Source organism: Mycobacterium sp. P4_H6, assembly GCF_056400845.1.
Window position 1 is genome coordinate 1 of the sequence record NZ_JBFUKN010000017.1, and the last position, 56982, is coordinate 56982.

55 protein-coding genes and 1 pseudogene (1 of these 56 only partly in view) are annotated in these 56982 nt (G+C 65.2%); 30 read left to right on the forward strand and 26 right to left on the reverse strand.

Annotated features, from left to right (window positions below; all coding sequences use genetic code 11):
• Positions 1–16: 16 nt before the first annotated feature.
• Complete coding sequence (locus AC1DTF_RS09390; protein ID WP_477473869.1) at positions 17–1039, reverse strand: YihY/virulence factor BrkB family protein; 1023 nt, start codon at positions 1037–1039, stop codon at positions 17–19.
• A 110-nt stretch (positions 1040–1149) separates the two neighbouring features.
• Entirely contained in the window at positions 1150–2451 is a 1302-nt protein-coding gene (locus tag AC1DTF_RS09395; RefSeq protein WP_477473870.1) for a GGDEF domain-containing protein, read from the reverse strand.
• On the opposite strand from AC1DTF_RS09395, the gene AC1DTF_RS09400 reads away from it, so the two are divergent.
• The gene (locus AC1DTF_RS09400) at positions 2371–3291 is read left to right on the forward strand and encodes an alpha/beta fold hydrolase (protein WP_477473871.1); all 921 of its coding nucleotides are present in this window, start codon (positions 2371–2373) and stop codon (positions 3289–3291) included. The genes AC1DTF_RS09395 and AC1DTF_RS09400 overlap by 81 nt on opposite strands.
• A gap of 56 nt (positions 3292–3347) precedes the next feature.
• Here AC1DTF_RS09400 and AC1DTF_RS09405 read toward each other — a convergent pair whose 3' ends face one another.
• Positions 3348–4460, reverse strand: a complete 1113-nt coding sequence (locus tag AC1DTF_RS09405; protein WP_477473937.1) for a spirocyclase AveC family protein — start codon at positions 4458–4460, stop codon at positions 3348–3350.
• Here AC1DTF_RS09405 and AC1DTF_RS09410 point away from each other — a divergent pair.
• Positions 4354–4575: a hypothetical protein gene (locus AC1DTF_RS09410; RefSeq protein ID WP_477473945.1), complete on the forward strand. Its 222-nt coding sequence runs from the start codon at positions 4354–4356 to the stop codon at positions 4573–4575. The two genes, AC1DTF_RS09405 and AC1DTF_RS09410, sit on opposite strands and share 107 nt — an antisense overlap.
• A gap of 62 nt (positions 4576–4637) precedes the next feature.
• On the opposite strand, the gene AC1DTF_RS09415 is transcribed toward AC1DTF_RS09410, so the two are convergent.
• Genes AC1DTF_RS09415 through AC1DTF_RS09425 form a run of 3 tightly spaced genes read right to left on the reverse strand, consistent with a single transcriptional unit; the run spans position 4638 to position 8298 of the window.
• A complete protein-coding gene (locus tag AC1DTF_RS09415) occupies positions 4638–6272 on the reverse strand; it encodes a nitric oxide reductase activation protein NorD (protein WP_477473938.1) in 1635 nt (544 codons plus the stop codon).
• A gap of 59 nt (positions 6273–6331) precedes the next feature.
• Positions 6332–7129 (reverse strand): AAA family ATPase, encoded by a 798-nt coding sequence (locus tag AC1DTF_RS09420; protein ID WP_477473872.1) that lies wholly within the window; start codon positions 7127–7129, stop codon positions 6332–6334.
• Complete coding sequence (locus AC1DTF_RS09425) at positions 7126–8298, reverse strand: spirocyclase AveC family protein (RefSeq protein ID WP_477473873.1); 1173 nt, start codon at positions 8296–8298, stop codon at positions 7126–7128. The genes AC1DTF_RS09420 and AC1DTF_RS09425 overlap by 4 nt, the downstream gene beginning before the upstream one ends.
• Before the next feature lie 70 nt (positions 8299–8368).
• Here AC1DTF_RS09425 and AC1DTF_RS09430 point away from each other — a divergent pair, with 70 nt between their 5' ends.
• Positions 8369–8971 carry a TetR/AcrR family transcriptional regulator gene (locus AC1DTF_RS09430; protein WP_477473874.1) on the forward strand — a complete coding sequence of 201 codons (603 nt, stop codon included), beginning with the start codon at positions 8369–8371 and terminating at the stop codon, positions 8969–8971.
• Positions 8972–9040: 69 nt separating this feature from the next.
• Here AC1DTF_RS09430 and AC1DTF_RS09435 read toward each other — a convergent pair whose 3' ends face one another.
• The 5 genes from AC1DTF_RS09435 to AC1DTF_RS09455 all read right to left on the reverse strand — a co-directional run bounded on the left by AC1DTF_RS09435 (position 9041) and on the right by AC1DTF_RS09455 (position 14788).
• Positions 9041–9856 carry a DUF5718 family protein gene (locus AC1DTF_RS09435; protein ID WP_477473939.1) on the reverse strand — a complete coding sequence of 272 codons (816 nt, stop codon included), beginning with the start codon at positions 9854–9856 and terminating at the stop codon, positions 9041–9043.
• 11 nt (positions 9857–9867) lie between these two features.
• Positions 9868–10947 (reverse strand): tartrate dehydrogenase, encoded by a 1080-nt coding sequence (locus AC1DTF_RS09440; RefSeq protein ID WP_477473875.1) that lies wholly within the window; start codon positions 10945–10947, stop codon positions 9868–9870.
• Positions 10948–10973: 26 nt separating this feature from the next.
• The gene (locus tag AC1DTF_RS09445; protein ID WP_477473876.1) at positions 10974–11921 is read right to left on the reverse strand and encodes a phosphoglycerate dehydrogenase; all 948 of its coding nucleotides are present in this window, start codon (positions 11919–11921) and stop codon (positions 10974–10976) included.
• A gap of 146 nt (positions 11922–12067) precedes the next feature.
• Positions 12068–13489 carry a cation:dicarboxylate symporter family transporter gene (locus tag AC1DTF_RS09450; RefSeq protein ID WP_477473877.1) on the reverse strand — a complete coding sequence of 474 codons (1422 nt, stop codon included), beginning with the start codon at positions 13487–13489 and terminating at the stop codon, positions 12068–12070.
• Positions 13490–13621: 132 nt separating this feature from the next.
• Positions 13622–14788, reverse strand: coding sequence for a mandelate racemase/muconate lactonizing enzyme family protein (locus AC1DTF_RS09455; RefSeq protein ID WP_057167665.1), 1167 nt, complete (start codon positions 14786–14788; stop codon positions 13622–13624).
• Positions 14789–14923: 135 nt separating this feature from the next.
• Between AC1DTF_RS09455 and AC1DTF_RS09460 the strand changes: the two genes are divergently transcribed.
• Positions 14924–15619 carry a GntR family transcriptional regulator gene (locus AC1DTF_RS09460; RefSeq protein WP_477473878.1) on the forward strand — a complete coding sequence of 232 codons (696 nt, stop codon included), beginning with the start codon at positions 14924–14926 and terminating at the stop codon, positions 15617–15619.
• 266 nt (positions 15620–15885) lie between these two features.
• A complete protein-coding gene (locus AC1DTF_RS09465) occupies positions 15886–18285 on the forward strand; it encodes an excinuclease ABC subunit UvrA (RefSeq protein WP_477473940.1) in 2400 nt (799 codons plus the stop codon).
• Positions 18286–18339: 54 nt separating this feature from the next.
• Here the strand turns inward: AC1DTF_RS09465 and AC1DTF_RS09470 are convergent, their stop codons facing one another.
• The 4 genes from AC1DTF_RS09470 to AC1DTF_RS09485 all read right to left on the reverse strand — a co-directional run bounded on the left by AC1DTF_RS09470 (position 18340) and on the right by AC1DTF_RS09485 (position 23951).
• Positions 18340–20346 (reverse strand): fatty acid desaturase, encoded by a 2007-nt coding sequence (locus AC1DTF_RS09470; protein ID WP_477473941.1) that lies wholly within the window; start codon positions 20344–20346, stop codon positions 18340–18342.
• A 133-nt stretch (positions 20347–20479) separates the two neighbouring features.
• On the reverse strand, positions 20480–21715 hold the full coding sequence (locus tag AC1DTF_RS09475; RefSeq protein WP_477473879.1) for a PucR family transcriptional regulator: 1236 nt from the start codon (positions 21713–21715) through the stop codon (positions 20480–20482).
• Between the two features lie 56 nt (positions 21716–21771).
• Positions 21772–22386, reverse strand: coding sequence for a DUF305 domain-containing protein (locus tag AC1DTF_RS09480; protein ID WP_477473880.1), 615 nt, complete (start codon positions 22384–22386; stop codon positions 21772–21774).
• The gene (locus AC1DTF_RS09485) at positions 22383–23951 is read right to left on the reverse strand and encodes an LVIVD repeat-containing protein (RefSeq protein ID WP_477473881.1); all 1569 of its coding nucleotides are present in this window, start codon (positions 23949–23951) and stop codon (positions 22383–22385) included. The genes AC1DTF_RS09480 and AC1DTF_RS09485 overlap by 4 nt, the downstream gene beginning before the upstream one ends.
• A gap of 44 nt (positions 23952–23995) precedes the next feature.
• On the opposite strand from AC1DTF_RS09485, the gene AC1DTF_RS09490 reads away from it, so the two are divergent.
• The 4 genes from AC1DTF_RS09490 to AC1DTF_RS09505 all read left to right on the forward strand — a co-directional run bounded on the left by AC1DTF_RS09490 (position 23996) and on the right by AC1DTF_RS09505 (position 26507).
• The gene (locus AC1DTF_RS09490; protein WP_477473882.1) at positions 23996–24712 is read left to right on the forward strand and encodes a TetR/AcrR family transcriptional regulator; all 717 of its coding nucleotides are present in this window, start codon (positions 23996–23998) and stop codon (positions 24710–24712) included.
• Between the two features lie 187 nt (positions 24713–24899).
• A complete protein-coding gene (locus AC1DTF_RS09495) occupies positions 24900–25283 on the forward strand; it encodes an STAS domain-containing protein (protein WP_156409188.1) in 384 nt (127 codons plus the stop codon).
• Between the two features lie 224 nt (positions 25284–25507).
• Positions 25508–25957 carry an Hsp20/alpha crystallin family protein gene (locus AC1DTF_RS09500; RefSeq protein ID WP_477473883.1) on the forward strand — a complete coding sequence of 150 codons (450 nt, stop codon included), beginning with the start codon at positions 25508–25510 and terminating at the stop codon, positions 25955–25957.
• 178 nt (positions 25958–26135) lie between these two features.
• The gene (locus AC1DTF_RS09505; RefSeq protein WP_082614167.1) at positions 26136–26507 is read left to right on the forward strand and encodes an STAS domain-containing protein; all 372 of its coding nucleotides are present in this window, start codon (positions 26136–26138) and stop codon (positions 26505–26507) included.
• A 39-nt stretch (positions 26508–26546) separates the two neighbouring features.
• Here AC1DTF_RS09505 and AC1DTF_RS09510 read toward each other — a convergent pair whose 3' ends face one another.
• Positions 26547–27275 (reverse strand): ZIP family metal transporter, encoded by a 729-nt coding sequence (locus AC1DTF_RS09510; protein ID WP_057167765.1) that lies wholly within the window; start codon positions 27273–27275, stop codon positions 26547–26549.
• A 238-nt stretch (positions 27276–27513) separates the two neighbouring features.
• Between AC1DTF_RS09510 and AC1DTF_RS09515 the strand changes: the two genes are divergently transcribed.
• From AC1DTF_RS09515 to AC1DTF_RS09535, 5 genes are all read left to right on the forward strand, one after another.
• Positions 27514–28707: a YihY/virulence factor BrkB family protein gene (locus AC1DTF_RS09515; RefSeq protein WP_477473884.1), complete on the forward strand. Its 1194-nt coding sequence runs from the start codon at positions 27514–27516 to the stop codon at positions 28705–28707.
• A gap of 284 nt (positions 28708–28991) precedes the next feature.
• Positions 28992–29933, forward strand: a complete 942-nt coding sequence (locus tag AC1DTF_RS09520) for a manganese catalase family protein (RefSeq protein WP_477473885.1) — start codon at positions 28992–28994, stop codon at positions 29931–29933.
• An 8-nt stretch (positions 29934–29941) separates the two neighbouring features.
• Positions 29942–30499: a CsbD family protein gene (locus AC1DTF_RS09525; RefSeq protein WP_477473886.1), complete on the forward strand. Its 558-nt coding sequence runs from the start codon at positions 29942–29944 to the stop codon at positions 30497–30499.
• Between the two features lie 26 nt (positions 30500–30525).
• On the forward strand, positions 30526–31203 hold the full coding sequence (locus AC1DTF_RS09530; RefSeq protein ID WP_477473887.1) for an IF2 family translation initiation factor: 678 nt from the start codon (positions 30526–30528) through the stop codon (positions 31201–31203).
• Positions 31204–31292: 89 nt separating this feature from the next.
• Positions 31293–32147: an ATP-grasp fold amidoligase family protein gene (locus tag AC1DTF_RS09535; RefSeq protein WP_477473942.1), complete on the forward strand. Its 855-nt coding sequence runs from the start codon at positions 31293–31295 to the stop codon at positions 32145–32147.
• A 68-nt stretch (positions 32148–32215) separates the two neighbouring features.
• On the opposite strand, the gene AC1DTF_RS09540 is transcribed toward AC1DTF_RS09535, so the two are convergent.
• Positions 32216–33136: a LysR family transcriptional regulator gene (locus AC1DTF_RS09540; protein ID WP_477473888.1), complete on the reverse strand. Its 921-nt coding sequence runs from the start codon at positions 33134–33136 to the stop codon at positions 32216–32218.
• A 204-nt stretch (positions 33137–33340) separates the two neighbouring features.
• Here AC1DTF_RS09540 and AC1DTF_RS09545 point away from each other — a divergent pair, with 204 nt between their 5' ends.
• Positions 33341–34735 (forward strand): SLC13 family permease, encoded by a 1395-nt coding sequence (locus AC1DTF_RS09545; protein ID WP_477473889.1) that lies wholly within the window; start codon positions 33341–33343, stop codon positions 34733–34735.
• Between the two features lie 126 nt (positions 34736–34861).
• Positions 34862–35992 (forward strand): PrpF domain-containing protein, encoded by a 1131-nt coding sequence (locus AC1DTF_RS09550; RefSeq protein WP_477473943.1) that lies wholly within the window; start codon positions 34862–34864, stop codon positions 35990–35992.
• A gap of 27 nt (positions 35993–36019) precedes the next feature.
• Here AC1DTF_RS09550 and AC1DTF_RS09555 read toward each other — a convergent pair whose 3' ends face one another.
• The 4 genes from AC1DTF_RS09555 to AC1DTF_RS09570 form a co-directional block, all read right to left on the reverse strand.
• A complete protein-coding gene (locus AC1DTF_RS09555) occupies positions 36020–37678 on the reverse strand; it encodes an alpha/beta hydrolase family protein (RefSeq protein WP_477473890.1) in 1659 nt (552 codons plus the stop codon).
• A gap of 137 nt (positions 37679–37815) precedes the next feature.
• Entirely contained in the window at positions 37816–38805 is a 990-nt protein-coding gene (pip, locus tag AC1DTF_RS09560; RefSeq protein WP_477473891.1) for a prolyl aminopeptidase, read from the reverse strand.
• Between the two features lie 34 nt (positions 38806–38839).
• Positions 38840–39088 carry a cold-shock protein gene (locus AC1DTF_RS09565; protein WP_477473892.1) on the reverse strand — a complete coding sequence of 83 codons (249 nt, stop codon included), beginning with the start codon at positions 39086–39088 and terminating at the stop codon, positions 38840–38842.
• 136 nt (positions 39089–39224) lie between these two features.
• The gene (locus AC1DTF_RS09570; RefSeq protein ID WP_477473893.1) at positions 39225–39506 is read right to left on the reverse strand and encodes a PLD nuclease N-terminal domain-containing protein; all 282 of its coding nucleotides are present in this window, start codon (positions 39504–39506) and stop codon (positions 39225–39227) included.
• Positions 39507–39641: 135 nt separating this feature from the next.
• On the opposite strand from AC1DTF_RS09570, the gene AC1DTF_RS09575 reads away from it, so the two are divergent.
• Entirely contained in the window at positions 39642–40535 is an 894-nt protein-coding gene (locus tag AC1DTF_RS09575; protein WP_477473894.1) for a LysR family transcriptional regulator, read from the forward strand.
• A gap of 197 nt (positions 40536–40732) precedes the next feature.
• On the opposite strand, the pseudogene AC1DTF_RS09580 reads toward AC1DTF_RS09575, so the two are convergent.
• A pseudogene (locus AC1DTF_RS09580) lies at positions 40733–41373 on the reverse strand (maleylpyruvate isomerase family mycothiol-dependent enzyme).
• Positions 41374–41838: 465 nt separating this feature from the next.
• On the opposite strand from AC1DTF_RS09580, the gene AC1DTF_RS09585 reads away from it, so the two are divergent.
• From AC1DTF_RS09585 to AC1DTF_RS09605, 5 genes are all read left to right on the forward strand, one after another.
• The gene (locus tag AC1DTF_RS09585; RefSeq protein WP_477473895.1) at positions 41839–42228 is read left to right on the forward strand and encodes a hypothetical protein; all 390 of its coding nucleotides are present in this window, start codon (positions 41839–41841) and stop codon (positions 42226–42228) included.
• 90 nt (positions 42229–42318) lie between these two features.
• Positions 42319–42858 carry a GrpB family protein gene (locus AC1DTF_RS09590; RefSeq protein WP_477473896.1) on the forward strand — a complete coding sequence of 180 codons (540 nt, stop codon included), beginning with the start codon at positions 42319–42321 and terminating at the stop codon, positions 42856–42858.
• 137 nt (positions 42859–42995) lie between these two features.
• Complete coding sequence (locus AC1DTF_RS09595; protein WP_477473897.1) at positions 42996–43625, forward strand: TetR/AcrR family transcriptional regulator; 630 nt, start codon at positions 42996–42998, stop codon at positions 43623–43625.
• Positions 43622–44872, forward strand: coding sequence for a glycosyltransferase (locus AC1DTF_RS09600; protein ID WP_477473898.1), 1251 nt, complete (start codon positions 43622–43624; stop codon positions 44870–44872). Before AC1DTF_RS09595 ends, AC1DTF_RS09600 begins: the two co-directional genes overlap by 4 nt.
• A 145-nt stretch (positions 44873–45017) precedes the next feature.
• A complete protein-coding gene (locus AC1DTF_RS09605; RefSeq protein ID WP_477473899.1) occupies positions 45018–45875 on the forward strand; it encodes an alpha/beta hydrolase fold domain-containing protein in 858 nt (285 codons plus the stop codon).
• On the opposite strand, the gene AC1DTF_RS09610 is transcribed toward AC1DTF_RS09605, so the two are convergent.
• Positions 45863–46660, reverse strand: a complete 798-nt coding sequence (locus tag AC1DTF_RS09610) for an SDR family oxidoreductase (RefSeq protein WP_477473900.1) — start codon at positions 46658–46660, stop codon at positions 45863–45865. The two genes, AC1DTF_RS09605 and AC1DTF_RS09610, sit on opposite strands and share 13 nt — an antisense overlap.
• Before the next feature lie 124 nt (positions 46661–46784).
• Here AC1DTF_RS09610 and AC1DTF_RS09615 point away from each other — a divergent pair, with 124 nt between their 5' ends.
• Positions 46785–48179, forward strand: a complete 1395-nt coding sequence (locus tag AC1DTF_RS09615; RefSeq protein WP_477473901.1) for an NAD(P)/FAD-dependent oxidoreductase — start codon at positions 46785–46787, stop codon at positions 48177–48179.
• A gap of 150 nt (positions 48180–48329) precedes the next feature.
• Here the strand turns inward: AC1DTF_RS09615 and AC1DTF_RS09620 are convergent, their stop codons facing one another.
• On the reverse strand, positions 48330–49361 hold the full coding sequence (locus tag AC1DTF_RS09620; protein WP_477473902.1) for a hypothetical protein: 1032 nt from the start codon (positions 49359–49361) through the stop codon (positions 48330–48332).
• A 195-nt stretch (positions 49362–49556) separates the two neighbouring features.
• Here AC1DTF_RS09620 and AC1DTF_RS09625 point away from each other — a divergent pair, with 195 nt between their 5' ends.
• The 3 genes from AC1DTF_RS09625 to AC1DTF_RS09635 all read left to right on the forward strand — a co-directional run bounded on the left by AC1DTF_RS09625 (position 49557) and on the right by AC1DTF_RS09635 (position 52766).
• Positions 49557–50255, forward strand: coding sequence for an HAD family hydrolase (locus tag AC1DTF_RS09625; RefSeq protein WP_477473903.1), 699 nt, complete (start codon positions 49557–49559; stop codon positions 50253–50255).
• Positions 50256–50313: 58 nt separating this feature from the next.
• Entirely contained in the window at positions 50314–52323 is a 2010-nt protein-coding gene (locus tag AC1DTF_RS09630; RefSeq protein WP_477473904.1) for an ABC transporter ATP-binding protein, read from the forward strand.
• A 233-nt stretch (positions 52324–52556) separates the two neighbouring features.
• On the forward strand, positions 52557–52766 hold the full coding sequence (locus AC1DTF_RS09635) for a dodecin (protein ID WP_057167775.1): 210 nt from the start codon (positions 52557–52559) through the stop codon (positions 52764–52766).
• Positions 52767–52788: 22 nt separating this feature from the next.
• Here the strand turns inward: AC1DTF_RS09635 and AC1DTF_RS09640 are convergent, their stop codons facing one another.
• A complete protein-coding gene (locus AC1DTF_RS09640; protein ID WP_477473905.1) occupies positions 52789–53178 on the reverse strand; it encodes an STAS domain-containing protein in 390 nt (129 codons plus the stop codon).
• 914 nt (positions 53179–54092) lie between these two features.
• Between AC1DTF_RS09640 and AC1DTF_RS09645 the strand changes: the two genes are divergently transcribed.
• Positions 54093–54788 (forward strand): GAF and ANTAR domain-containing protein, encoded by a 696-nt coding sequence (locus AC1DTF_RS09645; RefSeq protein WP_477473906.1) that lies wholly within the window; start codon positions 54093–54095, stop codon positions 54786–54788.
• Positions 54789–54947: 159 nt separating this feature from the next.
• Positions 54948–55328: an ANTAR domain-containing protein gene (locus tag AC1DTF_RS09650; protein WP_477473907.1), complete on the forward strand. Its 381-nt coding sequence runs from the start codon at positions 54948–54950 to the stop codon at positions 55326–55328.
• A gap of 159 nt (positions 55329–55487) precedes the next feature.
• Here the strand turns inward: AC1DTF_RS09650 and AC1DTF_RS09655 are convergent, their stop codons facing one another.
• Positions 55488–56069, reverse strand: a complete 582-nt coding sequence (locus AC1DTF_RS09655) for a TetR/AcrR family transcriptional regulator (protein WP_477473908.1) — start codon at positions 56067–56069, stop codon at positions 55488–55490.
• Between the two features lie 100 nt (positions 56070–56169).
• Between AC1DTF_RS09655 and AC1DTF_RS09660 the strand changes: the two genes are divergently transcribed.
• Both AC1DTF_RS09660 and AC1DTF_RS09665 read left to right on the forward strand, forming a co-directional pair.
• Positions 56170–56646 (forward strand): DUF1772 domain-containing protein, encoded by a 477-nt coding sequence (locus AC1DTF_RS09660; protein WP_477473909.1) that lies wholly within the window; start codon positions 56170–56172, stop codon positions 56644–56646.
• A gap of 56 nt (positions 56647–56702) precedes the next feature.
• On the forward strand, positions 56703–56982 hold the 5' portion of the coding sequence (locus tag AC1DTF_RS09665; RefSeq protein WP_477473910.1) for a DUF4267 domain-containing protein. The gene runs 104 nt beyond the window's last position; 280 of the gene's 384 nt are visible here — the first part of the coding sequence; the start codon lies at positions 56703–56705; its stop codon lies off the right edge, out of view.

The following is a 56982-nucleotide window of genomic DNA, read 5'->3' on the forward strand; positions in this document are numbered from 1 at the left end:
CAGGCGTCCCTCCCCTCTAATGGCCTGCCCCCGCAATACCCTCGCCCTGCCTGCCGGAAACGCCGTCGTCGTCGCCGACTGCATCRTCGGGTTCGTCGAAGCTGACATTCACCCGCTGAAATCCTTTGGCCTGCTGGGCTTCCGCTTGCCCTGCGTACATGCGGCGATCGGCGGCGGTCAGGTCGACGTTGTCGGTGAAGGGTGTGAGCAGCGCGCGCGGATGCAGCCGGTCCACCCGTACCGCGTTGATCTCGGCGCACACCAACAGTGACGTACCGACCAGGTACAGGAATGCCAGCAGGCCGAGCACGATCGCGAACACACTGTTGGTCACGCTGGCCGACGCGACCACCGAGGACACGTAGGTCGCGCCGAACCACTGCAGCATCTGCCAGAGCACCGCGGCGAGCACCGCCCCGGGCAGCACCTGCAGGACGGTCAACGACCGCACGGTGGTGACCCGGAAGGCYACGACGCAGACGCCGGTGTTCAGCACCAGCGACGCGATGACGACGCCCGCGGTCCCGACAAAGCCCAGGTCGGCCCAATTCTTACCGACCGCGGTGAGCAGCGTCGTGGCGATCAGCGCCGACCCGAGCACGATCAGCAGCATCAGGCTGCGCACCCGCGCCTTGATCGGGTCGGGGCGAACATAGCGGGGCACGGCCCACACGGTGTCCATCGCGTTCTGCAACGCCGTGCCCACGCCGAGGCCGCCGTAGAGGGCGCCGGCGATGCCGATCACCACTGCRGTCGTGCCGCCGCTGAGCGCATTCGGTTCGCTGAGTTGGTTGCCGAGCAGCGGAAGCTGACTGATCGCGGAGTCCACGATCTGCTCGCGCCACTCGGGCCGGTCCCGCAGCACCACCCCGAGCGCCGTCGTGAGCAGCAGCAGCAGCGGGAACAAGGAGACGAAGGCGTAGTAGGTGATCAGCGCGGCGAGGTAATTGGCCTGGTCATCGACGTACTTGTAGATGACGGCGATGGCGAAGCCGGCCGCCCGGCTGCGCTGCTGCAAACGATCGAGCCATCCCAGCATCGTGTCCTCCACCCACCACCCGGCCCAGTGCCGACGAGCAGGAGTACCCAGTTGACGCGCGCTTCTCACGCGAGACTGCAGGATGGGCAGGCTCGGGACCTCGCCAGAACTCAGTGGGCGATCTCGACGCGGTCACCGCCGGCGCGCTTGGCGGCATACATGGCGTGGTCGGCGGCGTCGAGGAGGTGTTCGGTCAGCGCGATGGTGTCGACCGCGCCACGGGTCGCCAAAGCTGACGTGGMGATGCCGATGCTGGCGGTGAAATTCGCCGGCGCCTCCCGGAACTCGAGGCGCAGACTTTCGGCCATCTGCAGCGCGGCATCGGGACGGCCGATTGTGACGATGGCGAATTCCTCGCCGCCGATCCGGGCGATCACCGACTCACCGGGGCAGGCCCGACGAAGCGACTGCGCGAGGGCGACCAGCACCTGATCACCGGCGGTGTGCCCGCGCGTGTCATTGATGGACTTGAAATCGTCGATGTCGATCATCGTCATGCTGACACGAGTACGGCCTTGCGATGCCGCGGCACCGACGAGCTGACCCATCGCGCGAAACAGACCGCGGCGGTTGGCCAGGCCGGTGAGCGGATCGATGTCGGAGAGCACGGCGGTGTCCCCGAGCAATTGCACCAGTGTCCGCAGCGACATCGGGACCACGATGACCGATGCGAGGCGCAGCGCGCCATCTGCCAGACCGACCCACGGGTCGCCCGCCAGTGTCTCGGTGACGATGCTCAAGGCGATGGGCACCACGGCCATTGCCAGCACCACCGTGAGGTGCGGCAGGGTGTGCACGCAGGCCACGTAGCTCGCGGTGAGCGCGAACGCGAGCGTGCCGGTAACCGCTTTGTCCTCCAGGATGTAGAGCACGCAATTGACCGCGATGGTCGCGTTCAGCATCACCACGATGACCTTCGATTGTCGGCAGGTCGGCCATCCGGACACCCACCAGCACGCGAAGATCAGGGCGAGCACACCGCACACCGCGGTCACGATCCGGCTGGCGGTCCCGGTGACACCCTGCGCGCTGAATACCATCAGAAGCGGCCAGGCACCGATCGCCGCGCAGGACGCGGCCACACCTGATCGGGTGAACCGCCCGTAGCCACTGGTCTCCACCAGCTGCACCACCCAGTCGTAGCGATCCGGCTGGCGCCACCACCCCGCGAGACCACCGGCCGGACCACCGTGCACCGTTTCGCCCCCTGTCCCCGCATGCCGTGCCGACGATGCTGCCACGGCATGGTGACGACCCCGGGTGAAACGGGCGCCAACCGTGAAATCAGCCTGACCGATGTTGTGGTGACCGAACACCCATATAGTCGACGTGTGGTCGACCAGCGTCCCGCTGACAAGCCGATGTTCGCCATGGTGCAGTCCGGTGTGCTCGATGTCGCCGTGGAGCGCCACGGCGACGACGGCGGGTGGCCGGTGGTGCTACTGCACGGATTCCCTTACGACGTACGCGGTTACGACGAGGTGGCCGAACACCTGTGCGCGGCGGGAGCGCACGTGGTCGTGCCCTACCTGCGCGGCTACGGCCCGACCCGTTTCCTCGACGCGGCGACGCCCCGCTCCGGACAGCAAGCCGCTCTGGCCGCGGACCTTCGCGCGCTGATCAGCACCCTCGACCTGGACCGGCCGATCGTCGCCGGTTTCGACTGGGGCGGGCGCGCGGCGTGCATCACCGCCGCGCTCTGGCCGGAATCGGTGAGCGCGCTGGTGACGGTGTCCGGCTACAACGTGCAGAACATCGCGGCCGCCGACACCCCGGCGCTCCCTCAGTTCGAACGGAACTACTGGTATCAGTACTACCTGCACGGCGAGCGCGGTGCGGCAGGGCTGGACGCACATCGTCGAGAGTTCGCACACTTGCTGTGGCAGGAGTGGTCACCGACGTGGGACTTCACCGAAGCCCAGTTCGAGGCCACTGCACGGTCTTTCGACRACCCTGACTTCGTCGAGGTCGTGGTGCACTCTTACCGGCACCGTTACGGCCTGGTCGATGGCGATCCGGCCTACCGGGACGTGGAAGATCGGCTCGCCGCCCAGCCGCGCATCGGGGTGCCCACCGTCATCATCGATCCGACCCTGGACCCGCTCGTTCCGAACCCACCCCCGCGCGCGACGCATGAATCGCATTTCGCTGCGCTGCTCGACATCCGCGCGGTGCCGGCCGGGCACAACGTGCCGCAGGAGGCTCCGCATGCGTTCGCTGAGGCCATCGTGCATGCGCACCGGTCCAGCTGAGCACTTCCCGCCGCTGCAGACGATACGGCCGTATCCGCGGATGAGTCCTGCCGACGTCACTCACCCGGTCTTTCGAAGGGGATGATCGGCGGAACCTGAACACCATCCGGAAGCACCAACTCGCCATCGGTATTGATGTAGCCGGAGTGCTTCGTCGGTATTGGCAGATCTGGGTTGGGGCATGGCTTGTCGGTCCCTTCGCCACAGATGCCGCCGATCAGATACGAACGCTTCTGATGATCCTCGGGCCAGGGGTCGGAGTGCATACCTATCCACTGCGCCGGGACGTTGTAGAAGATGAAGAAGCAGGAGCTGACGCCGGCGAAGATCGCCAGGAACCGAACGAATTGCTGCTTGGCGAATCCGCCTCTGACGCTGTCGAGTCCGCGCTCGACGATGGTGCGACCGCGATCGTCGGTGAAGAACCGCAGACAACACAGTGCCGCCTGGACCGCTCCCCACATCAACCCTTCATAGATCGGCCATTGGTAGTAGGTGCCGGCATTGAAGGAGACCGCTCGGATGGAGCCGGGGTACGTGTAGAACCCGATCGGCAGCATCACCAGTGCCTCCATGACGAAGTCGAAGGCAAAAGAGATCGCATAGGTGACGGCGATCAATCGCAGGGTGCTGATGCCGGGCCAGCGCGTCTTTATCTTGCGCATGATCCAACAGCCGACGATGGTGATCATCAGCACCCCATAGGCGTAACCCGGCGCGTTGGTCAGCAGCGGCTCGGCGACCATGGCGCCGGGCTCCTCCGGGGACACCCAACCCGGGATGTTCGATGACCAGGAGCCCATGTTGAACGACCAGGTGTTGTAGGTGCACCAGGTATTGAAATAGTTCAGCAACGGATCCTGGAAGAACATCAGGCCCATCGAGACCAGCAGCATGCCGTCGAGAGTGATCCTGCGTTCTTGGCGCCACGGTTTGATGAAGAAGAACCACAGGGCGAACGGCAAAGCGAGCCACAGAACGATCGCGTTCGCCAGCAGCGGGATCTTCATGTACAGAGGCGGTTCCGACGGACCCGACGGCACTCGCTCGAAGTACGGTCCGGTGACCCAGCTGATCCAGACATACAGCTGGAATGCCAGAAGAACGCCGCCGATGACGGCGAAGATCCTGACGGTGTTCGACTTCTGCTTCACGTCTCCGCTGGACAGCGTTGCCACGCTTGCTGACTCGGTAATTTCCGACCTTGCATTCGATGCCTCGCTCACGAATCAACTCCTTCTCGATGCGCCACACCACGTGGGCGGCGCGTCCGCGATCACCTAAAGATACTGATAGGTATCTGAGTTACCGAGTAGACTTTCAAAACTCACAGCGAACACGCAGGTTCACCGAGGCGTCGGCCCCTGGGGTGCCGCGAGTTCCTGCAGCGCCGAGAGGAACAGCTCGTCCATCCGCGGGCTCAGGTCGGCCAGTGCAGTGCCGGTGGCAGAGCACGCCGAGCCAAAGACGCGGGCAATCGCCTCGCTGTCGATGCCGGCCCCGATCGACAGGCACAGGCAGGCCATACCGTCGGCACGCAGTTCTTCGAGTGCCTTGTGAGTGTCGGCTTCGGCGTAGCGGCCCTCGTAGCCGTCGTCGTAAGGGAAGCCGTCCGAGAGCACCACCAGCAGACGGTTCGGCGTGCCTGCTTCGTTTTTCAGGATCTCGCCGGCCCCACGGATACCGGCGCCCAGACGGGTGTAACCCGACGGCTGCAACTGGTTGAGCCGGGCCCGTGCCACCGCGCCGAAACGCTGCCCGAAAGTCTTGATGGCCGGTAGGTGCACGGCGTGGCGGCCCTGCGACCGGAAGGCGTAGACGGCGACCCGATCACCGAGTTCTTCCAGGGTGGCCGCGATGGTGGCCGCTGCCCGGCGCTGATGCTCGTGCACGGCGAGGCCGTCTGGGTCGGCGTCGGTGGCCGATCCGGATGCGTCGACCAGGATGAGGACGCCCAGGTTGCGTTCCAGCTTGCGTCGTTCGATGTAGACGTTCTCCGGGGGTGAGTACCCGGAGCGCAGGTCCACCGACATGGCAACGAGCGCTTCGGTGTCCAGCTCGTCGCCATCCGCCCGGCCGCGCAACCGTTTGGGACCCAGGCCAACTCGGGACAGGCGCCGGCGCAGCACATCATCGTGCGGCACCTCGGCAGCGGACACGTCTGCCTGGGTCGTCAAAGGGAAGTCGATGACCCGGCACCAGTCGGATCGGTATCTGTTGTGGTGGACGTCCCACTCCGGATACAGGGCGCCGCCAACCCCGATCGCAGCTCCGGGCGCGCCCCGGTCGGTGAATCGGATCTGCGTCGGCGACGGTCGGGCGTTGAGGCCGACCTCCTGAACCCGGCGGATGGAGCCGACCCGCAAATCGCCGCCGGCAGCCTCGTCCCCGGAGGAACGTGCACCGCCGAACAGCTTGCGCAGGAAGTTCGACAGCGCCTCGGAGTTGACGGGTGCCGCGAACAACTTGAGGATCTTGCTCTCGCCACCGGGCTCGTCGTCGTCCTCGGAAGCGTCGTCATCGGTTTCGTCGTCCCCCGACAGCCCGGCAACATCGAAGTGCAGCGCGAGATCCTCGTCGGTGGCCGTTGCGCCGGGTCCGATCGGGTTGGCGAACAGACTGGACGGTCTGATGACGCCGAACCACTCCGGGGCATCGGCGAGGTGCTTTCTACTCCGTGCCATCGCGAGTGACTCGCCGCTGGTTGCGGTACGCGCTGTGCCGGGCAGGTGCAGCTGAGCGGCAAGCGGCAGCCGCTCCGCCAACTCCCCCAGCACTCGGTGACCTTCGAGTGCCAGATAGCGCCGGGCGAGGGCAGGCCGGGCTCGCAAGGCCCTGACATGTACTGCGTCCAGGCTGCCGGCACCGAGAAGTGCGCTCTGTAACAGCATTTCGCGGCGTTGATGCACCGGCGAGCTTCCCGCCGTGACGAAGACGACCCTGCCGTCGGTATACGCCGGCTGACCAGCCGGTGCTTCCATCACCTCTACCGACCTGCCGGCGATGAAGGTGGCGACGAACCGAAGTCGACCCGGAGTGCTCACGTTCCGAGCAACACCGCGTCGACCAGTTCACCCAGGGCACGCACGATGTCGGCGTCATCGGACAACGCCTGGACGATCCCCGCTTGAACGGCGCTGCGCAGGTTGAGTCCCTCGGCCACGAGTCCGCCGGTGAGAATCAGCATCCGGGTCGACGATCCTTCGCGCAGCGGTGATCCATCCAGGTTCCGGATGGCGTTCGCCAGTCGCACCAAGGAACGGGCGGTCGCGAACTCGATCCCGGCCTCGTATGCGACCACCTCGGTTTCGACTTCCGGTGGCGGGAAGCCGAGCTCGATGGCGATGAAGCGCTGGCGGGTCGATTCCTTGAGGCTCTTCAGGACGCTCTGATAGCCGGGGTTGTAGGAGATCACCAGCTGAAAGCCTGGCGCCGCAGGCAAAGTCACGCCGAGCCGGTCGACGGGGAGTTCACGGCGATGATCAGCGAGCGGATGGATCACGACAGTGGTGTCCTGACGAGCTTCCACGATCTCGTCAAGGTAGAAGATCGCGCCTTCGCGCACGGCACGGGTGAGCGGACCGTCCACCCAGACGGTCTCACCGCCCTTCAGCAGGAACCGGCCCACCAGATCCGCCGACGTCATATCCTCGTGCCCGGCAACGGTGATCAGCTCGCGCCCGAGTTCGTGGGCCATCGCTTCCACGAAGCGGGTCTTGCCACAGCCCGTCGGTCCTTTCAGCAGTACCGGTAGTCCCCGGCCCGCGGCGGCACGGAAGACCTCCACCTCCTCACCGACTGCGCGGTAAAAAGGTGCACGCGAATGAGTTTCGATCATTCTCCATTCCGTTCGAACGGGATGACCGGTGGCATGGTCGCGCCTTCGGGGAGCACGAACACTCCGTCGGTGTTGATGTAACCCGAATGTCTGGTCGGTACCGGCAGGTCCGGGTGCGGACAGGGCTTGTCCGTGCCGTCACCGCAGATTCCACCGTTGAAGTACGACCGCTTCATGTGGTCCTCGGGCCAGGGATCGGCGTGCATGCCCAACCAGATCGCCGGGATGTTGTAGAAGATGAAGAAGCACGCGCTCACGCCGGCGAAGATGGCGAGAAAGCGGGTGAACTGCTGCCGGACGAATCCTCCACGGACGCTGTCGAGTCCGCGTTCGACGATGGTGCGGCCGCGATCGTCGGTGAAGAACCGCAGGCAACACAATGCCGTCTGGACCGCACCCCACATCAAGCCCTCATACACCGGCCACTGGTAGTAGGTGCCTGCGTTGAACGACAGTGCCCTGATGGCTCCGGGATAGGTGTAGAGCCCGGTCGGAAGGAGGACGAGGGCTTCCATCACGAAATCGAAGACGAACGCGATGGCGTACGTAACGGCGATCAACCGAAGCGTGCTGATATTGGGCCAGCGCGTCTTGATCTTGCGCATGATCCAACAGCCGATGATGGTGATCATCAGCACGCCATAGGCATAACCCGGCGCGTTGGTCAGCAGCGGCTCGGCGACCATGKCGCCGGGCTCCTCTGCCGAGGTCCACCCGGGAATATAGGGGGCCCACGAACCCATGTTGAACAGCCAGGTGTTGTAGGTACACCAGGTGTTGAAGTAGTTCAGGAACGGGTCCTGGAAGAACATCAGGCCCATGGATATCAACAGCATGCCGTCGAGAGTGATCCTGCGTTCTTGACGCCACGGTTTGATGAAGAAGAACCACAGCGCGAACGGCAGAGCGAGCCACAGAATGATCGCGTTCGCCATGAGCGGGATCTTCATGAAGAGCGGGGGTTCACTCGGCCCTTGAGGCACCCGCTCGAAGTAGGGCCCGGTGATCCACCGGATCCACACATATATCTGCATCGCGAGGATCAGGCCGCCGACGACGGCGAGGATCTTGACCGTATTCGACTTCTGCTTCACCCCGGCGGTGGATAGCGTTGCGGCGCTGACAGACTCGGTGACTGTGGGGTCGCTTCGGTTGGACAGYTCACTCATAGACGAAGAAGATACCACTCAGTATCTGGTCAACTCTATAGTTTCTCGGATCCTGTGCCACAATGGGCGCATGGTCGAGCAGTGGACACGCGAGCGTCGCCTCGAGCGCACCCGCGCACTGCTGCTGGATGCCGCCGAAGAGGTGTTCGCCGACAAGGGATTCGCCCCTGCCAGCCTCGACGACATCGCTCGGGCTGCCGGCTACACGAAGGGCGCGATCTACAAGCACTTCGATACCAAAGAAGAACTGTTCTTCGCCGTGAGCGACCGCTACTGGCGCCGCTACTTCGACAATTTTGCCGAGGTGCTGTCTTCGGCCACCGAGGTCGGTGCGCACGAACTCGACGCCATCGCCGCGAGGTGGCGACAGTTGAGCCTCGACCGGGRTGCCGAGCACAGTGCACTGGGCCACGAGTTCACCCTCTACCTGCTGCGCAACCCCGACGCGCGGGAACGCGTCGCCGGCAAACGTTCCGAAGTTGTCGAGGCGCTCAGTCGATTCATCATCGAGGGCATGGAGCGCATCGGCGCGACGCTGCTCATACCTCCCCTGACCTTCGCCCAGGTCCTGGTAGCCACCAGTGACTCAGTGGTGCTGGGGAGTCAACTCGATGATGTCGATCTCTACCGGCCGATCGTGGAGATGTACATGTCCGCCATCAAACTGAGCTGACCTGTCTCCAGAGACACGGGCGCTGCGACCGACAGTTCGGCGGCCGCCGGAGTTCGACGATGCGAACCGTCAGCTCGCCGAGACCATCTGTCGCAGTTCGGAGATTGCTCCGGATCGGGTGTCGTAGACCTGGACAACGGCCTGGTCGCCGGGCTGAAGGAAGGTCGTTGCGCCCAGCGGCGTGTACTTCGTCGCCCCGATACCGATCAGCACGTTCTCGGGGTGACCACTGGCCGCCATCAACGCGCCGACATCCTCGAGCGGGCTGTCCGGGGAGCCCTTCTGATTGGAGAGCCGTTCGACAATCCAGTCGAATAGCACCTCACCGTAGTACGAGTAGCCCGACAGCGGGCTGTCGACTCCATAGGCGTGCTCCTGGCCGTCGGCGGTGTGCAGAGAACACGCCAGCCGCAGCGTGGACGTGGGGCCGTCCGGCGCCAGATCCGAGATCTCGAAGAACTGTGGCGCAACACCTTTGCACGCCGCTCCCCAGTTCTTCTTGTGACTGATCTTCGCGGCGCTGGGCCGCCGGATCGAACAGTCATTGAACGCACCGAGCGCGAAGGGCTGCACACCCATCACCGTGTCGCCACGCCACGACACGCGGCACGCCACAGCGACCTCGGGCTCGATCTGTAAGTTGAGCGGGCCGTCTACGGTGCCCGGCGCCGGCAGGCCGATCATGTTGCGCGACAGCGGAAACGCACCGAGGAAGGTGTCGTTTCCCGGTGCGTACCAGGGGAAGATGCCCTTGGGCGCGGATCCTTCGGAGCGGACGTTCACGAAGTCCGCCGCCTCCCCGGCCTGTTCCAGGTGGCCGGCGAAATTGCCGGCCACACCGAGCCCAAACCATGTCCGCAGCTCGGCATCGTCGAGCGTGATCATGCGTGGGCCGCTCATAGCGCGGTCACCGCGTCGGCAACCGCTTGTCCAAGAGTCTCGGTGGTGGCCGTTCCACCCATGTCCGGGGTCAACGTGTCACCGCCGCGGGCCAGCACCGCCTCGACCGCAGTGAGCACTGCGGCGGCGGCCTCAGGTTCACCGAGGTGCTCCAGCATCATGGAGGCGCACCAGATCTGGCCGATCGGGTTGGCGATTCCCTTTCCGGCGATGTCGGGCGCGGACCCGTGCACGGGCTCGAACAGGCTGGGAAACCTCCGCTCCGGGTTGATGTTGGCGCTGGGAGCGATGCCGATGGTGCCGGTGCACGCGGGGCCGAGGTCGGACAGGATGTCGCCGAACAGGTTCGAGGCGACGACGACGTCGAACCAGTCGGGGTGCATGACGAAGTTCGCCGTGAGGATGTCGATGTGGTACTTGTCGACATCGATGTCGGGGTAGTTGGCGGCCATTGCCTGTACGCGTTCGTCCCAGTACGGCATGGAGATGGAGATGCCGTTGCTCTTGGTGGCTGATGTCAGGTGCTTCTTGGGCCGGGTCGCGGCGAGATCGAACGCGAACTTGAGTATGCGGTCGACACCGGTGCGCGTCATGATGGTTTCCTGCATGACGATCTCGCGGTCGGTGCCCTCGAAAATCTTTCCCCCGACGCTCGAGTATTCGCCTTCGGTGTTTTCCCGGACGACATAGAAGTCGACGTCACCGGGTTGGCGTCCGGCCAGCGGGCTGGGCACGCCGGGCATCAACCGGACCGGCCGCAGGTTGACGTACTGGTCGAACGCACGTCGGAATTGCAGCAGGCTCCCCCACAGCGAGATGTGATCGGGCACCACGTCGGGCCAGCCGACCGCACCGAAGTAGATGGCGTCGAACCCCTGCAGTTCACCGAACCAGTTGTCGGGCAGCATTTTCCCGTGCTTGAGGTAATAGTCGGCGCTGGAATGGTCGAAGTGCTCGAAGTCGAGGTCCAGGTCAAACGCGTGCGCGGCCGCATCCAGGACGCGGAGTCCTTCGGGCACCACTTCGGTACCGATGCCATCGCCGGGGATGACTGCGATGCGATGGGTTCGTGACATGTCGGGAAGGTCCTTTCGGTGCATGTTCAGGGTTTGTTGACGGGATGGCGTGGTTCGCGCCCGCCCAGGACGGCGATGACGTCGGCGGCGGCGCTCAGACCGGCCCGCGACCGGGACTCGACGGTCTGCCCGGCGAGATGGGAGGTCACGATGACGTCGTCGCGGCCCCGCAGCCGGCTTTCGGCCGGCAACGGTTCGGCGTCCAGTACGTCGAGGGCTGCCCCAGCGATCTCACCTGAGTCCAATGCGTCGACGAGGGCCTCCTCGTCGACCAGTGATCCGCGGGCGGTGTTGATGAGCACGGCGGTAGGTTTCATCGATTCCAATGCTGAGGCATCGATCATCCGTCGGGTGCGGTCATCGGTCTTGGTGTGCAGGCTCAGGTAGTCAGCCCGGTTCAGGACGGCGTCGCGGTCGACGAACTGCACCGCCGTCGCAGCATTGTCCGGGTGGGCGGTATGCACCAGGACAGTCATCCCGAAAGCGGTCGCGAGCGTGGCGACTGCGCGACCGCTCGGCCCGAAACCGATTATGCCCAAAGTCGTTCCGCGGAGTTCGCGTCCGGCGTCACGCGGCCAGCCGCCCGCCCGCACGCCATCGATGACGGTGGTGAGTCGGCGCGCCGACATCAGCATCAAGGCAAAAGTCATCTCGGCGACGGCGTCGTGGTTCACGCCCGGGGTGTTGCAGATCCGGATCCCACGGTCGGTGGCGGCAGCGACATCAATGGAGTCGTACCCCACGCCACTGCGCGCGATCACCCGCAATGCGGTCGCGTCCGCAATCATGTCGGCGGTGACCGGCTCACTGGCGATGATGGCGCCGTGCACGCCATCGAACAAGGCTCGCGCTTCCTCGCGATGTCGTGGTCTGGTCGCCGGCCGGTAGATGGTCTCGTGGCCGTGGCGGCGCAGGAGTGTGTCCACCTCGCTGCCCGGGACGATGTAGTCGGTGGTCACCAGCACGCGCGACATCGTTTCTTCCTACTCTTCGTGTCCGTGGTCGGGTCGGAGTGCTCGATCCGGCATGGCTCGGCCGTGGCCACCCGCTGAGCACCGCGGGCCGCCGCCCTGTTCGTGGGCGGCGGCCATCCTCAGCATCGAGGATTACGGAGTGACGGTCACGATGACGCGGCAGCGGTGTGTCGGCTGCCGCGGACCGTTGTGTCCTCAGCCGGCCGGTCGATCGCGGCATGTTCGCCGGTGCCGGATTCGATTTCGCGGTCGTCATCGTCGGCTTCGATGGTGAACTCGCGTCGTCCGGCGAGCACTTCACGTGCCTGCTCGTCGTCGAAGTCGTTCTCCCACTTGGCGATCACAATCGTACCGATGGCGTTGCCGAGGACGTTGATGAACACCCGGCCCTCGTTGAGGAGGCGGTCGATACCCACGATCAGCGCGAGGGCGGCCAGCGGCACGTGACCGACGGCGGTGATGGTCGATGCCAGGACGATGAACGCACCTCCGGCGATACCGGCGGTGCCCTTGCTGGTCAGCATCATCACGCCGACCATGATGAGCTGTTCCTGCCAGGACAGATCGATGCCGACGGCTTGCGCCAAGAACAGCGAGGCCATGGTGAGGTACACCGCCGAGCCATCGAGGTTGAACGAGAATCCTGCCGGGATAACGAGGCCGACAACGGGTTTGCCGCAGCCCAAGTGTTCCAGCTTGCGGACCAACTGCGGCAGAATTGCTTCACTGGAGCAAGTGCTGAGCGCGATGAGCAGCTCGGTCTTCAGGTACCGCATGAGCGTGAAGACATTCATGCCGCAGGCTTTGGAGATCAGCCCCAGCAGCACGACGACGTAGACGATGCAGGTGGCGGTGAACAGCAAGATGAGGAATCCGAGTTGCTGCAGGCTGGAGGCACCGTACTTGGCGACGACCGAGGCGAGAGCACCAAAGGTGCCGATGGGAGCCAACCGCATCACCCAGCCGACGATCTTGAACACCACGTGTGACAGCGACTCGATCAGCGTGGTGATCGGCGCGCTGTGCGCCTTGGTGACATTGAGCGCGCAGCCGATCATCAGCGACACCAACAATGCCGAAAGGATGGCGTGGCCGGTGATCGCGCCGAACAGGGATTCGGGGATCACGTTGGTGACGAACTGGACGAAACCGACCTTCTCCCCCGAGTCGACGCCAGGGATGGTGCTGGCATCGAGGCTGTTGACGTCGATATTCATGCCCGCACCGGGTTTGAAGATGTTGGCCACCACGAGGCCGATCAACATCGAGACCAGTGAGAGTACGAAGAAGTAGCCGAGTGCCTTGACGCCGATGCGGCCAGCTCGGCGAAGGCTGTCCATGGTGGCGATGCCGAGGGTCACGACGCAAAAGACGACAGGGACCACGATCATCTTGACCAGCCCGATGAACCAGTCGTTGAGCGGTGTCACCGCGGCGCCGACGTTCGGCGCCAGGATGCCGACGGCGATGCCAAGGACGGCGCCGATGATGACCTGGAACCAGAGTTGGCGTATCAGGTTGCCGAATCTGGACCGGCGGGGTGGTGCGGTGGCGGTGGTGGTGGACATTTTGGGAACTCCTTTGGTCCGGTAGGTATTTCGCGCGAGTGGCTGACCTGGATGTGATGCGCCGGTCGGCCGGCGGGTGTGGTGCGCGCCGCGCCGCCCGACCTCGAACACCGGGTGGCACCGGAACGGCGGTCAGTGGTGCAGCTCGCGCAGCACCTTGTAGAACGCGCTCTTGGCCTCGAAGCCGATGCCGGGGATCTCGGTGAGCCCGACCTGGCTGTCGGAGACGACGGCGTCATCGGCAAAGCCGCCGGTGGGCTGGAACTCACCCGGGTAGGACTCGTTGCCGCCGAGCTTGAGGGCCGCGGCGATGTGCAGGGAGAACTGGTGCCCGCCGTGCGGGATGCAGCGGCGCGAGGACCAGCCGTGCTCCTTCAACATTTCCTGCACGCGCAGATATTCGGTGAGGCCGTAGCTCAAGGCCGGGTCGACCTGGATGTAGTCGCGGTCCGGGCGCATGCCGCCGTAGCGGATGAGGTTGCGGGCGTCCTGGACGGAGAACAGGTTCTCACCGGTCGCGATCGGGCCACGGTAGTTCTCCGAGAGGATGGCATTGAGCCGGTAATCGAGCGGGTCGCCGACCTCCTCGTACCAGAACAGACCATAGGGTTCGATGGCCCGGCCGTAGTCCAGGGCGGTCTGCAGATCGAAGCGGCCGTTGACGTCGACCGCCAGGCGGGACCCGTCGCCGTCGAGGACTTCCAGGACCGCTTCGATGCGCTTGAGATCGTCGGCGAGGTCGGTGCCACCGATCTTCATCTTGACCACGGAGTAGCCCATGTCGAGGAAGCGGCGCATCTCGTCTTGCAGGTCCCCGAGCGTCTTCCCGGGTGCGTAATAGCCGCCGGCTGCGTACACGAACACCGAGTCGTCGGGCTGGCCGTCGCCGTAGCGATCGGACAGGTAGCGGTAGAGCGGCTGGCCGGCGATCTTGGAGGCCAGGTCGAACAGGGCCATGTCGAGCACGCCGATCGCGACGGAGCGCTCTCCGTGGCCACCGGGCTTCTCGTTGTTCATCATGATCGGCCACGCCAGTGTCGGATCCAGGTCACCGGCCTCGTTCAGCAGGCTTTCCGGGGCGGCATCGAGCAGACGCGGAATCGCGCGACGGCGCAGGATCTCCCCCGCGCTGTAGCGACCGTTGGAGTTGAAGCCGTACCCGATGACGGGTTCGCCGTCGCGCATCACGTCGCTGACGATCGCCACGATCGAGCAGTCCATCGAGCTGAAGTCGATCCACGCATTGCGGATGGAGGAACTGATCGGCACCACACCTTCGTGGACAGAGAGAATCTTCATGATCAACCTTTCTTGTATCTTATAAGATGTGAGATGTAACTGATGACTGCCGATGCTAGACTTGCTGTGACGGTCAGCACAAGAGGCAATATGTGGCACTGGTCACATCGGTTCACGCAACGAGATTGGGCGCACATGACATCACCGCAGGTCACCAACGTCTTTTCCAGCAAGAGCGACGTTGCCTACGCCGAATTGCGGCGACTGATCCTCAGCGGCGGCCTACCTGCGGGCTCACGGCTTTCTCAGTACGAGCTGGCCGAGCAGATGCGGATGAGCATCACACCCCTGCGGGAAGCGATTCGCCGGCTCAGCGGTGAGGGCCTCATCGAACTCGACAATCACCGAGACGCCCGAGTCTCATCGATCGGTGCGGACGAGGCCCGCCAGTTGTTCGAGGTGCGGCTGGCACTGGAACCCGCGGCGGTGGCGCTGGCCGCCGAACGTCGCACCGACGACGACATCGCGGTGATGCGGACGGCACTGGCCGATCTGGTCCCGGTCACCCGGGAATGGGGAGAGGACGGGTTGTGCGCCCACAGCGCCTTTCACCGCACGCTGTATGCCGCAGCGCACAACGACGTGATGATCAAGACTCTTGATGACCTGTGGGCCAAGTCCGACCGCTACCGGCGCCTCGGACTGATGCTGCCCGCGGGGGACGAACCCCGGATGATCGACTTCAACCAGCACCATCAGATGCTCGAACTCGTCGTCGATCGCGATGCCGCCGCGGCGCACGCGCTGGCGCGACTACATATCGAGAACAGCCTGACGGCCTCCGCGATCGACGCCCTCGAAGGACAGTTCCCCAAATCCGAAATCGCTTGAGATAAGCCAGCTCCAGCCCGACCGCAGCGTGTTTCAGGCTTCTCGCCGCCCGCGGCGGATTGAAACTGTTTAAGAACCCAGTTACGTACCCTGTGTCCAGGGTGGTCGACAGGCTTCCCGTTCCTCCGCCGCGAGAGGTGCGCCCTGTGGTCTCTGAGAAAATCGCCGTGGGTGAAACACCGGCCGCCGCACCCACCACGATCGAGGTACGTGGTGCGTGCGTGCACAACCTCGCGAACGTCGACGTCGACGTGCCCCTGAACCAAATGGTGGCCATCGCAGGGGTTTCCGGATCGGGTAAGTCATCACTGGCGATGGGAGTCCTGTACGCCGAGGGTTCACGTCGCTACATCGAGGCGCTGTCGACCTACACCCGGCGCAGGATGTCGCACGCCACCAAGGCCACCGTCGACAGCGTCCGGCACGTCCCGGCCGCGCTGGCCCTGCGGCAGCGACCGGGTGTACCCGGTGCCCGCAGCACCTTCGGTACCTCGACCGAACTACTCAACGTCCTGCGGCTGCTGTTCTCCCGCCTGGCAGAGCACGTCTGCCCCAACGGCCACCGCCAGAAACCGACGATCGATGTCGCCGCAGGCCTGGACCTCACCTGCCCGGTCTGCGACGTCACGTTCAGCCCGCCGGGTGCCGAGGCGCTCGCATTCAACTCCGACGGGGCATGTCCGACCTGCGGCGGCCTCGGGGTGGTGCGCGAGATCGATGACGCACTGCTGGTTCCCGATCCGTCACGGACGATCGCCGACGGCGCGGTCGCCCCGTGGAAGATGATGGGCCTGACCGTCATGCCGCAGATGGTGGGCGAGCTCGGCGTGCGCACCGACGTGCCCTACCGCGATCTCACCGACGACGAACGCGACGTCATCCTGCACGGCCCTGCCGACAAGCACCGCATCACGGTGCCGTCGAAGAGCGGAAAACTGTTCGAGGTCAACTTCACCTACCGCAACGCCCGCCTCGCCGTACAGGAGGCGCTCGACAAAGCCGCCAGCGAAGGTGGCCTCAACCGGGTCAACAAGTTCATCAATACCGGCACGTGCCCGACATGCCACGGCACCCGGCTGAGCGCACGCGCCCTGGCTCCTCAGGTGACCGGGATCAACCTCGCTGAGGCGACGGCAATGACCCTCGATGACGTGATCGACTGGGTGCCAACGGTCCTCGATACATTGCCTGCCGATATGCGTTCGATGGCGACCGCGATCACCGGGCAGCTGTTCGAGATCGCGCAGCGGCTCGTCGAACTCGGCCTCGGCTACCTCGGTCTGGACCGACCCAGTTCCACGCTGTCCACCGGCGAGCGCCAACGCGTTGCACTTTCCCGCGCGGTGCGCAATCAGACCACCGGGGTGCTCTACGTGCTCGACGAACCGTCCATCGGCCTGCACCCGTCCAACATCGACGGCCTCAACGGTGTCATCCGCGATCTGCTGCGCGACGGGAACTCGGTGGTGCTGGTCGATCACGACGTGCAGGTCCTGCGCGAAGCCGACTGGTTCATCGAGATCGGACCCGGATCCGGCAGCGACGGCGGCACTGTCATCGCGGAGGGGACACTGGATGATCTGGTGGGTAACCCGTCCTCGCAGATCGCCGGGTTCCTCGACGGGACAGAGCCGATCCGCGTGCGAGAGGCCGTCACCTCCGAGCGACTCTTCGACCAGGGTCGGATCCGTCTGGCCACGCTCCCGATACACACCGTGCACGCCCTCGACGTCGAAATACCCAAGGGCCGACTCACCACCGTCACCGGCGTTTCCGGTTCCGGCAAGACCACCTTGGTGCTGGAGAGCTTGGTGCCGGCGTTGCAGACGATAGCGGCAGGCGAACAGTTGCCCGCACACATCGCGACGGTGGAACCGTCGGGCATCGAGCGCGTCAACGTCGTCGACGCCACTCCCATCGGCACCAACGTGCGGTCCACCGTCGCCACCTACAGCGGGGTCCTCGACGAGCTGCGCCGCGTCTACGCCGCCCTCGACGCGTCGAAGGGCCGCGGGCTGACCGCCTCGGACTTCTCCTACAACACCGGATCCCTGCGCTGCCCGCGCTGCGAAGGGACCGGGCAGATCTCGCTCGACGTGCAATTCCTGCCCGACGTCGACATCCCCTGCCCCGACTGCGACGGCACACGCTATGCCCCAGCCGCACAGGATATCCGGCGAGACGGCCTATCCCTGCCCGCACTCCTCGGGCTCACCGTCAAGCAGGCACTGCAGGACACCGAGGACCTGCCGAAGGTACACCGGAAACTGCAAACCCTGATCGACCTCGGGCTGGGCTACCTCACCCTGGGCGAGGACACCCCGGCGCTATCGGGCGGCGAAGCCCAACGACTCAAGCTCGCAACCGAACTCGGGCGCAAGCAGTCCGATGCGCTGTTCGTGCTGGACGAGCCCAGCGTCGGACTGCATCCTCTCGACGTCCGCGTCCTGCTCGGCGTCATCGACCGCCTCGGCGCACGAGGTGCCACCGTGATCGTCATCGAACACGATCTCGACATGATCGCCAACGCCGACTACGTCATCGATATGGGACCCGGAGGCGGTGCCGCAGGCGGGACCATCGTCGCAACCGGCACGCCCGCCGATATCGCCCACTCCACCGCCAGCGTCACCGGCCGCTATCTCGCAGCGGGAGTGGCGCCGTGAACTGTTGAACGCGGCGCTTCGACGCCAAGGCATTCTGATGGCCTGGGTGCTGCGTCAGCCGTCGTAGTCCACGGCAACCGTTGCGGTGCTGGGACGAGACTGACAGGTCAGTATGAAGCCGGCCTCGAGCTCCGCTGTGTTGAGGGCGAAGTTCTGTTCCATCGACACCGCTCCGGCGGTGACTTTGGCTTTGCATGTGCCACACGCGCCGCCCAGGCAGGCGTACGGCGCGTCGATGTTGTTCTTCAACGCGGATTCGAGGATGGAGTCACCGGGAGCGAGTTCCACGGTGTGCGTCGCACCGGACAGCGTGACGCTCACCTGGGATTCGGGATAGTCGTCGATGGGTGTGGCTTGTGCGGGGCCGCGGAACAGTTCGAGGTGTATCTGCTCAGTCGGTACCTCCTCGACCACGAGGCCACGGTGCAGAGTCGTGACGAGATCGCTTGGGCCGCAGAGGTACCACCGGTCGATGGATGTCACGGGACTGCCCAGCAGCCGCCGGATCATCGCCAGATCGATGCGTCCGCGGAGGAACTCGGGATGGTGCGCTTCGGCGGACCGGACGTGAAAAATGCGGAGCCGGTCGGCGTATCGCGCTTCGAGTTCGTCGAGTTCGGCCGCGAACATGGTCGAGTCGGCGGTCCGGTTGCCATAGACGAGGGTGAAGCGGCTGTCGGTTTCGATCTCCATGGTGGTGCGCATGATCGACAGGATGGGCGTGATGCCGCTACCGGCGGCCACCGCGACATAGTCGTGTCGGGCGAGCGGGTGCAGGGGCGCGCCGAAACTACCCGTGGGTGTCATCAGCTCCAGAACGTCACCGGCACGCAGTGATTCGACCGCGAAGGACGAGAACACCCCACCGGCAACGTGGCGCACGCCGATCGCCAGTTCTCCCGACGCTGCCGAGGTGCAGATCGAGTAGTTGCGCCGCACCTCCTTGCCCTCGATGCGATGTTTCACGATCAGGTGCTGGCCGGCCTGGAACTGGAACTCGTCGGTGAGATGATCGGGCACGGCGAAACTGACTTTGACGCTGTCGGGCGTCAGCCCCTCGACGCTTTTGACCGGGATCGGGTGGGTGTCGACACCGCCCGGCGTGGCGGGCTGGGGCATGCGAATCGGCAGCAGCGCAGCCAATTTGCCGTTGAGCCGTTTCCATTCGCGGTACTGCGGTGCGTCGAGTTGCTGCCCGAAGACAGTGCTGATCGCCGAGTCGCGCTCCAGATAGGCAGCCTCGTTGCGTTGCCACGCCGCGACATAGCGATAGAACGGGATCGAGGGGTGCAAGTGGTGGACCAGATGATAGTTCTGCGACAGCAGCAGCGGGGTCAGGATCCACTCGGAGCCGACGCGGTTGCGGGTGGCGCGGTAACGGTTCTCGCGCTGGGTGTCTTCCAGATCATGATGCGGCAGCCAGTCGAACCACCAGGCGAGCACGGCCATGGCCACCCGTTCGGGAATCAGATAGATCACCGCGAGGGTCCACAGATGGCCCGTGACAGCGGCCGTCACAATCACCGCGACCGTGACAACCATCAATGCTGCCGTTTCGGCGATCTCCGCGCGGGGACGCTTGCGCCAGTGGCGCACCAGGAAACGGAGGTACGGAAGATCCATGGCAGGGAAGCGGAGGGGCAGCTGCCACCACGGTGCGGCGCTCACGAAGTGATCGGGATCGGCGTCACCGTCGTTCGTGTTGCGGTGGTGCTCGATGTGGATGAACGCGAACGACCTGAAAGAAATCAGCGGCGAGACAAAGAACATCGCGATGCGGCCGAATGCGACATTTACCCAACGACGAGAGCTGATCGAGTAATGCGAAGCGTCGTGCAGGACGGTGAACAACACGAAGATCGCGACGGCGCTGGCGGCGACGGTGGCGGCCGCCGGCAACGTGTCGGTGAGGGCAGCCCAGGTGGACGCACCGAAGAGCGCAAGCGCGAAGGTGAAGATGCCGACGATGGGCCAGGACAGCGCGGGTACCTGCTCGCCCGGGTCAGGCAGGGCGTGCGGCGAGCCCGCAGTACGGGGTGGGGAGTATTCCGTCGTGGTCACTGTCGGACTCCTCGATCGCGCTTCGGTTGAGATGCCCAAACTACAAACGCCCGGTGCCGGTCTACAAGGACCTCGCAGCCCTCGACAGTGTGCTGCCAGCACATCCTTTTGGCACCGGAACCCGGCGGGGAGGCTAGGCCTCGGGCAACACCGAGGCTCCCAGCACGTCGCACACGAGCAGGGCTGCATGCAGCTCGGCGACTTTGACCGTCACGGGCCGGCCTCGGCGCTCTTCGGCACGACGTACCCGCTGCAGGACCGTGTTCTTGTGGATCCCCAAGGTGCGCGCGGCGGCCGTCAGACTCCCCTGCGCGTCGAGAACAGCCAGCAGCGCGGCGCGCTCGCCGCGCTCTTTGCCGCCGTCGGCCGCCAGGTCGCCGAGCTGAGCGGCGACGAAGGCCCGTGCCGTATCCAGGTCGCGCGCGATCGCATCCACCAGCGCGACATCGCCGAATTCGGTGATCGACGGCGCCGCACGCCCCGCCAGTTCGACGACCCGGCGCGTGCGTACCGCCTCCAGGTGGGTGGCGCGGAAGCCGGCGGCCCCCGGATGCGGTGAGCCCACCGCGAGGTGAACGTGGTCTGATGAGCCCGCGAGTTCCGCCGCCATCGTCGAGCTTTTCACCTCCCCCGTGGCCGAGGCCCACCCCCATACCGCGAGTGGGCCGTCCGCCACGACGAGTGGATGACCATCCCCGAGATGGCGACCCACACGTTTGGCGAATCCGTCCAGATCGACACCGCGGTCATTGGCCCAGCACACGAACCCGACCTGCCGGCCGGTGAGCCGGTGGCTGAGCACCCGTTCGGCCCTGGCGCTGTCGACACGTTCCCCGGCCAGCAGTGCCCGCACGACGTCGTCGCGATCGGCACGTGCCTGGTTTTGCCGACGGTCCAGCTCCGCGACGTACTCGGCCGCCACCAGAGAAGAGATGCGGTCGATGTAGCGGAACCCGAACCGCTCGAGATCGGCGAAGGTCCGCAGTGCGACAGCGGGATCGTCGATCCAGTCGGCGAGCGAGCCGGAGAGCTTCTCGGTGAAGTACTCATGACCGAGGCGGTAGAACCGCAACATCACATCGACGCTGTGCCCCCGCGCGGCCATGGCCCGCGCGTGTTCGAGCGCGGTGACCGGCGCCTCGGCCGCCGACACGTCGATCCCATGACGGAACATCGAAAGGACCGCTTCGAGATTCGATGAGCACGATCCCAGGGTGAGGCCGCGAAGTTCGGCATCCCCGCCGACCTCCGGGATCCGATCGACCAGGTAGGTCAGCATGTCATCGGCCAGGCTGGACACATCCCCCAGCAGGGCGGCGGCGACTCCCCTTCCGGCGACCGCGCCGTCAGCCGGTTCGCGCGCGTCCATGCCTGCAGACTAACCGCGACGCCGATGGCCGACGCCGACATCCGGAACTTACGGTGTCAGGGGTCGGTTCTGAGCCCGTCCAGCAGGACCGTCATGACCTGGATCTCTTCGGTCTGCTCGGCGACCATGACCGCGGCGGCGGTGCGGATCGTGTCGTCGTTGCTGCTCCGGGCGACGTGGCCGGCCATGGTGATTCCGCCCTGGTGATGGCGAATCATCAACTCCAAGAACAGGATGTGGTTGACGCGGCCGGTGCTGCGTTGCAAGCGGGTGAGTTCGTCCGGTGAGGCCATACCCGGCATTCCCATCGCGTGCTGCTCATGATCGGTGCGAGCGGACATCATCCAGGCCATCGGCTCGGTCGCGCTGAGCGGGGCGCCGGCCATTTGCAGCCAACCGGTCATCTGTCCGATCTCGGCGAGCTGAGTGAAACGGATCTGTTCCGCGAGTGCGTGGACGCCGGGCGGGGTGTCGCCGGTGAGCATGTCGGTCATCGTCACCGCCTGCTGGTGATGTGCAGCCATGTCCTGGGCGAACCCGATGTCGCTGTCGGCCAACAGAGGTGGTGGTGCGGATTCGCCGCGGTCCGCGACCGCGGCGTACACACCGGCACCCAGGACGGCCGACAACAGCAATGGGACAACACGGCCGGCACGGCGTCGCAACGTCATCGCGGCGGGTACACCGACGGGTCGAGGCGCAGCGCCATGAAGCCGTTGTCCGAGCACGTGACGTAGAGCAGGTCACCGCGGAACTCCGGTGGCGACATGCACCAGTCCGCGGACAGGTCCAGGCCGATGATGCGCCCGTCCCGGACGATATCGTCACCGTTGATGTGGCCGTTGAGGATCGACTGGGCGATCGAGATGGCGCTGCTGGCGGGCGGAACCACGATGCCGCCGAACCGTACGTGCTGCGAGTTCGGTAGCTGGTCGTTCTTGCCCGTCTGCGCAGGCGGATTGAAATAGGCCATCTCGCGGACGTTGTCGGGATCGCGGACGTCGAACACCCTGATCCCCGACTGCGCCCACCCGCAGGCCAGGGCTTGCGGATTCTCCCGGCTGTCCACACTGCAGTAGTGCGATTCGTATCCGAAGGCCCCGCTGCTGGAGGCGCTGGCCGCCCACCGGTCCAGATTCTGCGGGAGGTTGATCTCCAGTTTGATGGTGGTGCGTAGGCGCAGATCGCCGAGGTCGCCGGCGTCGAAGATCTTGACCCCGCCCGAACCGAACTCATCGATGTTGAACAGGTGCGGCGTCCCACCGTAGGTGACATAGATGCTGTGCTGGCTGATCAACCCGTCGTGCCAGTGCCGGTAGCCGCGCAGCGGAAGCAGTTGGTGCATCGTTGTTCTATGGGCGGCACGGGATTGCACGGCGGTGGTGTCCAGGACGTTGACCCCTGCGGCGGTGGACATGAACATGGTGTTCCCGTCGGGGGTGAAGTCCATCCCGTGGCTGGCGAATCCTGCTGGGGCGCTCCAGATCACCGCGGGATTGGCGGGGTCGGCGACGTCGACAGCACTGGCCCAGATCTGGCCCGAGGCCCAGTAGGTGTTGCCGTCGGGCGAGAAGGCACCTTCGTGGGTGAGCATCGGGATGCGCACACCGGGCAGCGATCCGCGGCCCTGGTTCAGCAGCCGGGGGTGTGCGCAATCGGTGGCGATGTCGTAGATGGAGATGTAGCCCAGTCCGAAGAGGAACGGTACCCCGGTGCCTGCCAGCAGACCGCGAGACTCGTTGACTTTCAGCGACTCCCAGGTTCCGTTGACCATCGCGGGTTGATCCAGTATCACCGTCGGCCGCGGATGGGCCGGATCGGACACGTCGAGCACCTGCACGCCGTCGGTGTGCGGGAGCGTTGATCCGATGTAGACGCAGTTCTGGTACGACGCGCTGGTAAAACCCGCCCCCGGGCCCTGGTACTGGCCGACCAGGTCGACGTTGCAGTTGTAGCCCGCCATGCTGCGCCGCGAGTCCCGGTCGTTCAGCGGAACCTCGCCTTGCAGGCCGGTTTCGACACGATCGTCGGGTCGGCACGTCGCGGCCGGCACGGCCGTCGACCAGATGTCGTTGTTCTGATCGAACCCCGGCGGCAGACCAGCACTGGCCGGAGCTGCCGCGCTGACCGCGACGAGGAGCACCGCGGCGGCAATCGCCAACCAACAATGGCCGCGCGATCTGCTCAGCGAATCATGTTCCCCGGACGGCGCCACCCGGACTGTCGTCTCCCCCATCGCGGCAAAACTACATCCTCTAATGACTTAGAGGAAACGGTTTCGTGAAATTTTGCCCGCACGGCCGGAGCCGAACGGAGCGGAGATCGACCCGGCTCGCCACCGATCCCGGGAGGCTGGCGGCTAAAATCCGGCAGATCAGCGCACCCCGCAAGTACAACGCCGCTCAACGCCGCATCGACATTGCCGATGCGGCCATCGACCTGCTGGGCAAGGACGGTTCGCGCGGGCTGTCCCATCCACGGGTGGACCGGCACGGTGGCCTGCCCACCGGCACCACGTCCTACTACTTCCGCACCCGCAAAGCGCTCTTGCACGCAGTTGCAGAGCGCCTCACCGAACTCGACCTCGCCGATCTGTCCATGATGGACGAGCGCAGCGAGCACTACGTCGCCGATTACGCGGGCACGATAGGTCTGGCACGACTGGTGATGCTCTCCGCGCAGGAACCTTATTTGACCCGTACCCGAGCCCGATTCGAACTGATCCTGCATGCCCGCCGAGATCCCGATCTTGCCGAGACGACCCAGAGTTACAGCCTGCAGTTCTACCGCCTCGCCCGCGAGGTGATTGCCCGCTGGTACGCCGACACCGCCACTCCGGCTACGCATATCGAGGAACGCGCGGTGGCGGTCCTGACCTACATCAGCGGTGTGATGCTCAGCGTGGTCGCCGGCACGCCGGTCGTCAACGATGCCGCCGACCTCGATATCCAGATCCGTCAATTCCTGCCCAGTGGGCCGGACCGAGAACAACTCTGACGCAGGCCAATGCGGCCTGCCCGTCGCCGAACGCCCCGGACAGATACTCGGCAGACAACTGATTCGCTGAGCGGAGTCGCATGCACGGTCGTTCACATCAAAGGTATGAATACATCCTGCGGCCTTGTAACATGGTTACCGGTTCAGCAGCAGCCTTCGCACCAGCTCGCAGTAGATGGAGGCCGAAATGACCAGCGTTCAATCCCGGACCATGCAGTCGAGGCGCGTACGCGAGACGACGTCGCCACCGTCCGACGGGCAACCTTCCACGCTCCAGACATCCACTCAATGGCCCAATTTCGATGTCGCACTGGTGTCCGTCGAGGGTGAGGTGGACGCCGCCAACAGCGCCGACCTGTTCGATTACGCGCTGAGCAAGGCGCTCTTGTGCCGGTTGTTGATCCTGAATCTGGAACGAGTCCGGTCTCTGTCCTGCAGCGGCTACGACATGCTGAGAACGCTCGAGAGCCGATGCGCGATGGCAGACGTCGAGCTCACGGTGCTGCACGGCAGATACGCCGGTAGCGGTGCACCGGAGCTATGGCAGACGTCGGGTCGTCAACGCGCCTAGCGCTGACGTTGCTCGACCCCCGACCGCCGACGTAGCGGCAGGCCCGGGATCGCGGTGGCGCTCGAAGCTGCTGTCCCGCTGCAACTTCGGACTTGGCAAGCCGCATCGAAATTCTTCGAAAACCGTCTGGCACTCTCCCTGCGCGAGTGCTAAATTCTGTGTTGCACAGTGATGGCGGTCCGCCAACGGGGCGGGCCCGGTGACGATCGAGGAGGTGTGTTGCTGTGCTTCGTTTTGATCCGTTCAGTGACCTTGACACCCTGACCCGGGGCTTGCTGAACAGCCAGACCGGATCAACGCGCAGTCCTCGGTTCATGCCGATGGACCTCTACAAAGTCGATGATCATTTCGTCCTGACCGCCGATCTACCCGGTGTGGATCCCGGCTCGGTCGACGTCAACGTCGATCACGGCACCCTGACACTGACGGCGCATCGTTCGGCGCGCTCAGAGGACGGTGTGCAGTGGCTGGCCAACGAGCGCTTCGCCGGCACCTACCGCAGACAGCTGTCGCTGGGCGAAGGGATCGACACCGCGAAGATCGCGGCCACCTACGAGAACGGTGTCCTGACCGTGACGATCCCGCTGGCTGAACGTGCCAAGCCACGACGGATCGAGGTCACCCGCGCGGCATCACAGACATCGATCGAACCCACCACGGTCGACGCCGAGTAGCCCGCCCGCCGCCGGGCGCACGACAGTGCGCCCGGCCTCGCCTGCGAGTCTGCCAACCCTGATGCGGTTGAGGTGACATCCCGCTAAACTCATTGCAACGCGCGTCATAGCTTGCCCGGTTCAGACTCAGCCCGCGAGACGAAGCGCCCAGGGACACACTGAAAGCCGAGTCAGCAAAATGCCCAATTCACCCCAATTATTTGTCGATCTCGATTGGCGGGGCACCACAGTGACCCTCCGTTGCTCCGGCGTCATCGACATGCTCACCGCGCCGGACTTGGAGCAGCAGATCAGCGGTGCGTTGGCTCAGAATCCGTCAGCAATGATCGTCGATCTGACCCTCGTCGACTTCATCTCGTCGCGCGGCCTGTGGGTTCTTCTCGATACGTACAAACGGTGCTCGCCGACCATGGGCTTTGCAGTCGTCGCCGACGGCCCGGCGACCCTTCGCCCTCTGAAACTCATGGGAATGACCGACGTCTTCCCCGTGCGCACCAGCCTCACAGACGCTCTCGACGACGTCGCGGTACCGGGTCGGCGCACTGCCTGAAATAGTGACCGACGCGGAGCGCGCCGCTCACCACGCGTGTCACGCCGCCAAAATGAATGACAGGAAGAATCCGCCGGCGGTGGCGAAGGCATTGAACGGGCGACCATGTTCAAAGGCCTCGGGCATCAATGTGTCGGCCAGCGAAGCCAACACGGCTCCCCCGGCAAAAGCCAGTGCCACGCCTAGGACGCTGCTGCTCATCTGCTCGGCGGTCGCACGCCCTGCGACGACCGCTACGGCCAGGAGCACCGCACACACAGTCCAGGTCAGCATGACCGTGCGCACCCGCATCCCGGACTCACGCATACTCACCGCCCCCACCAGGGCTTCGGGCAGGTTCGAAAAGAAGATCGCCACCAACAGCGACAACGACGCCCCGCTCACCAGTGACACACCAAGTGCGAGGTTCTCGGGCACCCCGTCCAGAGTCACCGCGGCCAATAGAGCCAACCCCACCCCGCGGCGGGCTCCAGAGGCCACCACCTCGCGCTGCTCGGGACCTGACTGGCCACTCACGTAGCGGTCCAGCAGGGTATCGGCAAGGACGAAAGTCGCTGCACCGGCTAGCAATCCCAGCCCTGCGCGGGTCGCGCCGCCGAGATGAAAAGCCTCCTCGAACAACTCGAATGCCAGTGCAGAAATCAGCGCACCGCTGGCGAAGGCCAACAGCACACCCGTCACCGTCTTGGCAGGACTGAACCGCGCCCCCACACCGGCCCCGATCACCAGGGCGCTGGATGCAGCCAGCCCGAACAGAACCGCCAGCATCTGCACCGCCTCCCCTACCGCCCTCCGCACTGCTGACATGACTCGCGGTCGTCGCCCGCCGACAGCACGTTCGGTTCAACGATCCTGCCAACCGCGCATCGATGCGCACACATTGCGGTAAACGGCTGTACCTGTTCGGTTTCGACCCACTCGCGCACGGGCATGCCAGCGGTCTGGGGCACGCGGTTCCCTGCCCACGGGACTCCACCTTGCCGGGGACCGCAGAGAGGACGCTGCGATGAAGTGGCTTATCGCCATGATCGGAGGGCTGCTGGCCGGTGTCCTCGTCGGTAGGCGGACCGCCGGCGCCGCTTCGCTCCCGGCAGCTCCAGCTGCGACATTCGGTGCGCAGACGGAGAACTTTGTCGCCGTGGGTGATTCCAGCGCGTCCCACCCGGACCCGGAGAACGCCCCCGATCCCGACGACCCGTCGAAACCGGACTCGCCGTCCGATCTGAGCAAGCCGTCGGTGATGTATGTGCTGCGCAAAACGGCGCGCGAGTTCAGCTCCGATCAATGCACGGATCTGGCTGCGGCACTGACCTACTACGCCGTGCTCTCGTTGTTCCCCGCGCTGGTCGTGATGGTGTCGCTGCTGGGTGTGTTCGGGCAAGGCAGGCGCACCACCGAAGCAGTACTGCAGATCGTCGAGGACCTGGGCCCCTCGTCGGCGGTGGATACGCTGCGCGCCCCCATTCAGCAGCTGGTGGAGGCGCCCTCGGCAGGCATCGCCTTGGTGGTCGGTGTTGCCGGCGCGCTGTGGTCGGCCTCGGGTTACATCGGCGCCTTCGGCCGCGCGATGAACCGCGTCTACGAAGTCGACGAAGGCCGCCCCGTGTGGAAGCTGCGACCGATCCAACTGCTCCTGACCTTCACCGGTCTGATCGCCGCCGCGGCGGTCGCGTTTCTGCTCGCGGTCAGTGGTCCCATCGCGGCCGCCCTCGGAGACGCGATTGGGCTCGGCTCCACCGCCCAATCGATCTGGAATGTGGCACGGTTCCCGCTCGTGCTGATCCTGGTCACCGGCGCAGTCGCCGTCCTCTACTACGCCRCCCCCAATGTGCAGCAACCGAAGTTCCGGTGGATCAGCGTCGGCGCCGCCGCCGCGATCGTGCTCTGGGTCATCGCGTCAATCGGGTTCGGTTTCTACGTCAGCAACTTCGGCAGCTACAACAAGACCTACGGCGCGCTCGCCGGGGTGATCGTGTTCCTGCTGTGGCTCTGGATCACCAACCTGGCCCTACTCTTCGGAGCGGAGCTGGACGCCGAGCTCGAACGGGGCCGCCAACTCCAAGCCGGCATCGCCGCCGAGCGCGACCTGCAACTTCCGGCCCGCGACAACCGGGTCGCCGAGAGGAACCAGGCCAAGGAGGAAGCCGACGTCCAGCAGGGCCGCCGGCTGCGCGAATCGCGTGGGCAACACGGCAGCTAGTGTTTGGCCCCGCCGCGACGGGGTATCACAAGAGTCCCGGGCTGGTGCGTCCGAACACAACGGTCGCGCCCAGGGATTCACAATTCGCGTGAAGGTCCAGAAACTGCCTCCGCGATCGACCTCTACTACGTCCATGTCTCGCTCAGCGGGTCGTCGTGACGGCGCAGCCGCCTATCGCTGGCGAGCGCCTCCATCGCAGCCAATTGCATCGGGTGAGACGTTGCCGCAAAACCACACCCCGTCGTGACCCGCCGCGGTGCCACCTCAAAGATTAGGAATCTTCCATGTACCTGCACACTGAGCAGCTCATCAACGAAATCGCCGTCGACGAGCCCGATCCCGCCGCAGCCAACGCGCTGCAGGAGGGCCTCGGTGGCCAGTTCGGCGAGATGCGCACCATGATGCAGTATCTGTTCCAGAGCATGAACTTCCGCGGCGATCCCGCGTCCAAGCCCTACAGGGATCTGCTTCAAGGTGTCGGCACCGAAGAGATCAGCCATGTCGAACTCATCGGGACCACCATCGCCCGGCTGCTGGACGGCTCACCGGAGTACAAGGGCAAGAAGACCGACCCGGTCGACGAGCCCGGTGCCGGCGGCGCGACGCCACTGAAGATTGCGTTGGACACCAGTAACATTCACCATTATCTGGTCGGCGCCCAGGGCGCCCTGCCCGTCGATGCGGCGGGAAATCCGTGGCTGGGTTCCTACGTGTACAACAGCGGCAACCTGGTTCTCGATCTCCTGTACAACTTGATGCTCGAGTCGACCGGCCGACTGCAGAAATGTCGTCTCTACCAGATGACCGACAACAAGACCGCACGCTCGACCCTGGCCTACCTGATCGTGCGCGATCAGGCCCACGAGAATGCGTTCGCCAAGGCACTGGAGAGCCTCGGCGTCAATTGGGGTGCGGCACTGCCCATCCCGAAAACCAATGCCGAGCAGTTCCCCGAGGTCAAGCGGCTGCTGGACATGGGACTGCAGAGCGTCCAGTTCACCTTCAGCGCCGACGACAAGAGTCAGGCCGCCAAGCTGTACCGCGGCGCGTCGCCGTCGAACGACGGCACCGAACTGAGCACTGCGGTGATGCCCGAAGGGGTGCCGATCACCATCGCCCCGGAACGGCGCGAGGAGTTCTCGCCCGGGCTGGACAAGGAACTGCTGGCGCTGATCCAGGCCACCGCCGAGGTCGAGATCGCCATGAACAACGACGAGACCAAGTAAGGACGCTGATGACTGACCACAGCAAGGCCGACCAGGCCCGCAAAGGGTTGATCGATTCGGTGAAGGGCAAGGCCAAAGAAGTGATCGGCGCGGTCACCGGCAACGATTCGCTGACCGCCGAGGGCCAGCTCGAGCAGACCCAGGCCGCGGAACGCAAAGAGGCCAACAGCGCGGAGGCCGTGGCCGATGCCGAGGCCAAGGAGGCGCAGCGTGCGGCAGCGGAGGCCAGGAATCTCGGCGGCGCCGCGCGGGCGGCTGTCGCGGGCGAGGCCGCCGCGGCCGAGGACGACATCCAGGCCCGACAAAACGCGGAAAAGCACGCAGCCGACCAAGCCGCACACCGTGAACTGGCCGAGCAGAACCGCCGCGCATCCGCGGAGGCGTTGAACGAAGTGCAGCACGCGAAAGTACAAGCCCGCGAGGACATCGAAGATGCCGCCGACGATCTCGCCGACGCCATCGACGAGCACCGCTCAGAGGTAGCCCACGCGTCCGACGTGCAGGACGAAGCCGAGCGCGCCCGCCAGCGGGCGGCTCGGCTCTCCGCCGAAGCCGACTTGGCCTGAGCACCCCAACCTCACAGGAGATGACCATGCAGATCACCGCAGTCCCGTTCGCGTTCGGGCGGTTCCAGTATCAGATTGCCCGCTATCCGCTACAGCTCGTGCACGACCGGGTGTTCGGCAACCTCGATCCCGAAGCTCCGGCCCGCCTGCTGTATGAGCGTGTCCTCGGCCAGCTGGATTCCACCGTGGGCCGCGTCCTCCGCGACCCGGAACTGGCGGCACGTGGGGACGCGCTTGCCGAGCGCAGCGCTGAATTGGCCCGTGCCGCTGTACTCGACGAGCAGGCCGCCCAGACCAAGCAACAGGCCGACGCCACACTGGAGGCCGAACGCGAACAGACGATCGAAGAGCAGAACGATGCCCGCGCCCGACGGGAGCAGAAGGTCAGCGAGGCGCAGCGCACCGCAGACGAACGCAAACGCGCCGCGACCGAAGAAGTGCAGTCGCGCACCGCGGCCGCGAAGAAGCGGGCCGACAACGACGCCGCGCGGAAGGTCGCAGCGGTCGAGACAGCCAAGCGCAACGACCAGAACAGGGTCCGCGAGGCCGAGGACAAGGTGGTCTCATCGGCGAAGGCGACGTTGGACGATGCTCAGGCACAGCGCACCCGCGCAGCTGACAAGCGTGAACAGGCCGACCGCCTCGAAGAACTCGCCGACGCCGAAAAGAAGAAGCGCCAGGCCCAGCGAGCCGGTAGCTCCTGAGGACCGTTCGGGGGTTTGCGGTTGGTCGAGCGTCGTAACCTCTCTCTGTGAGATCTGCGGATGTCCGCTGGCGGGAACGCAGCCGTGTCGTGCGTCAGGCGCGTCTATGGCGGACGCGTAATCCTCGAACATTCCGCGAAAAGGTGCAGTACAAGATGCTGCGCGATCACCGCCGCCTTGTCGTCACATTCGCCGACAAGGCGGCGGTCCGCGATTACGTCGCGACAGTGATTGGGCGGCAATACCTTCCGCGCGCCCTCGCGATCGTCGATGACCCGTCGGCCTTGCTCGACCTCACCTTGCCGGATGGCTATGTGGTCAAGCCGACCCACGGTAGCGGAGCAGTGATCGTCGTCTCCGACCAAGCGTCGGCTACCGCACGGCTTCCCACGGGGCCCGACGGCTGGAGCTATCAGCACGTGCGACCCGAGTTCGCCCATCGAGCCGATGTCGTCCGGATCGCGCAAGGCTGGCTCGGCCAGCTCTACGGGCAGGGACCGAACCGCGAATGGGTCTACGGGCAGGTACCGCGGCGGGTCCTCGTCGAGGAGCTGCTCTCGGCGCCTGACGGCACGATTCCGGCGGATTACAAGTTGTTCGTCTTCCATGGGCGATGCGCCTACATACAGGTCGACGCCGACCGCTTCGGCCACCGAACCCAGGATTTCTTCCGGCCCGATTGGCAACATGTACCGCTCAGCGGCGGGCCGCCATGGGCCTGCCCTCGCCCGGAGAAGCCCGCTGCGTTAGCCGAGATGATCGACGTCGCGCAACGTCTGGGTGCGGACACCGACTTCGTTCGAGTGGACCTCTACTGCATCGACGGCCGTGTCGTCTTCGGAGAGCTGACCAGCTTCCCCGCCGGCGGTGACAGCCCATTTGATCCCGAATACTTCAACGAAGAATTCGGCAGTCACTGGACCGTGCCGCGCCGCTATCGGTGACCGCGGGCCGCCGCAGGCACGATGCTGCGGTGGGCCACCCGCCTCGCCGCCCGCGTTCGGCGGCGAAATCACCTGTCGCCGAAGCCTTCCTCGAGTTTGCGTGCCGCCGCCGCGCTGACCGCTATGGCCTCGTGGGCGGCCGGGCTCAGCCGGCGCTCGGCCAGATGAGCGATGAGGATCCGTCGCTGCGGTGGGCGGGTCGCCAGGCGGATCGTCCGCACGTCGGGCCGCGGGTTCAGCACGGCCAGCCGGGGCGCGATCGCCACTCCCAACTCGACGGCGACCATGGCCTGCACCTCGCCGTAGTCATGGGCAAACACACTGGTGCGTGGCGTGAATCCCCCTTGCTGGCACAGCTTCTCCAGAGTCTGTGCGACCGGATGGTCATCGGCCCGAACCACCCAGGCCTCGTCGCGTAGTTCACTGATGCTGATCGAGTCCCGGTCAGCCAGACGGTGCCGCTCGGACACCAGCAGCATGGTCGGGTCGTTCATCAGGTGGTGATAGGTCAGCGTGGGGTCATCGATGCGGTTCCATTCGTAGTCCCACAGCAGTGACAACTCGGTCTCGCGGCGACGCAACGCGTCGATCAATCGGGCGAATCGCCCACTGAGGACCGTGAGGTCCACCCCTGGGTGTCGTGTCTTGAACTCCTTGATCACCAAGGGCAGCAGCGAGGACCCCGCTGTCGGAAAGGTACCGATGGCCAGCACGCCGGCTCGCAACCCGCGGATCTCGGCGAGTTCGGCATCCGCTGCATCCAACTCGATGAGTATCCGCTCGGTGTGCCTGACCACAGCGCGTCCCGCTTCGGTCAGCACGATCCCCCGGGCGTGACGCTCCAGCAGGGGCTGCCCCGCCTCCTTCTCCAGCTTCGCGATCTGTTGGGACACGGCCGAGGTCGTGTAGCCGAGGGCCTCGGCCGCCGCCGTGATCGTCCCGTGGGCTGAAACCTCGCGCAGCGTGAACATCCGGTTGGTGTCGAGCAATCTCGCCCCCGAATCATCGACTTAAGCAGAAGTTAAGCATACTGCACTAACTCGACATTGTCGTTAAGTCAAACCCTTCCTAATGTGATCTGGGTAATGATCATCGAAGGGTGTGACACCGGATGCTTTCGGTTTGCGCGAGCCAGCGGAACCGGTCGCGGCTTCGCAACGATGCGCCACCTTCTCGGAAACTGAGAGAGCACCATGACCTCTGTCGAAGTATTACCACTGATCGCGCTGGTGGCGATGTTCGTCATCGCCACCTTTTTCCCGATCAACATCGGAATTCTGGGCTTCATCGGCGCGTTCGCCGTCGGATACTTCATGCTCGGCTTCGATGACAAGGAAATTCTGACCGCGTTCCCCAGTTCGATCGTGCTGACCATCGTCGGCGTCACCTACTTCTTCGGCATGGCGAAAAAGAACGGCACGATCGATCTGCTGGTGAACGCCTGCATCCGGGGCGTGCGCGGTCGCGTCTCGGTGGTGCCGTGGGTCTTCTTCTTCTGCGCCTCAGTACTCACCGCACTCGGCACCTTCAGCCCCGCCGCGGTCGCACTGATCTCCCCCGCCGCCATGTCCTTCGCCGCTCGGACCAAAATGAGTCCACTGGTCATGGGCATCATGGTGATCAACGGCGCACACGCCGGCGCCTTCTCCCCCACCTCGGTCTCCGGCGTCCTGGTCCTCGACATCGTGGAGTCCAGCGGACTGAGCCTCAACCCCTGGACACTGTTCTTCGCCAGCTACGGCATCAACCTGCTGCTTTCGGCGCTCACCGTCGTCGGATACGCCACTCTGGCCCGTATCCGCGGCCTCGAGTTCAGCGCCACCGGTTCCACCAAGCCCGCCCCTCGCGACGACATCTGGTCAGCCGGTGCCGCCCCGACCGCAACCACGTACCCGACGTCCCCCACCACCACGGGCGCCGGAGGCGGCACCGCCTTGCTCACCCGCCCGGTCACCGCTGATGTCCTCACGGACGCGGCGCCCGCCCCGGTCACCTGGGTGCAGAAACTCACCTTGGCGCTGATCGGCATCGTGCTGGTCCTGGTGCTGGTGTTCCACCTTCCGATCAGCTTCATCGCCATCGCCGCCGGCGCGGTACTGGCCTTCACCGACCTGTCCAAGCAGAACGAAGCCATCGCCGGCATCAGTTGGTCGACGGTACTGCTGGTCGCCGGCATGGTCACCTACATCTCCGTGCTCCAGGAGATCGGCACCATCGATCACCTCGCGAAGATGGCCATCACGATCGGCGCACCGCTGCTGGTCGCGGTCGTGCTCTGCTACGTCATCGGCGTGACCTCGGCTTTCGCCTCCTCCACGGCATTGCTGACCGCCGTCATCCCGATGGCCTTGCCGCTGCTGCAGACCGGAGCGCTGCCGGTGGTCGGAGTGGTTGCCGCCCTGGCGATTTCCGCCACGGTGGTCGATGTGTCGCCCTTCTCCACCAACGGTGCGCTGGTGCTGGCCAACTCCCAGGGCATCGAGCGGCCCCGCTTCTACCGCCAGCTGCTGGTCAACGCAGGCATCGTCGTGGCGCTCGCACCCGCACTGTGTTGGCTGACCCTTGTGGTCATCCCCGCCGCGCTCTGACCAGACGTCCCGCGCGACTTTAGTAAAAGTACACAACAGTCACGTTATTCGTGATTGTCCTTCATACCTCTTGTGACCACAGTGGAGTCCGAACCGTTCACCACTGTGCGGAAAGGCCGACCGATGATGATCACCCTCCGTGCCACCTGGATGCGAGGTGGAACCAGCAAGTGCTGGCTGTTCAACGGTGTGGACGTCGACCCACTGCTCACCGATGCCGACAGCCTCGACGCGCTGCTGACATCCGCCTTCGGGTCCGGTGACCCACGACAACTCGACGGTGTCGGCGGCGGAAGTTCCACCACATCCAAGGCGGCGATCGTTCGGCGCTCCAACGTGGCCGGCATCGACATCGACTACCTCTTTGCACAGGTCGCGATCGGCGACCGGCGGGTCGAGTGGGGCAGCAACTGCGGCAACTGCGCCACCGCCATCGGCTTGTACGCCCTGCAGACCGGACTTGTCGCGGTCGACGATTCGGTGACGGTGGTGCGGATGCGCAACCAGAACACCGGCGCAGTGTTGCACACCGAAATCGCCACCCCCGGTGGAACGATCCCCGCTGAGGGCAATGCGGCGGTACCTGGCACCAGCGCACTGGGGGTGCCCGTGGGACTGACGTTCACCGGTCTGGACCGAACCGCCACCGCGCTGCTGCCGACCGGAAACGCCAGCGATGACGTCGTCGCGGCGGGAAGGACTTACGCGGCCACCATGGTCGTCGCCGGTGCGCCGGCCGCACTGTTCAACGCCGCCGATCTCGGACTCACGGGCGCCGAAGACAACCAGGCGATCTCCGAACATCTGCCACTGCTTATCACCCTGCGGCAGCAATCATCGTTGCGGATGGGTCTGAGCAAGCCCGGCGATCCGATCAGCCACGCCATACCCAAAGTCGGCATCGTGGGAGCGCCGCTGGACTACCGCACCACCACCGGCCAGCTCATCAGGGCCGACGAGTACGACATCTCGGTGCGGATGCTCTCGATGCTGGCTCCCCATCCCGCCATCGGACTGACCTCCGCGGTTGCGGTCGCCGCCGCCTCCACCATTGCCGGCAGCGTCGTCAGTGACGTCATGCGGACACCGGGGCCCGGCGTACTTCGGCTCGGCACGCCCGCAGGCGTCCTGCAGGTGAACCTCCGGACTGCAGCGAGCCGCGCCCTGACCTCGGTGACCTTGCATCGCGCCGCGCGCCGCATCGCGGTCGCCGAGCTCTTCGTTGCCGCGCCGGCGACGGTGGCCAAGGCAAGCTGAACGCCGCTTCCCCTAACAGGACAACTGTCACACAGCGATGGTGATAAACCTGTCTGCCGGCGCTGCCGAGACCGCCGTGCGGCCGATCACCACGCCCTGGGCCGTCCCCTTGGTCGTCGCGATGGGCAAGGTGGATCCCGGGACCAGATCGTCGCCGTTGTCGGTGTCGCCGGCGAACCACTCCGTGAACCAGGTCGTGGTCAACACCGCCACGGCCGCCTGGTTGTACGACTTCGGGAAACCCGCGGCGATGTAGGCGGCGAACTGGATGATCGGGTTGCCGCCCCGCATGGAATCCATGTGCACACCGCCCTTGAGCACCACCCCGTTGAACCGGCCCGGCCGCGCCTCGTTGAGCGCCTCCTTGACGTTGCTCGACGAGTTCAAGAAGTTYGACGGCGCACCGATCTCGCGGATCGGGATGAAGCGGCCGGTGGCCTCCTCGTAGGCCGCCAGCTTGCCGAGCGTGACGACCATCGTGGTGCCGGTCGGGACCCCGTCCAGCGTGATGACGCCGACCAGGTCCTCGACGGCACCGTTGTCCACCAGATAGCCCGCGGCCGCGGAAACCAGCTGGCCACCAAGCGAATGCCCGGCGAGCCCGAACTTCTCGGGCAACTCCGCGGTGGCCGGGTCCAGGCCGTAGCGGGCCGCGAAGCCGGCGGCGCGGGCACTGTCGGTCAGTGCCGTGCGCTCGCCGACGAACAGATCGGCGATGGCCTTGGCCATCCCTTCACCACCGAGCCAGTGGTCATCGCCGGCGAACACGTTCGACGGGATCGACGGGGTGACGACGATGCTGCCGGTCGACGCGGCGAGGTCAGCCGCGGTGTGGCTGTACATCGGGCCCAGCGCCAGCAACCCGTGCTGCAGGACAATGAGCTTGTCCGGCACCGCATCCCCCTCGGGGTAGTACCAGTTCGCCTTCAGCCGCTGCCCGTTGGACAGCAGAATGGTCGAGTTGCGGACCGTCACGGTGCTGTTCGCCGGCAGCGACGGCGGGCCGGCGACCAGTGCCTCCAGCGCCTGAATGGTGTTGATGGCCACCGACCCGATTCGGTTGACCAACGAGGTGGCCACGTTACGGACCCAGCCCAGCAGTGAGGGGGTGCGCGGGGCGGCGGCCTGCACCGGCGCCGCCGCCTCTGGCGCGGCCACAGCCAGCGACACGGTCGGCTGTGCGGAGATGCGGGCAGCGGGCGCGCCACCGGAGCCGATATCGGTCAGCGCCGGTGTCGACACGGTGGGAGTGCGGACGGCGGGCTCGGACTGCGCGACGACGGCGAGGGCCTGCCTGGGTGCCGCGGAGGTCACCGGCGAGGTATGCGCCCGTGGCACCGTGACTGCGGCGGTCCTGGCGGTCAGGTTCTTCTTCTTTTTCTTGGGGGTGTCGGTCAGAGTGTCTGCCGGCGAATCGGTTTCGGGAGCTTCGGCCGCGGGGCCGCCGACGGCCGGTTCAGGGTCGTTGTCGGGTGCCGCACTGGGCGAGCGGTCCGGGCCGGTATCGGGTCGGGGTCCGTCGAGCGTGCCTGTTGTCGGGCTCTGCGCGGGACTGGTGGCCGAACCGCTCGGCGGTCCCGGCGTCGCATCGTCTGCAACCGCAGTACCGGCGCCCGCGAACACCGCGGCGGTGACCCCTCCTGATAGAAGCCCAGCACTGACCCACGCGGTTAGCCGTTCCACCATGCCCCCAACACTTTGCGAAAGTGGTGTAAACCCCACTTCCCTGGATGCTAACCATGGCTTGAGGATTCACGTGCCGTTTTGGGCTGTAATGCATCCACCGCGTTCTCACTCGGACACGAGATGCGCGACAACGTCAGCTAGGCCTGGGTGTCACCGCGCTGCCGGCAGCGTTCGGCCAGGTCACCGTCGGTGAACCGCGAGATCGCGTCGGCAACCGCAGCCCGCATCGACGGGCTGCCGGTATGCCCGGAGTCCTCCACAACGACGAGGTCCGCCTCGGGCCAGGCTTGGGCGAGTTCCCATGCGGTCAGTAGCGGTGCGGAAACGTCCAGGCGGCCGTGGATGAGGATCCCGGGGATGTCGGCGAGCCGGTGGGCGCCGCGCAGCAGTTCGTCGTCTTCCAGCCATGCGTGGTGGGCGAAGTAGTGGGTGCAGATCCGCACGAACGCCAGCCGCTGCTCATCGACCTTGGCGCTGTACTGGCCTGGGCTGCCTTGAGTTTCGTGGGCGATCGCGGCGTCTTCCCAGGCGCACCAGTCACGTGCGGCGCTCGCGCGAACGTCGGGGTCCAGGTCGTTCATGAGTTGCCGGTAGCCCTCGACGAGGTTGCCGTCGCGCAGCGATTCGGGGAGCCCATCGCGGAAGCGCTCCCACTGCTCGGGCAAGAACAGACGGAGACCGTGGTACAGCCAGTCGATCTCACGTGGCCTGGTCATCGTGACCCCGATCAGAATAATTCCTTCCACATGGTGGGGGTGGCGTTGCGCGTAGGCCAGGATCAATGTGGAAGCCCATGACCCACCGTGTAGCAGCCACCGCTGCACACCGAGGTGCCGGCGTAGCGCTTCCATATCGGCCAGGAGGTGCTCGGTGGTATTGACCGACATTTCCGAGCCTGGGTCCGCCGCGCTGGGAACGCTGTCTCCGCATCCACGTTGATCAAACGAGACGACCTGAAAGTGGTTGTGGTCGAATGCCTTATGGGCAGTACGGGAGCGGCCGCTACCGGGTCCGCCGTGCACCAGCAAGACCGTCCGGCCGGCTGGATCACCCCGGCACTCCCAATACATCTGGTTTCCGTCGCCCACGTCGAGCAGTCCCTGACTGCGCGGCTCTTCCCCGACCATCTGCACCCCCTCAGCGCGGCACGTAGCTCAGTGACTAGTGCAGGGTGTCAACGGCGGGCCATACCGCGATGACACGGAACTCATAACCGTCTTGCGGGACCTTCTCCCAGGTGAACTCAACCGACTGACCATCATCGACATTGCGGTATCCGCGAGCAGCGGTGACGGCATCGGCCTGAATGTGGGTGAAATGTGCCCAACAACCGCTGGGGGTTTCGGGCGAATCGATGACGCCCCAACCTTCCTCGGGGTTCCAGAAACGCACGGTGCCGGTGGTCGCCATGATCCGACGGTAAGCCATTGGCTGAAAGTTCTCGCATCCTTTTTCATCCCTGCAGTGGCGATCGGGGCACCGCCCAGGTTGTCCACCACGTCAGTCAACGACCAAACGTTCTGGCACACTGACCACTTCGTTGGAGTCACCCAGCGGTGCGGCGGGAGTCATCCCAGCCCCGAAGCCTCGCGCGAGACACAGATGGGCAGCCATCGAAGGCAGGGGACCTGTCCCCTATCGTTCGCGCCTGCGTCGCGCGTCGTCCGGTCAGTAGCCAGGCCAGTGCACCAGCTACGGGTAGCAGCATGACTGTCGCCACCCACGCCCCTTTCTCACCGGACTGCAGATGCTGGTCTTCGATGGCCAGCACATCGCGAATCGCCCACACCCACAGCAGCGCCCCGGCGCTCACCACAACAACGTCCATGACACGACCCTCCTTCGGGGTGACGCGGCGCCGGTCTCGCCGTGGCGATCGCTTCGACGTCCCCGCCCAGCATGGCCTCGCCAGCACCGTTCAGACAAGCAACACATTATTGATTGATTGTTTAGAGTTCACTTCATGGATGTGGAACGCCTGCGCCTGCTTCGCAACTTCGCCGAACACGGCACAGTGCACGCCACGGCCGAGGCGTTGTCCTTGACGACGTCGGCGGTTTCCCAGCAGCTCAAGCGGCTTCAGCGCGAGGCGGGCGTGCAGCTGCTCGAACCCCACGGCCGGCGCGTGCGTCTCACCGAAGCAGGTAGGGCACTCGTGGCGCGCGCCGATGAGGTTCTTGCCGCACTGGACCGCGCGACCGCCGAAATGGAGGGCTTTCGTACCACCCCGCGTGGCGCCGTGCGGGTGGCGATAGTTCCCTCGGCAGCGGCGATGCTCCTCCCGGGCCTCATCGCCGAGACCTCCGAAATCGGAGTAGAGGTGATCGCCCGCGATATCGACCACTCCGCTGCCCGAACACCCGAACTTCTCGCCGAGCACGATGTCGTTGTCATCGACCGCGACGAACGCGACACCACAACGTGGGGTCCCAGATACAACTCGACCTTTCTGCTGCGCGAACCGCTGGACCTACTTCTGCGGCCGGATCACCATCTGGCCGCCAACGACTCCATCGCCTTGCACGAGCTAGCGCACTGCTCCTGGATCAGCGTGAAAATCGGGCGCATGGTCGACGACGTGATGCGCTCACTCGCCACCATCTCGGGAGTGCAGCCACGGATCATTCAACGCATCAATGACTTTCGCGTCGTCGAAGAACTCGTGCTCTCCGGGGTCGGCATCGCGCTGCTCCCCCGCTACGCACCCACGGTTCGTGAACTCATCCGCAAACCCGTCGACGGCATCACCGTGGCGCGACGCATCGACGCGATCACCCGCACCGGCACCGCCCAACGCCCCGCCATCGCCGCCGTCATCGACATTTTGACCCGCGTTGCGAAGAGATCGTCGGACTGACATGAATCGGGTGGCAGCGGTGGACGAGAGCTGGCCCACAAACGTTTTCGATCACAACTAGTTTGCAGGGGGCGATTACTGTCGTCGCCATACCGCGGTAAGCCTCGGTGGTCTCCTACCCTCTGCACCACTGCGACAGTTCTGGCCTGGCTTGACCTCTGTGAACACTGCCCTGCCGACAGTTGGAGACCACCGCATCACTGCAGCCTGGTGCGAAGCACGGGCACTGCAGGTCCGGTAAGACGATCGAATGCCGCGGTGCGCCCGCACGCTGCCAACATTAGGGCTTCAGCGGGTCCGACAAGTTCATCGCCGGTGCCCCACGATTGCCCCGTGTCCTCATCGATGAGCGCGATATTGCGCAGCCGCCCGCGCGGAAAGAACCCGAGTTGGGTTGGCCCCGTCAGGAAATCGAGCACCCACGCGATGTGCTCGGGGTCTGGACGTACGCAATGGCTAGCGGGATCCGCATATCAGCACCATGGACCAACACATCGGTCAGCCCAGACCGCGGCCCGGTGACCGGCGGGCTGAGCCGATGGTCGGCTCTGCGGCGAAGGGTGTCCGCGATATCGGCCGCAGATGCCTCTGCGCGACGGCGCGCAAGGGCGTCGATCCCGCGAGCCATGCTGCCATGCCGTAGACCGCTGGCCAGGAAGCCCCAGAACCCGTCTTCGAAGTCACTGACCAGATGCGCCGCAACAGTTTTGATGTCCCATCGCGCGCAGAGGCTCGGTGTGGCCAATTGCGCGGCGTCCAGACTCTCGATCAACGCGGCAATCGCACGCCGCTCAGCGGCAACCGCAACGAACACACGCTCACGGTCCGTCGGGCTCATCCGCACCTCCCGACACGCTCCATCAGCTCGAATCCCGGATCCGACTGGCAGCCGCCAACTCCACAGCACGCAGCCCGTACATGGAGCGAAACACCACAACATCCATCGGGCCAGTGTTCCGCAATCCCAGCCTGAAGGCTCAGTGCACACGCACGAGGAATCTGCTCTTGCGACCTACCGCGCTCTGTGCCCAGCCATCCACGTCTCATGTCTGGACGTCACCGCAACAATCGGTGCCGCATCAACAGACCTGCAACGACAGCCAATACGACGCTCAGACACTTGTGAGCGCGATACGTTCGTCGAGTGAGAACGACAGCTCTGGCCGCGGGCGCTGCGCTGGCAGTCCTCGTAGCCTGCGGCTCGCCACCCGATAACCCTGGCGCGGACACCTCCGCCCCGGCGGTCACGACTACGCCCGCTCACCGGCAGCCCGTCCCTGTGGCAGCCCCGCCTCAGACGCCGGTGTATTCGGTCATCGACACGACACAAGACCGTTCAGGCGCAGGCACCAGCTACGTCATCGTCATCGATCCCGTCGACCCACGCTCGGACGCCTTCAAGAATGACGTCAAACTCGTGTTGGCAGATATCGCGACCACCGTCGATGGCGCGCACTTCTCCGCGCGGATCTTCGACGACCGAGCGACAGCAACAAGCCTTCCGAACCCGTCCGCCCCGGATGCGGCCCCGCTGCGCGAGCAGTCATACGACACACATCTGGTCGCTTGGTACGCGGGCGGCGATAACACTGGTCTCGGATTCCCGTACGACATCAACTGGTATCCCTATGCCAGCCCACAGACCCCGAACGTGGGCCGCTATATCGGGTCCGAAGAGTGGAAGCCGTTATGACCCGGGCCATATATCGCAGCTTCGACGGCCGTTCTGCTTGCTGACTGAGCAGCGAACTCGCCCTCACGGTGACTCGGTAAGCGATCGGCTGTGAACGCAAACCCGCCCTGGCCCGGTTGGGCGAATGACACTATTGCGCTCGTCGCCGCAGATCCCGAATGGCAATCCCAAGGCCAACGCCTACGCGACACCGTCGAAGTGCTTCTTGCGCCTTGGCTGACCGCCCACATCGAGCACGTCGGCTCAACCGCGGTGCCCGGCCTGGCCGCCAAACCCATCATCGACCTACAAGCCGCCGTGAACGATCTGGACGATGCCGAGTCGATGGCGGCAGCGCTCGGCCCTCACGACTGGCATTACGTTGCCCCACACCTCGACCAGCGGCCCTGGCGTCGTTTCTTCGTCAAGGTCGCCAACCAACGGCGCGTCGCCCACCTGCACATCATGATCGGCGACGATCCGCGTTGGCACCAACAACTTGCGTTTCGCGATACCCTGCGCGCGGATTCATCCATAGCTGCGGACTACGCCGCACTCAAACACGCTCTTGCGGAACGCTATAGCGACGATCGTGAAGCTTACAGCGCGGCGAAGAAACCGTTCATTCATGCAGTTCTCTATCCGCGGTAGCGGTGATTGTGCTGTGAACCGTCTTGATCGGGGCCGATTGTAGGTTCATTGCCGGACCACACCGTGCCCTCTTGATCAAGTGATCTAATTTTAGATCACTTCTTCTAAATGCCGGGGAGTCGTTCTAGGGTCGGGCCATGCCGCCAACCCAGGCTCGACAAGAGTCCTTCACCCGATCGGCACGCAAGGCCCAGATCGTGGCCGCTGCGATCGACGTGATCGCCGAAGTCGGGTTCGCGCACGCATCGATCCGCAAGATCGCCGACCGGGTGGGTATCGCGATGAGCGCGGTGCTCTACCACTTCGGCACCAAGGACAATCTCGTCGACGCCATCGTCGAGCACATGTACCGCACGATGCTCACCCGGGTGGCGCCGGCGGTGCAGGCCGAGAACACCGCCAACGGCAAGCTGCACGCATACATCCGTTCCAGCATCGACTATTTCGGAACACACCGCGCCGCTCTGAAGGCGCTTGCCTCACTCGGCACGACTTACGTCCCCGCCGATGGGCGCCGCTTCGAAGAGCTCGGACTCAGCGCCGACATCGCCGAGCAACTCGCGGTGCTCGATCCCACCTCGATTCTCACCGCCGGCCAACGCGACGGCGAGTTCGGCGACTTCCCGGTGCAGTCCACCGCGATCGCGTTGCGCGGTGCCGTCAACGGCGTCGTCGAGAAGGTGTTGCGCGAACCCGGCTACGACGCGGGCGGTTATGCGGAGGACCTGATCGAGATCTTCGGGCGCATCGTGAGTCGGTCGCGATGAGCACCGTGGCCATCGCTGCGGTCGGCAGTCGCGGCGACGTCGCGCCCGTGGCCGGCCTCGGCGCCGCACTGCGGGGCGCCGGGCACCGGGTCGTCATCGCCGCGTACACACCGTTCGCCGATCTGATCACCGAGGCCGGGTGCGAGTTCCGCCAGCTTCCAGCGGATTTCACTCCTGGTACCGACCACGCCGACGCCACATCGAAGGAGACGTTCGCGGCGATCTTCACCCCACGAGGACAGCGCGACACCGGTCAGCTGGTCCTGAATGCGCTCGGTGATGTGCCGGCCGACATCCTGCTGCTACCCCCGCTGGCCGAGCTCGCGGGACATCCTTTGGCAGAAGCCCGCGGTATCCCTTCGGTGGGTGTCCGGCTGCAACCGCTGTCGCAGACCGCGGACTATCCGCCGACCCTGTTAGGCGCCTGGTCGCTCGGCGCAGCTGGCAACCGAATGGTCGCCGGCGCCGCCGCGCGGACCATCGATCGTCTCTACGGCGGGGTCGTTGCGCACTTTCGACGCGAACTCGGACTTCCCAAGGGCTCGGCCCGGGCCCTTCGGCGCCGACGCACCCGCGCGGATTGGCCGATCCTGCACGGCTACTCGCCCAGCGTCGTATCCCGCCCCGTCGACTGGCGGCCCGGCTTGCAGGTCACCGGGTACTGGTGGCCGCCCACCCCACCCGGTTGGCAACCGCCCGCACAGCTGTCCGACTTCCTCGCCGCGGGACCGGCACCGGTGTTCATCGGGCTGGGCAGCACCGTGGTCACCGCCGCGCGCGCCGAGCAGCTCGCCGTCATCATCTCCGGTGCGTTGCGGCAGGCCGGCGTGCGCGGCATCGTTCAATCCGGTTGGGCCGGACTCGAGGTCACCGGCGGTGACATCCTCACCATCGGCGACACACCGCACGAATGGTTGTTCCCGCAGATGGCCGCCGCGGCTCACCACTGCGGCGCCGGCACGACCGCCGCCGCTCTACGGGCCGGCATCCCCAGCATCGCCCTGCCCGGTCCTGTTGGGGATCAACCCTTCTGGGCGCGCCGGCTGCACGCGCTCGGCGCCGCCACTACACCCCTTCCGCAGCGCGGGCTGACCGCGCAGCGCCTCGCCGACACCATCCGCACCACACTCGACGGCACCGACCCGCGGCAGAGCACCCAGCGGCTCGCCTCCCGCATCGCCGGCGAGGACGGCACCGCCGCCGCCGTCGCCACCATCGACACGCTCCTGTACTCGTCGCAACGATGAGAGGAACACGACCGTGCATCACGCAACCGACCACGGCGGTGGCATTCCAGCCTCACAGGTGGCACCCACCCACTGGCTGCTGCAGACCGTCGAGAAAGCCGGGACCGCGGCGGTCAACCGGCTACCACTTCGGTGGCGTCCCCACGTGTTGCGCGCAACCCGCCAATCCCGCCCGTCTCGAAAGGTCGCCTCCGGCATCCCCGTTTCGGAACAGACCATCGACGGAGTTCACCTCACCTGGCTCGGTCAACGGGGTGGGTGCGACGTAATCCTCTATCTGCATGGCGGAGCGTTTCTGGCCGGGCCGATCTCGTTGCACTGGAAGCTGCTCGCCACTATCTGTCAGCAGACGGGCTTCGCGACAGGGATGGTGCTCTACCGCAGGCCACCCCGAGACCCGCATCCCGCAGCACTGAACGACACGCTCACCGCGATCCAAGCGATGCACGCCAACGGTCAACTCACCGACGGGCATTGGGTCCTCGCCGGCGACAGTGCCGGTGGCACGCTCGCCCTGGCCGCCGCACAGCATCTCCGCGATGAAGGCGGCCCACTGCCCGCGGGACTCATGCTCACCGCACCCATGGTGGACATGGAGCTGGCCCACCCCGACACCGTCGCAGCCACCGAAGCGGCCGGCCTCACGCGCGACGACAGGTTCTGGTGGGCTTTCAGGCTCTACGCCGACGGCCTAACGTTCAGCGACCCGACGCTGTCGCCGATCAACGCCTCAGTCGCCGGTCTGACACCGGTCCACCTCAACGTCGGCACCGAAGACTTCTTCCTCCACGACATCCGCCGATTCCGAGACGCCCTGAAAACCAGCGACGTTCCCGTCACCTATATCGAACAGGAAGGCGCCGAACACGTCTACGCGCTACGCGGCAACACACCCCAGGCACGGTGGGTGGTCAACGACCAGATCCGTTGGTTGAAGACCGTTCTGCCGCCACCCAACATAGGTATCGATCCCCAAACCAACGAAACACGTCACTCCAGATAGTCGGCGCCGCCAACGTAGGTCGTGTCAGGCGCATCGGGGTGCAACGCCGCTCGGGCGATGGCGGCAGCGAACTCCTCGACCGTCGGCAGCGGGGCGTGGCCACGCCGGGCTTGTACGGCCTCGGGATCTTTGCGGTGCAGGAGTCGGACGATGATCGTGCCGTCGATCATGTCGCCCGAGACCACCTTGAGTTCGATTCCACTGTCATTCAGAACGGTTTTGGCGCTCAGCAGCGCGTCTTCGCCGGCGCGTTTGCTCTGGGCGATGGGCTCGTAACCGTCGGGCACTGGCTTGGCGGGAAAGAAGTGCGCTTGATGGCTGGTGACGAAGACAATCCGGGCGCCTGGTGGCATGAGCGGAAGTGCCAGCGTAGCGAGGCGCAGTTGCGCATCTCGGTTCAACCGCATCGCATAGCCCGGGTCCGCGCCGCGCTCCAGACCACCAGAGGCGTTGAGCACCAGCATATTCAGCGCGCCGAATTGCTCATCAATGTCCACCAGAAGCGCCTGCACCTGCGCGTCATCGCAGACGTCTGCTCCGGCTGCCGATGCTTGTCCCCCAGCTGCGCGGATCTCGTCGACCACGGCGGCGGCCCGTTTGGCCTTTTCCCGGTAGTTGACCAGCACGTGGACGCCGGCGCCACCTAGTAGCCTGGCAACCTCCGCGCCGATCCCGCGCGACGCACCCGTGACCAATGCGACCCGCGCGTCCGTCGACCCGTCTGCTCGGCCGCGCACGTCAGCACCCGCCACCACCGTGCCGGCTTCCCAACCTCGATTGCTCATTGAAAACTCCCATCGCCACCGGACACTGGTTCTTAGATATTGCTTAATTTACTCTTATCTTTCTTATTTTGGTGTTAGCGTCATCGTCGACGCTCAACTCGACACGCGGGGAGGCGTGCACGTTATGACGGAACACTCTGTGGTCCTCGGCGCTGGTATTGCCGGACTCCTGGCCGCCGCCGCACTTGCCGACGCGGGCCATCGCGTGTCAATTGTCGAACGAGACCGACTGCCCGACAGCCCCTCTCATCGCCGCGGTGTACCGCAGGGCCCGCATCTGCACAGCGTGCTCGCGAAGGGTTGGCAGACCCTGGAAGATCTCGTCCCGGGCGTGATCAGCGATGCGATTGCCGCCGGTGCGCATGTCCTTGATGACGCGCGCCTGGGCGCGCGGATGCACATCCAGAACGGCCCGTATGCGTTCAACCGCACCGACCCGGTCTCCGACCCCGACGCCCTCACCACCTACCTCGTGACGCGTGCCCAGCTGGAGTACTCGCTGCGTCGGCGCGTCACAGCCCTACCGAACATCGTCATAAAGGAGGGTTGCGACGTGGTTGACCTGATCGCCGCTCAGCCGGATCGCATCACCGGGGTCACCATCACCGATCGGAGCAGCGGTGAGACCCAGGCGCTCGATGCCGCCCTGGTGGTCGATGCGACCGGCCGCGCCACCCGCACACCGCTGCTGCTCGAACGGTTGGGCTACGAGCGGCCGCCGCAACGCTCGTTCACCGTGCACGGCGTGTATTACAGCCAGCAGATCACCATGCCCGACCAGGACAGCTTTCCCGAACGCCTCATCCTGGTCCTGCAGGCCGGGGACGCGGGCCGCGGGGGGCTGGCCGCCGGCGAACATGACACCTGGACGTTGACCATCGCCGCCCACTCAAAAGAGCATCCGAAGCCACCAAATTCGTTGACTCACATGATCGCTCTCGCAGAAGAGTTCGTGCCAGCCCACATCCACGTGGCATTGCGAGACGCCCACTCTCTGACCGATGTAACGGTCTACCGCTATCCCGGCGGTACCTGGCACCGCTATGACCGCAGCGCACACCACCCTGAGGGTCTGCTCGTCATCGGGGACGCGCTATGTTGCCTGGACCCGATTTACGGGCAAGGAGTCACCATGGCCGCACGACAGGCCTACGCACTGCGCACCCATCTACGCGAACACCGAAACATCGACACGAAACGCCTTCACCAATCGCTGGCCGAACTCATTGGCCCGGTATGGGCCACCAACCAACCCCCTAGACAAATTCGCAACCGTAGCCGCAAAGACAAGGTGCGGCACCGCGCCATCGGGTGGTTACGCCGCAAAATGCTCGAAGCCGCTGACGATATCGTTGTCACTGAACGACTCATCCGGATCGTCCACATGGTCGACCCGCCACAACGGCTTCTCGAACCGAGCCTGCTCTACCGCGTCGCGGCCCACCACGTACGCCAGACGATTCACACTTGGGCACATCCGCCCTGGCGACACCCGGCTGAGAACGGGGCTGGACCTTAGGTCGATCCGTCCGAACAGCGCCGACTCAGACCCCCAGTTATGCCGTTGCGCCGCTTGAATGTCTTGGGCCCTTCATGGCCGGGAGAGCATGGCCGGCGAACAGAGCTGCGGACGTCGCCATCCGGTTGTCGACCAACCAGCGCAGGTGCGTCAGTCCGTTTTCTCGAATCGCTTACGCTGACGAACCCCGTACGCCGCCGCCTTCACTGCCTCGTCGTCCTCCATCCCCGAACCCAGGGCACCGCCCAACGTGGCGATGGCGGCCACCAACCACGAGATCAACAACAACGACGAGAAACCAACGGGCTGACCGATGTTCTGGGACACCAGTTGCGGCGGCAGCGTCCACCACGCGGTCACCAGCAGCAAGAGGAAGAGCGCGGCGTGAAAGACAATGACGCCGATGGTCAGAGTGATGACGGTCGACGCGTTGTACAAGACCGCGCGTTCCCGTTCCTCGGGCGTTGGCGGCCGTTCCCATAGGTCGTGTTCGACGATGAGCCATGCGATCATCGCCGCGGTTGCCAGAATCGTTGCCGCACTCATCCGCCACGGGCCCATGGTGGTCGACAACTGCCAGATCGTCGGATAGGCGAGGCTGACAGCCCCGGTGGCGAATGCCGCCATCATCACCTTTGACATACCCGTGACCAGTCGCCATGGGCGGTTGGCGTAGACCATTCCGGCAAGCAACCGCAGGCGTGGCATGGTCGACGGCGCGACATAGTGAACGACGTCGTCGTCCTCTATCCGCGCCAGACCCTTCACCGTCGTGTCCTGTTGGTCCGATTGGCGCGTCACCTCGGACACCACCGTGCGTGCCACCGCCTTCACCCGGCGATCGATGAACGCGCCGCCCAAGCCCGGTATGGAGATCACGCCGAACCGGTCGCGCACGCTGATGTCAGCTATCACCGGCGTCGTCCCCTGACGCCGGGGCAGATCGGTGAGATAGATGACGATGTCCTCAGCTTCATCTTCGGGACCGACCACGCCGACGACATCCACCATCTCGGTGTGCTCATCGAGTGGAAAACTGTGCCGACGCACTGAGACATCCCAGCATTCGTCAGAGGGCAGGTCCGGCAGAAGATCTGGCAACGCCCCAGACAGTCGCTCGGCGACCTCGGCGGGAGTGCCGGGATCGGCGATCAGCAATATCGAAGGATGCTCCCCAGACATACCTCCCGCGTACCCGCCTCGCGGGCGGCCAAACTCACCAATCTGTTGCCATTTCCCTCATCAAAATAATCGTGCGGCGATGGAGCGGAGGCAACGGCTCACAGCGGCACGGCCGCACCGACCTGCCTGGCGCGCTGTGCTCTCCCCCTCCCGCCTGGCTCCTAGGTGCGAGGTTTGAGAGTGCGCTGATCGGGCATGCATCACACCGTGCCTGACAACCAACATCGACCCGCCGTGCTGTTCGACGTCGACGGCACGTTGGTGGACTCCAACTATCTGCACGCGCACGCCTGGCACCGCGCGTTCAACGAGCTGCGGATTCCTGTACAGAGCTGGCAGATTCACCGATCCATCGGCATGGACGGGAAGAAACTGCTCGAGACGTTGGCCTCTGAAGCAGATGAAGAGACCCGCGATGAGCTCAAGGACCTCCACACGCGGTTCTACCAGGAGACGACCTCGCTGCTGTCTCCATTGCCGGGAGCACGGGAAATCCTAGACCGTATCGACTCGCTGGGGTTGCAGGTCGTGCTGGCCACCTCCGCTCCCGAAGACGAGTTCGCAACGCTCCGAGCCGTTCTCGACCGTGACGATCTGATCTCCACCGCCACCTCGGCTCAAGACGTGGAAACCGCGAAGCCCGAGCCCGACATTGTCCAGATCGCCTTGGCGAGAGCTGAAGTGAGTCCAGAGCGCGCCGTGTTTGTCGGCGATGCCGTGTGGGACGCCCAGGCCAGCGTTGCCGCCGGGGTGGCGTGTATCGGCGTCCTCAGCGGGGGCGTCTCGCGAAGCGAGCTAGAGGAGGCAGGCGCGACAGTCGTGTTCGACAATGCGCTCGACCTCTGCACCCACCTCGCAGAAAGCCCGGTGCAACGTCTGATCGACACACGCTGAGCGGCGTTCCGCGGGAAGTCTTTGACCTCAATCATCGTTAAGGTTCTACGGTGAATACATGACCTTGGAAACAGTGGCCCGGCAGTCCCTGTACCGGCAGACGCATGCGCGAGGCGGTGACCTGCACGCACTTGCAGACCGCGGTCTGCTTCGCCGGATCTGGGGGTTTGCGGCACGCCATCGCCGCCGGCTGGGCATATTCCTCGGCATCAGCGTGCTCGGGGCGGTACTGACGGTCGCGACCCCGCTGCTCGCCGGCCGCGTCGTCGACGAGATCACCGGCGCAGGCAGCGCCCGGGTCGTGGCCGTGCTGGCCATGGTCATCGCAGGCGTTGCAGTGGCCGAGGCCGCGGTCTCCCTTGTCACCCGCTGGCTGTCATCAACGATCGGCGAGGGTCTGATCCTCGATCTGCGCACCGCGGTGTTCGATCATGTGCAGCGCATGCCCGTCGCGTTCTTCACCCGTACCCGCACCGGGGCACTGGTCAGCCGGCTGGGCAACGACGTGATGGGCGCCCAACGCGCATTCTCGGACACACTGTCCGGCGTCGTCGCCAATATCGTCACCCTGCTGCTCACCCTGGCGGTGATGCTCAGCATCTCGTGGCAGATCACGCTGTTGACGCTGGTCATTCTGCCGATGTTCGTCATTCCGTCCCGCCGGATCGGCGCCGCGATGGCCCGGCTGTCGCGAGAGGCTGCAGCCCATAACGCCACCATGAACACGCAGATGACCGAGCGGTTCTCCGCCCCGGGAGCGACTCTGGTCAAGCTGTTCGGCGACACCGCCTCGGAGTCCCGCGAATTCCGGGCGCGGGCCGGCAGGGTCCGTGATATCGGGGTACGCACTGCGATGCTGCAGGCGACGTTCATGAATTCGCTGACGTTGATGTCGGCACTGGCATTGGCATTGGTGTACGGGCTGGGCGGGGCGCTCGCCATCGGTGGGCAGCTGCAGGCCGGCGCCATCGTGTCACTGGCACTGCTGTTGACCCGGCTCTACGCACCGCTGACGGCGCTGGCCAACGCGCGGGTCGAGGTCGCGACGGCACTCGTCAGTTTCGAGCGGGTCTTCGAAGTTCTCGACCTGGTGCCGCTGATCCGCGAACGCCCCGGTGCGGTGACAGTGCCACGTGGTCCGGTCGAAGTGCGATTCGACAATGTGCGCTTCTCGTATCCGGCGGCCGATCAGGTGTCGCTCGCCTCCCTCGAGGAGGTCGCCGAACTCGACCATCGCGGCGGTGAGGAAGTGCTACATGGCATTTCGTTCACCGCGAAGCCCGGACAGGTGGTGGCGCTGGTCGGGACATCAGGAGCGGGAAAGTCGACGATCGCGTCGCTGCTGGCGCGGCTGTATGACGTTGATCCGCCGTCGGATCCGGACACAGCCTCGGGTGCGATCCGGCTCAACGGTGCCGACGTGCGGGACCTGACGTTCGCGTCATTGAAGAAGACCGTCGGCATGGTCACCCAGGACGGGCACCTCTTCCACGAGTCGATCCGCTCAAATCTGCTATTGGCGGCGCCGGAGGCCACCGACGAGGAGATCTGGGCGGCGCTGCGACGGGCCCGTCTCGCCGACGTTGTCGCCGCCATGCCCGACGGGCTGGACACCGTTGTCGGCGAGCGTGGTTACCGGCTCTCGGGCGGCCAACGTCAGCGACTCACCATTGCCCGGGTGTTGTTGGCCTCGCCGCAGGTCGTCATCCTCGATGAGGCAACGGCCTCCCTGGATTCGGAGTCGGAGGCCGCCGTGCAGCAGGCGCTCGCCGAGGCGCTGTCCGGTCGCACCTCGATCGTCATCGCTCACCGTTTGTCAACGGTGCGGGCAGCCGACGTCATCCTCGTCGTCGAGGATGGCCGCATCGTCGAACGCGGCAACCACGAACAGCTGTTGGCACGCGGCGGACGCTACGCCGACCTGTACCGCACCCAGTTCGGTACCGACCGCCGAAGTGTCACTCAGCAGGTGCCGACTCGTGTTCATGGGGCCGGAATACACTGTCTGTCAAAGAGTTGCCCCCTTGCGGGCAATGCAAAGACGGCCGATTCGACAGACCGATTTTGACGGTTCCGACCATGCGGTGCATCAGGGCGCGTGCGGTCGCAGCGACCAGTGCTCGGTCGTGCTTCCCCTTCCGCACGGTGACACCGTTAAACGTGTTTGCATACCCAGGAACACCTTGACTTCTGCTGCTGAAATCCCCACGAGCGGAACCACCGCGACGACGCCATCTGCCGTGTTCAAATGCATCCCTGGACAACACGACCCGCATGACCACGGGTCGGGAGGGAGCACCCGTGAGTGAGCACACCTACCGCGTCATCGAGATCGTCGGCACATCGCCGGAGGGAATCGACACCGCCATCCGCAACGGAATCAGCCGGGCTGCACAGACCACCCGCAACCTGGACTGGTTCGAGGTCGCGAGCGTGCGCGGCGAAATCGAGGATGGCGCGGTGGCGCATTTCCAGGTGGCTCTGAAAGTTGGCTTCCGCATCGAGGACTGACGCGATAGGGCTGCTCAGCCCGCTATGTTTCGGTGGGGTCGGCCCTGTCGCTGACGGCGAGGTCGATCGAGTCATACAGGTGGAACATATGGTCGATGCCCAACTGCTGCATCGGCCGCAGCGTCACCCGACCGTGGGCGACCACACGGCAGTCCAGGGACAAATCATGACAACGCCGGTGGGCCTCGATCAGGATGCTCATGCCCGTGGTGGCCAGGAACGTCACGGCGCTGAGGTCGAAGATGAGTAGCCGAGGTCGACCACGGAGTGCGGCCCCCACTTCGTCGGCGACGTGCGGTGCCGAGGCCATGTCGATGACGCCGGCAAGAGTCAGAACGATGTAGTCAGCGTGTGCCTCGGTCGTCACCGAATAGCGCGCCGAGGACACCGTGGGTCGACTGTCGCTAATCATCGACGCAGACCAGAGGCACAGCCGTCTGAGAGTTCATCTATTCGCCCCCGGGATGATGTTCGTTCAACTCGCCACGGATTTGTATCTCCCGCTGCGCGCCATTTCAAACATCTGCCGACAAGGTAGGCGTCTCGACTCCGCCAACACCGACTCGCGACCGGGACCCTGAACATCGGATTGCGCCAGCTCAGGGGGACGAATCGACGGGACGCTACGCCCACACGAACACGGTCGGTACGACCGGTGTCGCGTCTTGCGCACCGCCTGGAACAGGCATGCGGCTGCCGCGACACGGCGAGTGCTCGTGTCCTGGGACATCTTCCGCAACAGATTGAAGGCTGCTGCGGCACCGATGCCCCCGACCCCTGGACGCCTTCACCAAGCCGTCCGACGGGACCGTCTGCCGGCCGCTGTCCGGGTAACCACGGCGTCGGAGCAGACCGATAACACGAAAATGCCGCTCGTGTTACGCTTTTCACTAGTTTCCTGGGACGGCGCGATCTATCAGAAGCCACCTCGGTAACTTCGATGTAGCTGTTGGCCTCGACTCCGTCAACAGCTTGCGGTCGGTCCTTCCGGTTGCGTGTGCCTTCGGTCAATCGGGTTGCACCCCTGCTCGACGKGGGCCCAACCGCGAGGACAGCTATGGCGCACGGCGCACACCGGTCGATTCTTTCGATGACGCGAGAGCAGCAACCGCCTGAGGGCGTCATGTCCTCGCTGCATGGCAAGCGAGCCACCAGGACATATTCACGAACCACCCGAACGCGACGCTGCACGGCACGTGTCGGTGATGCCAGTCGTGATCGTTGGAAAAACCATGTGGCTATGCAACTACGGCGGTATTCGCCTCAGCACGACGTGAAACCCGTTGTTGGCAGCGTCAATTCGCAGTACCCAAGGTCACTCACCTCATGATCGAACATGAACTGCGGGCCGCGATGGACGTTCAGCCCGGCCCCAGTGCTGCCGACCGGCTGTGCCAGGCGTGTGTGGCACTGCTGGGCGTAGAGGCAACCGCAATCTCGCTGGTGTCCCGCGGCGTCAACATCGGAACGCTGGGCGCCAGCGCCACGGCAGCACGGACGTATGACGAGGCGCACTTCATCCATGGAGAGGGTCCCGGCCTGGACGCGGTAGCGCAGCGCGCACCCGTCCTGGCGACAGACCTGGCCGATCCCAGCGAAGTCCGCTGGCCGGGATACACGCCGACGATGCTGGCCCACCAGATCCGCGCGGTGTTCGCCGTCCCGATCGCTGTCGACGGGCATAGCGTCGGCGCCCTGAGCGTGTTCCAGACCCGGCCAGAACCATTCACCATCGCGCAAGTCACAGGCCTGATGGAAGCCGCCAAGCTGGCACAGAGGCTGGTGCTCGACGTGATCGAACAACAGGAACGTTCCGAGGCGGGCAGTGGCCCCTTGAAAGATGCGGACACCTGGACCCGGCCCGAGGTGAGTCAGGCCACCGGCATGGTGATGGCCCAGCTGAGGCTTACAGCCCCCGACGCGCTGCTCCGGATACGCGCCCACGCCTATGCCACCGGGCGCAATGCCACCGACGTCGCCCGCGACATCCTCGAACGCCGACTGCACCTGGATCCCGACTGACCTCCTGCTGACTCAGCGACCGCAGCGGATGGGAATCACAGTTACGTCGACCCATCCGCGTGCTTCGCAGAGACGAATCTTGGGTAAATACGATCAACTGTGCTGCTCCTCGGTCTGCGGACCTGCGAGCACAACTGCACCACCGAAACAGGAGCGGAGATGTTGGACGACCTCTCGATCACCGACGACGACTTCTCCATCGATGAGCAGCGAATCACCGAGGCGCTACGGCTCATCAACGACCGCCGCGCGATCATCGAGCAGGCCAAAGGCATGATCATGTTCGTCTACGGCATCGACGCCGAGGACGCCTTCGCCGTCCTGCGCAAGCAGTCCCAGGATCACAACGTCAAACTCAGGCTGCTCGCCGAACAGGTCACCAAGGATCTGCTCGAACTGTCACGGACGACACGCCTCCTCCAACAGCCGGCATCCAGCGACCTCATCGGCACGGCCCACGAACGAATCAGCCATGGCGCGGAACGCCAGCTGGACGGCGAAAGCAAGACCGGCGTGCCCATGACCGACATCGGCCGGTGACCCGGCTGAGACGCCAACACCATCATCAGTGCGGCGATTCGACCGCAGACCGAGCGAGACGGTCAAGTCCGAGATCGCCACGTTCGCAGGTTTCTGCGACCGGCGCTGAGTGTGCGCACCGACGGGGCAGGTCTCGCTCTCGGGGCTCCGGCTCTTCCCTCAGTCGCTTCGAGCCGTGAACTGCTCGACGAGCAACTGAAGTCGCAGGGTGTCGTTGCCCGGGCGTAATCGGTCGGCACGGCTGAGGGTGACCAGGCCGTGCAGAGCCGCCCATAACACCTCGGTGAGCGCGTCGGTGTCCCGTTCATCAGCGACGAGGCCCACCACGCGGTGCAACTCGGCGAAGGCTGCGGTCAGCTGCGGCGGAACGTCCTGGGCGGCGAAGCGCAAGGATGTCGCGCGGGTGAACATTGCGTCATAGACCGCTGGATTCTGGCGGGCGAAGTCGAGATAGGCGTGCGCGACGCGGGTCAGCGCGTCAACGGCCGAACCGCGATCAGAGCAGGCAGCCCCCATTGCCTCCGCGAGTTCGCCGAAGCCATCGACGGCGACCGCATCAGCAATCTGGTCCATGCCGCTGAAATGCTTGTACAACACCGGCTGGCTGTACTCGATCTCATTGGACAGCCGACGCGTCGTCACAGCATCCCAGCCTTCGGCCTCGGCCACTCTGCGTGCGGTGGTGACGATCAGGCGCCGCCGGGCGGTCCGCTCACGCTCTCGGCGGTCGTCGATAGCCACACCTCACGTTAGCACCGATATGCATGCTAGCGCTGCTATTGACGGCGATCTGGCGAGGGGTTAGCGTTGCTAGCAGTTGTGGACCGATAGGAGTGACAACATGGCCCTGGATCTCATCAGCCGAACCGCGGTATTGATCGCGGTGCTGTCCACCGCGGTGGTCTACGGCACCGACGTGTTCTGCGCGATGGTGCTGCGACCGGCCTTGGCGGCCATCGACGACGCCGCCCTCGTCACGATCACCGGACACGTGCACCGCTACGGTGACCGGCGCATGCCGGTGCCTGGTGCGCTCGGACTCCTCGCCACCGCGGTGGCCGCGGGCGTGGCCACCGCAACCGCTCACTGGGCACAAGCCATCGCCGCTGGCGTCGCACTGGTTCTGCTGGCGATGTGGCTCGTGCTCTACACGCGACTGAGCGCACCGATCAATCGACAACTCACTGCAGCCGCCGACGACGGCCGCACGCTCCCCGACGGGCGTGCGCTGCAAGCAAAGTGGGACTCGATCATCGGCGCCCGCGCCGGCCTGCAGGGGCTGGCAGTAGCCGCCCTATGCGTGGCGCTGATGGCCTGACGCCACCATCACCGACGCCATCGAAACCCGCCGCTCACCGAGCAGGAGTACTCGACATGACCATCCTCACGACCATCGCCTACATGCTCGCCGGACTCATCGCCGCGGCCATCATCGCCATCGGCGCACGATTCCTTATCGCCCCACGTGCCGCGACCGCCGGCTACGGCCTACAACCCGATCCCGCGCGGCCGTCTTTGGACGCCTACGCGAGCATCAAAGGCATTCGCGACATCGCATCAGGGCTTTTCGTCGTCATCCTCATAGCCGTGGGCCAAACACACACTCTGGGCTGGATCATCCTGGCTGCCACCATCATCCCGCTCGCCGACACCG

Coding starts and splice junctions, on each gene's coding strand:
- AC1DTF_RS09640 (WP_477473905.1), bottom strand. CDS start 53,178: ATGATTAGCGACAGTCGACCCACGGTGTCCTCGGCGCGCTATTCGGTG.
- AC1DTF_RS09460 (WP_477473878.1), top strand. CDS start 14,924: ATGACATCACCGCAGGTCACCAACGTCTTTTCCAGCAAGAGCGACGTT.
- AC1DTF_RS09625 (WP_477473903.1), top strand. CDS start 49,557: ATGCATCACACCGTGCCTGACAACCAACATCGACCCGCCGTGCTGTTC.
- AC1DTF_RS09650 (WP_477473907.1), top strand. CDS start 54,948: ATGTTGGACGACCTCTCGATCACCGACGACGACTTCTCCATCGATGAG.
- AC1DTF_RS09525 (WP_477473886.1), top strand. CDS start 29,942: ATGACTGACCACAGCAAGGCCGACCAGGCCCGCAAAGGGTTGATCGAT.
- AC1DTF_RS09660 (WP_477473909.1), top strand. CDS start 56,170: ATGGCCCTGGATCTCATCAGCCGAACCGCGGTATTGATCGCGGTGCTG.
- AC1DTF_RS09620 (WP_477473902.1), bottom strand. CDS start 49,361: ATGTCTGGGGAGCATCCTTCGATATTGCTGATCGCCGATCCCGGCACT.
- AC1DTF_RS09520 (WP_477473885.1), top strand. CDS start 28,992: ATGTACCTGCACACTGAGCAGCTCATCAACGAAATCGCCGTCGACGAG.
- AC1DTF_RS09550 (WP_477473943.1), top strand. CDS start 34,862: ATGATCACCCTCCGTGCCACCTGGATGCGAGGTGGAACCAGCAAGTGC.
- AC1DTF_RS09575 (WP_477473894.1), top strand. CDS start 39,642: ATGGATGTGGAACGCCTGCGCCTGCTTCGCAACTTCGCCGAACACGGC.
- AC1DTF_RS09615 (WP_477473901.1), top strand. CDS start 46,785: ATGACGGAACACTCTGTGGTCCTCGGCGCTGGTATTGCCGGACTCCTG.
- AC1DTF_RS09530 (WP_477473887.1), top strand. CDS start 30,526: ATGCAGATCACCGCAGTCCCGTTCGCGTTCGGGCGGTTCCAGTATCAG.
- AC1DTF_RS09465 (WP_477473940.1), top strand. CDS start 15,886: ATGGTGGCCATCGCAGGGGTTTCCGGATCGGGTAAGTCATCACTGGCG.
- AC1DTF_RS09415 (WP_477473938.1), bottom strand. CDS start 6,272: ATGGAAGCACCGGCTGGTCAGCCGGCGTATACCGACGGCAGGGTCGTC.
- AC1DTF_RS09485 (WP_477473881.1), bottom strand. CDS start 23,951: ATGGGGGAGACGACAGTCCGGGTGGCGCCGTCCGGGGAACATGATTCG.
- AC1DTF_RS09600 (WP_477473898.1), top strand. CDS start 43,622: ATGAGCACCGTGGCCATCGCTGCGGTCGGCAGTCGCGGCGACGTCGCG.
- AC1DTF_RS09545 (WP_477473889.1), top strand. CDS start 33,341: ATGACCTCTGTCGAAGTATTACCACTGATCGCGCTGGTGGCGATGTTC.
- AC1DTF_RS09495 (WP_156409188.1), top strand. CDS start 24,900: ATGACCAGCGTTCAATCCCGGACCATGCAGTCGAGGCGCGTACGCGAG.
- AC1DTF_RS09645 (WP_477473906.1), top strand. CDS start 54,093: ATGATCGAACATGAACTGCGGGCCGCGATGGACGTTCAGCCCGGCCCC.
- AC1DTF_RS09480 (WP_477473880.1), bottom strand. CDS start 22,386: ATGACGTTGCGACGCCGTGCCGGCCGTGTTGTCCCATTGCTGTTGTCG.
- AC1DTF_RS09565 (WP_477473892.1), bottom strand. CDS start 39,088: ATGGCGACCACCGGCACCGTGCGTTTCTGGAACCCCGAGGAAGGTTGG.
- AC1DTF_RS09435 (WP_477473939.1), bottom strand. CDS start 9,856: ATGATCACGCTCGACGATGCCGAGCTGCGGACATGGTTTGGGCTCGGT.
- pip (WP_477473891.1), bottom strand. CDS start 38,805: ATGGTCGGGGAAGAGCCGCGCAGTCAGGGACTGCTCGACGTGGGCGAC.
- AC1DTF_RS09570 (WP_477473893.1), bottom strand. CDS start 39,506: ATGGACGTTGTTGTGGTGAGCGCCGGGGCGCTGCTGTGGGTGTGGGCG.
- AC1DTF_RS09440 (WP_477473875.1), bottom strand. CDS start 10,947: ATGTCACGAACCCATCGCATCGCAGTCATCCCCGGCGATGGCATCGGT.
- AC1DTF_RS09450 (WP_477473877.1), bottom strand. CDS start 13,489: ATGTCCACCACCACCGCCACCGCACCACCCCGCCGGTCCAGATTCGGC.
- AC1DTF_RS09420 (WP_477473872.1), bottom strand. CDS start 7,129: ATGATCGAAACTCATTCGCGTGCACCTTTTTACCGCGCAGTCGGTGAG.
- AC1DTF_RS09610 (WP_477473900.1), bottom strand. CDS start 46,660: ATGAGCAATCGAGGTTGGGAAGCCGGCACGGTGGTGGCGGGTGCTGAC.
- AC1DTF_RS09505 (WP_082614167.1), top strand. CDS start 26,136: ATGCCCAATTCACCCCAATTATTTGTCGATCTCGATTGGCGGGGCACC.
- AC1DTF_RS09445 (WP_477473876.1), bottom strand. CDS start 11,921: ATGTCGCGCGTGCTGGTGACCACCGACTACATCGTCCCGGGCAGCGAG.
- AC1DTF_RS09595 (WP_477473897.1), top strand. CDS start 42,996: ATGCCGCCAACCCAGGCTCGACAAGAGTCCTTCACCCGATCGGCACGC.
- AC1DTF_RS09475 (WP_477473879.1), bottom strand. CDS start 21,715: ATGGACGCGCGCGAACCGGCTGACGGCGCGGTCGCCGGAAGGGGAGTC.
- AC1DTF_RS09510 (WP_057167765.1), bottom strand. CDS start 27,275: ATGCTGGCGGTTCTGTTCGGGCTGGCTGCATCCAGCGCCCTGGTGATC.
- AC1DTF_RS09630 (WP_477473904.1), top strand. CDS start 50,314: ATGACCTTGGAAACAGTGGCCCGGCAGTCCCTGTACCGGCAGACGCAT.
- AC1DTF_RS09455 (WP_057167665.1), bottom strand. CDS start 14,788: ATGAAGATTCTCTCTGTCCACGAAGGTGTGGTGCCGATCAGTTCCTCC.